49 protein-coding genes and 2 tRNA genes (2 of these 51 running past the window's edge) are annotated in these 57671 nt (G+C 72.8%); 34 read left to right on the forward strand and 17 right to left on the reverse strand.

Annotated features, from left to right (window positions below):
- The 4 genes from ACZ59A_RS11380 to moeZ form a co-directional block, all read left to right on the forward strand.
- Positions 1-801, forward strand: the 3' portion of a protein-coding gene (locus ACZ59A_RS11380; RefSeq protein ID WP_470956605.1) for a hypothetical protein. The gene continues 375 nt to the left of window position 1, outside the view; the window shows 801 of its 1176 coding nt (coding positions 376-1176); its start codon lies beyond the left edge, outside the window; the stop codon is at positions 799-801.
- Positions 798-1835 carry an NAD-dependent epimerase/dehydratase family protein gene (locus ACZ59A_RS11385; protein WP_470956607.1) on the forward strand — a complete coding sequence of 346 codons (1038 nt, stop codon included), beginning with the start codon at positions 798-800 and terminating at the stop codon, positions 1833-1835. Before ACZ59A_RS11380 ends, ACZ59A_RS11385 begins: the two co-directional genes overlap by 4 nt.
- Complete coding sequence (locus ACZ59A_RS11390; RefSeq protein WP_470957889.1) at positions 1832-2593, forward strand: spherulation-specific family 4 protein; 762 nt, start codon at positions 1832-1834, stop codon at positions 2591-2593. The genes ACZ59A_RS11385 and ACZ59A_RS11390 overlap by 4 nt, the downstream gene beginning before the upstream one ends.
- 85 nt (positions 2594-2678) lie before the next feature.
- A complete protein-coding gene (moeZ, locus tag ACZ59A_RS11395; protein ID WP_468051574.1) occupies positions 2679-3857 on the forward strand; it encodes an adenylyltransferase/sulfurtransferase MoeZ in 1179 nt (392 codons plus the stop codon).
- Positions 3858-3911: 54 nt separating this feature from the next.
- Here the strand turns inward: moeZ and ACZ59A_RS11400 are convergent, their stop codons facing one another.
- From ACZ59A_RS11400 to ACZ59A_RS11410, 3 genes are all read right to left on the reverse strand, one after another.
- Positions 3912-5528, reverse strand: a complete 1617-nt coding sequence (locus ACZ59A_RS11400; protein WP_470956610.1) for an alpha/beta hydrolase — start codon at positions 5526-5528, stop codon at positions 3912-3914.
- Between the two features lie 79 nt (positions 5529-5607).
- Entirely contained in the window at positions 5608-7149 is a 1542-nt protein-coding gene (locus ACZ59A_RS11405) for an alpha/beta hydrolase (RefSeq protein WP_470956613.1), read from the reverse strand.
- Positions 7150-7219: 70 nt separating this feature from the next.
- A complete protein-coding gene (locus ACZ59A_RS11410; RefSeq protein WP_470956616.1) occupies positions 7220-10024 on the reverse strand; it encodes a lysylphosphatidylglycerol synthase transmembrane domain-containing protein in 2805 nt (934 codons plus the stop codon).
- Between the two features lie 210 nt (positions 10025-10234).
- On the opposite strand from ACZ59A_RS11410, the gene ACZ59A_RS11415 reads away from it, so the two are divergent.
- The 5 genes from ACZ59A_RS11415 (at position 10235) to nudC (ending at position 20259) form a co-directional block, all read left to right on the forward strand.
- Entirely contained in the window at positions 10235-10597 is a 363-nt protein-coding gene (locus ACZ59A_RS11415; RefSeq protein WP_470956619.1) for an MGMT family protein, read from the forward strand.
- 144 nt (positions 10598-10741) lie between these two features.
- Positions 10742-14053, forward strand: coding sequence for an ATP-dependent helicase (locus ACZ59A_RS11420; RefSeq protein ID WP_470956622.1), 3312 nt, complete (start codon positions 10742-10744; stop codon positions 14051-14053).
- A gap of 120 nt (positions 14054-14173) precedes the next feature.
- Positions 14174-17794 (forward strand): ATP-dependent helicase, encoded by a 3621-nt coding sequence (locus tag ACZ59A_RS11425; RefSeq protein WP_470956625.1) that lies wholly within the window; start codon positions 14174-14176, stop codon positions 17792-17794.
- A gap of 74 nt (positions 17795-17868) precedes the next feature.
- Positions 17869-19272, forward strand: coding sequence for a dipeptidase (locus ACZ59A_RS11430; protein ID WP_470956628.1), 1404 nt, complete (start codon positions 17869-17871; stop codon positions 19270-19272).
- A 51-nt stretch (positions 19273-19323) separates the two neighbouring features.
- A complete protein-coding gene (nudC, locus tag ACZ59A_RS11435; RefSeq protein WP_470956631.1) occupies positions 19324-20259 on the forward strand; it encodes an NAD(+) diphosphatase in 936 nt (311 codons plus the stop codon).
- Positions 20260-20314: 55 nt separating this feature from the next.
- Here nudC and ACZ59A_RS11440 read toward each other — a convergent pair whose 3' ends face one another.
- Complete coding sequence (locus tag ACZ59A_RS11440; protein WP_470956634.1) at positions 20315-20557, reverse strand: mycoredoxin; 243 nt, start codon at positions 20555-20557, stop codon at positions 20315-20317.
- Positions 20558-20705: 148 nt separating this feature from the next.
- Here ACZ59A_RS11440 and ACZ59A_RS11445 point away from each other — a divergent pair, with 148 nt between their 5' ends.
- From ACZ59A_RS11445 to ACZ59A_RS11460, 4 genes are all read left to right on the forward strand, one after another.
- Positions 20706-22991 carry an ATP-dependent DNA helicase UvrD2 gene (locus ACZ59A_RS11445; protein ID WP_470956636.1) on the forward strand — a complete coding sequence of 762 codons (2286 nt, stop codon included), beginning with the start codon at positions 20706-20708 and terminating at the stop codon, positions 22989-22991.
- Positions 22992-23133: 142 nt separating this feature from the next.
- Positions 23134-23403: a hypothetical protein gene (locus ACZ59A_RS11450; protein WP_470956639.1), complete on the forward strand. Its 270-nt coding sequence runs from the start codon at positions 23134-23136 to the stop codon at positions 23401-23403.
- A gap of 116 nt (positions 23404-23519) precedes the next feature.
- On the forward strand, positions 23520-23882 hold the full coding sequence (locus ACZ59A_RS11455; RefSeq protein WP_179936648.1) for a WhiB family transcriptional regulator: 363 nt from the start codon (positions 23520-23522) through the stop codon (positions 23880-23882).
- A complete protein-coding gene (locus tag ACZ59A_RS11460; protein WP_470956642.1) occupies positions 23879-24130 on the forward strand; it encodes a hypothetical protein in 252 nt (83 codons plus the stop codon). The genes ACZ59A_RS11455 and ACZ59A_RS11460 overlap by 4 nt, the downstream gene beginning before the upstream one ends.
- 70 nt (positions 24131-24200) lie before the next feature.
- On the opposite strand, the gene ACZ59A_RS11465 is transcribed toward ACZ59A_RS11460, so the two are convergent.
- Both ACZ59A_RS11465 and ACZ59A_RS11470 read right to left on the reverse strand, forming a co-directional pair.
- Positions 24201-25646: an ABC1 kinase family protein gene (locus ACZ59A_RS11465; RefSeq protein WP_470956645.1), complete on the reverse strand. Its 1446-nt coding sequence runs from the start codon at positions 25644-25646 to the stop codon at positions 24201-24203.
- A 75-nt stretch (positions 25647-25721) separates the two neighbouring features.
- A complete protein-coding gene (locus tag ACZ59A_RS11470; protein ID WP_470956648.1) occupies positions 25722-26864 on the reverse strand; it encodes a ThiF family adenylyltransferase in 1143 nt (380 codons plus the stop codon).
- A gap of 261 nt (positions 26865-27125) precedes the next feature.
- Between ACZ59A_RS11470 and ACZ59A_RS11475 the strand changes: the two genes are divergently transcribed.
- The 4 genes from ACZ59A_RS11475 to ACZ59A_RS11490 all read left to right on the forward strand — a co-directional run bounded on the left by ACZ59A_RS11475 (position 27126) and on the right by ACZ59A_RS11490 (position 31060).
- Positions 27126-27737 (forward strand): M48 metallopeptidase family protein, encoded by a 612-nt coding sequence (locus tag ACZ59A_RS11475; RefSeq protein WP_470956651.1) that lies wholly within the window; start codon positions 27126-27128, stop codon positions 27735-27737.
- 102 nt (positions 27738-27839) lie between these two features.
- On the forward strand, positions 27840-29591 hold the full coding sequence (locus ACZ59A_RS11480; protein ID WP_470956654.1) for a TerD family protein: 1752 nt from the start codon (positions 27840-27842) through the stop codon (positions 29589-29591).
- An 11-nt stretch (positions 29592-29602) separates the two neighbouring features.
- The gene (locus ACZ59A_RS11485; protein ID WP_358626116.1) at positions 29603-30286 is read left to right on the forward strand and encodes an AIM24 family protein; all 684 of its coding nucleotides are present in this window, start codon (positions 29603-29605) and stop codon (positions 30284-30286) included.
- Positions 30287-30301: 15 nt separating this feature from the next.
- Positions 30302-31060 carry an AIM24 family protein gene (locus ACZ59A_RS11490; protein WP_468051611.1) on the forward strand — a complete coding sequence of 253 codons (759 nt, stop codon included), beginning with the start codon at positions 30302-30304 and terminating at the stop codon, positions 31058-31060.
- A gap of 52 nt (positions 31061-31112) precedes the next feature.
- On the opposite strand, the gene ACZ59A_RS11495 is transcribed toward ACZ59A_RS11490, so the two are convergent.
- Both ACZ59A_RS11495 and ACZ59A_RS11500 read right to left on the reverse strand, forming a co-directional pair.
- Positions 31113-31640 (reverse strand): NUDIX hydrolase, encoded by a 528-nt coding sequence (locus tag ACZ59A_RS11495; protein ID WP_468051613.1) that lies wholly within the window; start codon positions 31638-31640, stop codon positions 31113-31115.
- A gap of 5 nt (positions 31641-31645) precedes the next feature.
- Entirely contained in the window at positions 31646-33103 is a 1458-nt protein-coding gene (locus ACZ59A_RS11500; protein WP_468051615.1) for a zinc-dependent metalloprotease, read from the reverse strand.
- 191 nt (positions 33104-33294) lie between these two features.
- On the opposite strand from ACZ59A_RS11500, the gene ACZ59A_RS11505 reads away from it, so the two are divergent.
- The 4 genes from ACZ59A_RS11505 (at position 33295) to ACZ59A_RS11520 (ending at position 36434) form a co-directional block, all read left to right on the forward strand.
- Positions 33295-34404: an SDR family oxidoreductase gene (locus ACZ59A_RS11505; protein ID WP_470956660.1), complete on the forward strand. Its 1110-nt coding sequence runs from the start codon at positions 33295-33297 to the stop codon at positions 34402-34404.
- A gap of 50 nt (positions 34405-34454) precedes the next feature.
- Positions 34455-34922 carry a molybdenum cofactor biosynthesis protein MoaE gene (locus ACZ59A_RS11510; protein WP_470957891.1) on the forward strand — a complete coding sequence of 156 codons (468 nt, stop codon included), beginning with the start codon at positions 34455-34457 and terminating at the stop codon, positions 34920-34922.
- A gap of 196 nt (positions 34923-35118) precedes the next feature.
- Positions 35119-35280: a hypothetical protein gene (locus tag ACZ59A_RS11515; protein ID WP_470956663.1), complete on the forward strand. Its 162-nt coding sequence runs from the start codon at positions 35119-35121 to the stop codon at positions 35278-35280.
- 65 nt (positions 35281-35345) lie between these two features.
- Positions 35346-36434 carry a YlbL family protein gene (locus ACZ59A_RS11520; protein ID WP_470956665.1) on the forward strand — a complete coding sequence of 363 codons (1089 nt, stop codon included), beginning with the start codon at positions 35346-35348 and terminating at the stop codon, positions 36432-36434.
- 98 nt (positions 36435-36532) lie between these two features.
- Here the strand turns inward: ACZ59A_RS11520 and ACZ59A_RS11525 are convergent, their stop codons facing one another.
- Complete coding sequence (locus ACZ59A_RS11525; protein ID WP_470956668.1) at positions 36533-37099, reverse strand: PPA1309 family protein; 567 nt, start codon at positions 37097-37099, stop codon at positions 36533-36535.
- 134 nt (positions 37100-37233) lie between these two features.
- Here ACZ59A_RS11525 and ACZ59A_RS11530 point away from each other — a divergent pair, with 134 nt between their 5' ends.
- From ACZ59A_RS11530 to ACZ59A_RS11545, 4 genes are all read left to right on the forward strand, one after another.
- Entirely contained in the window at positions 37234-40173 is a 2940-nt protein-coding gene (locus ACZ59A_RS11530) for a UPF0182 family membrane protein (protein WP_470957895.1), read from the forward strand.
- Positions 40174-40241: 68 nt separating this feature from the next.
- A tRNA-Met gene (locus ACZ59A_RS11535) sits at positions 40242-40315 on the forward strand.
- Between the two features lie 170 nt (positions 40316-40485).
- Positions 40486-42312: a tetratricopeptide repeat protein gene (locus ACZ59A_RS11540; RefSeq protein WP_470956672.1), complete on the forward strand. Its 1827-nt coding sequence runs from the start codon at positions 40486-40488 to the stop codon at positions 42310-42312.
- Between the two features lie 86 nt (positions 42313-42398).
- A tRNA-Met gene (locus ACZ59A_RS11545) sits at positions 42399-42472 on the forward strand.
- A 100-nt stretch (positions 42473-42572) separates the two neighbouring features.
- Here the strand turns inward: ACZ59A_RS11545 and ACZ59A_RS11550 are convergent.
- The 3 genes from ACZ59A_RS11550 to hisN form a co-directional block, all read right to left on the reverse strand.
- Complete coding sequence (locus tag ACZ59A_RS11550) at positions 42573-42986, reverse strand: Fur family transcriptional regulator (protein WP_468054176.1); 414 nt, start codon at positions 42984-42986, stop codon at positions 42573-42575.
- Between the two features lie 174 nt (positions 42987-43160).
- Entirely contained in the window at positions 43161-43553 is a 393-nt protein-coding gene (locus ACZ59A_RS11555; RefSeq protein WP_470957897.1) for a CBS domain-containing protein, read from the reverse strand.
- A 182-nt stretch (positions 43554-43735) separates the two neighbouring features.
- Entirely contained in the window at positions 43736-44530 is a 795-nt protein-coding gene (gene hisN, locus ACZ59A_RS11560) for a histidinol-phosphatase (protein WP_470956675.1), read from the reverse strand.
- A gap of 102 nt (positions 44531-44632) precedes the next feature.
- Here hisN and ACZ59A_RS11565 point away from each other — a divergent pair, with 102 nt between their 5' ends.
- Positions 44633-45283: a TetR/AcrR family transcriptional regulator gene (locus tag ACZ59A_RS11565; RefSeq protein WP_470956678.1), complete on the forward strand. Its 651-nt coding sequence runs from the start codon at positions 44633-44635 to the stop codon at positions 45281-45283.
- Here ACZ59A_RS11565 and ACZ59A_RS11570 read toward each other — a convergent pair.
- The 4 genes from ACZ59A_RS11570 to ACZ59A_RS11585 all read right to left on the reverse strand — a co-directional run bounded on the left by ACZ59A_RS11570 (position 45240) and on the right by ACZ59A_RS11585 (position 48896).
- Positions 45240-45563: a DMT family transporter gene (locus ACZ59A_RS11570; RefSeq protein WP_470956681.1), complete on the reverse strand. Its 324-nt coding sequence runs from the start codon at positions 45561-45563 to the stop codon at positions 45240-45242. The genes ACZ59A_RS11565 and ACZ59A_RS11570 overlap by 44 nt on opposite strands.
- Before the next feature lie 143 nt (positions 45564-45706).
- The gene (gene rsgA, locus ACZ59A_RS11575; protein WP_470956684.1) at positions 45707-46714 is read right to left on the reverse strand and encodes a ribosome small subunit-dependent GTPase A; all 1008 of its coding nucleotides are present in this window, start codon (positions 46712-46714) and stop codon (positions 45707-45709) included.
- A 12-nt stretch (positions 46715-46726) separates the two neighbouring features.
- Positions 46727-48091: a 3-phosphoshikimate 1-carboxyvinyltransferase gene (aroA, locus tag ACZ59A_RS11580; protein WP_470956687.1), complete on the reverse strand. Its 1365-nt coding sequence runs from the start codon at positions 48089-48091 to the stop codon at positions 46727-46729.
- A 91-nt stretch (positions 48092-48182) separates the two neighbouring features.
- Positions 48183-48896: a M50 family metallopeptidase gene (locus ACZ59A_RS11585; protein ID WP_470956689.1), complete on the reverse strand. Its 714-nt coding sequence runs from the start codon at positions 48894-48896 to the stop codon at positions 48183-48185.
- Positions 48897-48944: 48 nt separating this feature from the next.
- Here ACZ59A_RS11585 and ACZ59A_RS11590 point away from each other — a divergent pair, with 48 nt between their 5' ends.
- From ACZ59A_RS11590 to def, 8 genes are all read left to right on the forward strand, one after another.
- Complete coding sequence (locus ACZ59A_RS11590; protein ID WP_470956692.1) at positions 48945-49775, forward strand: SOS response-associated peptidase; 831 nt, start codon at positions 48945-48947, stop codon at positions 49773-49775.
- Complete coding sequence (locus ACZ59A_RS11595) at positions 49775-50464, forward strand: alpha/beta hydrolase family protein (protein WP_470956695.1); 690 nt, start codon at positions 49775-49777, stop codon at positions 50462-50464. Before ACZ59A_RS11590 ends, ACZ59A_RS11595 begins: the two co-directional genes overlap by 1 nt.
- 285 nt (positions 50465-50749) lie before the next feature.
- Positions 50750-51442: a sigma-70 family RNA polymerase sigma factor gene (locus tag ACZ59A_RS11600; RefSeq protein ID WP_468054340.1), complete on the forward strand. Its 693-nt coding sequence runs from the start codon at positions 50750-50752 to the stop codon at positions 51440-51442.
- Complete coding sequence (rsrA, locus tag ACZ59A_RS11605; protein WP_470956697.1) at positions 51439-51774, forward strand: mycothiol system anti-sigma-R factor; 336 nt, start codon at positions 51439-51441, stop codon at positions 51772-51774. The genes ACZ59A_RS11600 and rsrA overlap by 4 nt, the downstream gene beginning before the upstream one ends.
- 238 nt (positions 51775-52012) lie before the next feature.
- The gene (locus tag ACZ59A_RS11610; RefSeq protein ID WP_470956699.1) at positions 52013-53446 is read left to right on the forward strand and encodes an HD-GYP domain-containing protein; all 1434 of its coding nucleotides are present in this window, start codon (positions 52013-52015) and stop codon (positions 53444-53446) included.
- A 521-nt stretch (positions 53447-53967) separates the two neighbouring features.
- A complete protein-coding gene (locus ACZ59A_RS11615; protein WP_470957901.1) occupies positions 53968-55278 on the forward strand; it encodes an HD-GYP domain-containing protein in 1311 nt (436 codons plus the stop codon).
- A gap of 287 nt (positions 55279-55565) precedes the next feature.
- Positions 55566-56552 carry a tetratricopeptide repeat protein gene (locus ACZ59A_RS11620; RefSeq protein ID WP_055547955.1) on the forward strand — a complete coding sequence of 329 codons (987 nt, stop codon included), beginning with the start codon at positions 55566-55568 and terminating at the stop codon, positions 56550-56552.
- Between the two features lie 95 nt (positions 56553-56647).
- A complete protein-coding gene (def, locus tag ACZ59A_RS11625; protein ID WP_470956702.1) occupies positions 56648-57280 on the forward strand; it encodes a peptide deformylase in 633 nt (210 codons plus the stop codon).
- A gap of 88 nt (positions 57281-57368) precedes the next feature.
- Here def and ACZ59A_RS11630 read toward each other — a convergent pair whose 3' ends face one another.
- Positions 57369-57671, reverse strand: partial view of a ribonucleotide-diphosphate reductase subunit beta gene (locus ACZ59A_RS11630; protein WP_470956704.1) — the final stretch only. 729 nt of this gene lie beyond the right edge of the window; only the last 303 of its 1032 coding nucleotides appear in the window; the start codon falls outside the window, past its right edge; it ends in the stop codon at positions 57369-57371.

Here is a 57671-nt window from a genome sequence, read left to right on the forward strand (position 1 = left end):
CTGCGCCGCGGCCCGCTCGCCACCTGCGGACGGCGCGGCCGGAAGGGCCGGTTCGCGGGCGTGCCGGGAGCGCTGCGCACCGGCTGGCTGCTCGCCTACGCCGCCTGCGGCGACTGGCTGCTGGCCGGGCTCACCGGCCGTACGCACCCGTACGACCCGGTGGCGGCGTGCGAGGCCGCCGTCGTCCTCTGCCTCGCCGTTGCCCCCGCCGCGTGGTGCGCCCGCTGGTTCGCCGTACGGGCGCGCCGCAGGCTGGCCGCCAGCAGCGGTCTTGACGAGTTCGCGGCGGGAGTCCGCCCGCTGTGCGCGGCCACCGCCCTGGCCTTCCTGCTGACCCTGCCGCCGCTGGTGCTCACGGCCCGGCTCACGGTGCCCGGCGCCGCCGCGGACCCCGCCGCCGAGGCGGGCGTCGCCGCGCTGGCCGGGCTGCTGTTCCTCGCCCGGCTGCTCACCGTCCACGGCCACCGCGCCGCCGCGGCGCTCGGCACCGCCGTGGCCTGCGCGGCCGAGGCGGCCGTGCCGGGCGCCGCCGGGGCCGCCCGGCTGCCGGGCAGCGCGGCGCTCGGCGAGCCGGTGCGGCGGCTGGCCGCCGCCCACGGCACGGCCGCAGTCCCCGCCGTGGCCTGCGGGGCCGCCGCGCTCGCGCTGCTGGTGTACGCGTGCGCCGCCCTGTCCCGCGCCTCGGCCCACACCGCCCCCACCACGCCCCCCACGTCACCCCCTCCCATCCCTACGAGGAGCACCTCCATGAGCGACGAGACGACCGCCCCACACGCCATCCCCGGGGAGGCGCGACGATGAGAGTCCTGCTGCTCGGCTCCGGCGGCTACCTGGGCCGCTACGTCGCCGAACATCTGCTGGCCGACCCCGCCGTCCAGCTCACCGCGCTGGGCCGCGGCGACGACGCCGACGTGCGGTTCGACCTGTCCAACGGCAGCCCCGGCGCGCTCACCCGCTTCCTGAACGCGGTCCACCCCGGCGTGGTCATCAACTGCGCGGGCGCGACCCGTGGCGGCGCCCGCGAGCTGACCCGGCACAACACCGTGGCCGTCGCGACCGTCTGCGAGTCGCTGCGCCGCAGCGGCTGCGGCGCCCGGCTGGTGCAGATCGGCTGCTCCTCCGAGTACGGGCCCTCGCAGCCCGGTTCGTCCACCGCCGAGGACGCCGTGCCGCGCCCGGGGGGGCCGTACGGCGTGAGCAAGCTGGCCGCGACCGAGCTGGTGCTCGGGTCCGGTCTGGACGCGGTGGTGCTGCGGGTCTTCTCGCCGGTCGGGCCCGGCACCCCGGCCGGTTCCCCGCTCGGCAGGCTGGCCGAGGCGATGCGGCGCGCGATGCAGTCCGGGGACAGCGAGCTGAAGCTGAGCGGGCTCGGGGTGCAGCGGGACTTCGTGGACGTACGGGACGTGGCGCGGGCGGTGCACGCGGCCTCGCTGTCGGCCGCGCAGGGCGTCGTCAACATCGGCACCGGGCGGGCCGTCCGGCTGCGCGAGGCGGCCTCCGTGCTGGCCCGGGTGGCGGGGTTCGGCGGCACGCTGCACGAGGTCGACGTCCCGCCCGGGCGCAATCCGCTGCACCCGGCCGTCCACATCCCGTCCCCGGCGCACGCCCCCGGTCACGCTCCGGCGCCCAGCCCGCACGCCCCCGGCCATGGCCCCGGCCACGCTCCCGGACCGGCGGAGCACGGCGGCGGCGCCGCGTACCCCTACCCGGACGGCTGCGGCAGCTGGCAGCAGGCCGATGTGCGCACCGCGCGCGACCGGCTCGGCTGGCGCTCCCGGATCCCGCTGGAGGAGTCGCTGGCCGACATCTGGATGGAGGCGGCGTGTCGCATCTGATCTCCCCGGGGCCGCGGTTCAGCCCCGCGCCGCCGCCCGCCGCGGGGCTGGGCCTGGGGGTGCCGGGCTGGGCGCACCCCCTGGTCGCACCGGCCGAATGGGGTGAGCTGACCCGCCGCGGCACCCCGGTGCACTGGGCGGTACTGGACGTCGCGCGCGGCCCCGGCTCCTGCCCGGACGCGTACTGCGCCGCCGCCGTGGCCCGGCTGCGGACCGCGGGCGTACGGGTGCTGGGGCGGCTGGACGTGAGGTTCGGCACCCGCCCCTTCGGCGAGCTGGTCTCGGACGCCACCCGCTACCTGGACTGGTACCGGCCCGACGGCTTCTATCTGGACCGCTGCCCGTCGGAGCGCGCGGGCCTGGCGGAGGTCCACAGGGTCGTCACCACGCTGCGCGCGCTGCGCGGCGGGGCGTACACGGTGCTGGGCCAGGACACCCACCCGTACCAGGAGTACGCGGAGATCGCCGACCAGCTGGTGACGTTCCGCGGCCGGTGGGCCGACTACCGCTGGTCCCAGGTCGCGGAGTGGACGGCGGGCTATCCGCCCGAACGGTTCTGCCATCTGGTGCACGGGGTGCCCCGGCCGCATCTGGACGAGGCGCTGCGGATCGCCCGCTGGCAGGGGGCGGGCACGGTCTTCTTCACGGACCGCACGACCCGCCCGGGCCAGCGCGCGGGCTCCTCCTCCCTGTGGGAGACGCTGCCCGGACACTGGGACGAAATCGTCTCGCGCATCGGACCGTGTGTCATGGAATGAGATGGGGCGTGGCAGTGTTACGAGAAGACAACCTCCCCGCTCACGCGGGGGTGATCCGCCCGCTCCTACTCACTACGGAGTCCTTGTGTCGCTGCCACCCCTGGTCGAGCCGGCTGCCGAGCTCACCGTCGACGAGGTCCGCAGGTACTCACGCCACCTGATCATCCCGGATGTCGGTATGGAGGGCCAGAAGCGGCTGAAGAACGCCAAGGTGCTCTGTGTGGGCGCGGGCGGTCTCGGCTCGCCCGCCCTGATGTACCTCGCCGCCGCCGGTGTGGGCACGCTCGGCATCGTCGAGTTCGACGAGGTCGACGAGTCCAACCTGCAGCGCCAGATCATCCACAGCCAGGCCGACATCGGCCGCTCCAAGGCGGAGTCCGCGCGCGACACCGTTCTCGGCATCAACCCCTACACGAACGTCGTGCTGCACGAGGGCCGCCTCGAGGCCGACAACGTGATGGAGATCTTCGCCGACTACGACCTGATCATCGACGGCACCGACAACTTCGCCACGCGTTACCTGGTCAACGACGCGTGCGTGCTGCTGAACAAGCCGTACGTCTGGGGCTCGATCTACCGGTTCGACGGCCAGGCGTCCGTGTTCTGGTCCGAGCACGGCCCGTGCTACCGCTGCCTGTACCCGGAGCCCCCGCCCCCCGGCATGGTCCCCTCCTGCGCCGAGGGCGGCGTCCTGGGCGTGCTGTGCGCGTCCATCGGCTCCATCCAGGTCACCGAGGCCATCAAGGTGCTCACCGGGGCCGGTGACCCGCTGGTCGGCCGCCTGATGATCTACGACGCCCTGGAGATGACCTACCGGCAGGTCAAGGTCCGCAAGGACCCGGACTGCGCGGTCTGCGGCCCGAACGCCACGGTCAAGGAACTGATCGACTACGAGGCATTCTGCGGTGTCGTCTCGGACGAGGCCCAGGAGGCGGCGGCCGGTTCGACGATCACTCCCAAGCAGCTCAAGGAGTGGATCGACGAGGGCGAGGCCATCGACATCATCGATGTCCGCGAGCAGAACGAGTACGAGATCGTCTCGATCCCGGGCGCGCGGCTGATCCCGAAGAACGAGTTCCTGATGGGCGGCGCCCTCCAGGACCTGCCGCAGGACAAGAAGATCGTCTTGCATTGCAAGACGGGTGTCCGCTCCGCGGAAGTCCTTGCCGTCCTGAAGTCCGCGGGCTTCTCGGACGCCGTCCACGTGGGCGGCGGCGTGATCGGCTGGGTCAACCAGATCGAGCCCGACAAGCCGATCTACTAAACGGATACGCGTGGGGCCCGGTCCGCCGTTCGAGCGGTCCGGGCCCCTCGTCGTTCATCCGCAGGTCTTGCCGCTCGCCGGTACCTCCCCGTCGAGCAGATAGCCGTTCACGGTCTTCGTCATGCAGGCGTTGCCGCTGTTGTACGCGCCATGGCCCTGCCCCCGGTACGTGACCTCGATGCCGACGCCCCGGCCCAGTTCGCGGGCCATCGTCCGGGCGCCCTCGTAGGGCGTGGCCGGATCGCCGGTGTTGCCGACGACGAGGATCGGTGCCGCGCCCTCGGCGCTCACCTCAGGGGTGTCCGTCTTACCGGCGACCGGCCAGCCGGTGCAGGCGAGCAGGGACCAGGCCAGGTAGTCGCCGAAGACCTTCGACGTCTTACGGAACCGCGGCAGCCGCTCCTTCACGTCGCTCACCGTGTAGCGCTTCTTCTCGTCGGCGCAATTGATCGCCGTATTGGCCGCGTTGATATTGCTGTAGCGGCCCTTGTCGTCGCGGCCGGACATCGAATCCGCCATCGCGAGCAGCAGATTTCCCTTGCCGAGCAGCTGCGCTTCCTGGAGGCCCAGCGTCAGGTATTTCCAGCTGTCCTTGGAGTAGAGCGCGGCGGCGATACCGCCGAGTGCCCCGCCTTCGGTGAGCTTGCGGCCGCTGTCGGTGTCGAGCGGCTTCTTGTCGAGTTTCCTCAGCAGCTTGACGATCTTCTCGTCGCCCGCCTTCGGGTCGTCGCCGACGGGGCAGGAGCTTCCCTTCTTCGCGCAGTCCCGGAGGTAGTTGTCCAATGCGAGCTGGAACCCCCTGGCCTGGGCGAGGGAGCCCCGTTCGGTGTCCGCGGACGGATCGACCACGGCGTCGAGGACCGCGCGCGCCACATGCTTCGGGTACAGGTGGGCGTAGACGCCGCCGAGTTCGGTGCCGTAGGAGATGCCGAAATACGAGAGCTTCCGGTCGCCCAGCACCTGCCGCATGAGGTCCATGTCGCGGGCGGCGCCGACGGTGTCCACATGGGGGAGGACCTTCCCGGAACGCTTCTCGCAACCGGCCATGTATTTCTTCGCGTCCGCGGTCGCCGCCTTGATTTCGGCGGCGTCGTCCGGGGTGCCGTCCACTGCCTCCGCGGCGTCGATCTCCTTGTCGCTCCGGCAGGTCACACCCTCGCTTTCGCCGACGCCGCGCGGATCGAAGCTCACCAGGTCATAGCGCGAGCGCAGTTTCTCGTAATCCCCGCTGAAACCGGGCAGGGAGGAAACGCCGGAGCCGCCGGGGCCGCCGAAGTTGAACACCAGGGAGCCGATCCGCCGGTCCCGGTCGGTGGCCTTGGCGCGGATCATGGCGAGGTCGATCGTCTCCCCGTCCGGCTTCGCCCAGTCCAGCGGCACCTTGAGGTCGGCACACTCCCAGTCGCCGCCCGGCGCCTTGCCGGTGCCCTGCCGCTGGGTCGGCGCCTCGCACCCCTTCCAGCGCGGCTTCTGGCCCGTGAGCGAGCGGGGCAGGCCGGAGGAGCCCGGGGGCGCGGCCGGGGCGGCGGACGAGCGGCCGGACGACGGGGTGGCCGACGCCTTTCCCTGGTCCTTTCCGCCGCTGGAGCAGCCCGCGACGGCGATGAGGGTGGCCACGGCGGTCGCGGAGACCAGCGCCCTGGTCCGTATGGTGCGGAGGGAACTCGACATGGTCGGTGATCCTATGAGGATGATATGAGCGGGAGGATGCGCGCTTGTTCTCCATACCGTCACAGCCGCGGCGGCCGGACTAGGTGCAGACCTTGCCGTTTTCCGGCACCCGGCCGTTCAGCAGATAGGCGTTCACGGTCTTGCGCACACAGCTGCTGCCGCTGTCGTACGCCCCGTGTCCCTCGCCCTTGTAGGTGAGTTGGACGCCGACCCCGGGCCCGAGTTCGTCGGCCATCTTCCGCGCCCCCGCGTACGGTGTGGCCGGGTCGCCGGTGTTGCCGACGATCAGGATGGGAGCGGCGCCGCGGGCGCTGACGTCGGGTGTCGTCCAGGCGCCGCGGACGGGCCAGTCGGTGCACTGGGTGAGGCTCCAGGCCATGAAGTCGCCGAACACCGGGGACGCCTTGCGGAAGGCGGGCAGCTTCTGCCGGATGTCGGCCAGTGTGTAGCGCTGCTTGAAGTCGGCGCAGGTGACGGCGTTGAGCGAGGCTTGCAGCGTGCTGTAGTCGCCGTTCTCGCCACGCCCGTTCATGGAGTCCCCGAGGGCCATCAGGAGCCTGCCGTCGCCCTGCCGGGCCCCGGCGATGCCCTGGGTGAGGTACGGCCAGAAGTCCCGTGAGTACAGGGACTGCGCGATGCCCCCGTCGGCGAGGGACTCGGTGAGCTTCCGGTTGCCGATGCCCGCCACCGGATGCTGGTCGAGACGGATCAGCAGGGTCTGGATCTGCGCCTGGGTCGGACAGCCGGCCGCGGCCGTGCGGCGGCAGTGCTTCAGGTAGTCGCCCAGCGCCAGCTGGAATCCCTTCGCCTGGCCGAGGGCGCCCTGTTCGGGGTTCTGGCTGGGGTCCACGACCCCGTCGAAGAGCGCCCGGCCCACCTTCTTCGGGTACAGATGGGCGTAGACGCCGCCCAGTTCGGTGCCGTAGGAGACGCCGAAGTAGTACAGCTTGCGGTCGCCGAGGACGCGGCGCATCAGCTCCATGTCGCGCGCGGCGTTGGTGGTGCCGACGTACGGGAGCACCGTGCCGGACCGCTTCTCGCACCCCGAGGCATAGCCCTTGACCCGGCGCAGCAGGGATTTCACCTCGGCGGAGTCGTCCGGGGAGGCGTCGGCCGCGTAGTAGGCGTCGAGCTGCCGGTTGCCGAGACAGTGCACCCCCTTGCTGCGGCCGACCCCGCGCGGATCGAAGCTGACCAGGTCGTAGCGGGTGCGCAGCTGCTTGTAGGTGCCCGCGAGAGCGGGGAGCGTGGCGACGCCGGAGCCGCCGGGGCCGCCGAAGTTGAAGACCAGGGAGCCGATCCGGTGGCGCCGGTCGGTGGCCTTGGCGCGGATCATCGCGATGCCGATCGTGTCGCCGTGCGGTTTCGCGTAGTCGAGCGGCACGTGCAGGGTCGCGCACTCCCACTCCCGGCCCGGGGCCTTGGTGGCCGCCCCGTCCTCGCTGTCGGAGGGGGTGGGACAGGCGGCCCAGTGGAGCTTCTGGCCCGCGGTGGTGTCCGGCCGGCCGGGGTCGCCGCCGCATCCGGCGGTGGCGGCGAGCAGCAGGGCGGCGGCGGACAGCGCACCGGTGCGCAGGGGTCGGGACACGGCGGCTCTCCCGGGGTGGCGGCGTACCGCCATCCTGCGGGCCTCGCCGGGGTCGCGCGCGCACAGCGCGGGCGTACGGGTGAGGGCCGTACGGCAGGGGGCGCTACAGCGACTCTCGGCGGGTGAGGTGGGTGAACGCCAGCCAGCCGGGCAGCACCGGCAGCCAGAAGACCATCAGCCGGAACAGCAGCACCGCGGGCGCGGCCATCTCGTACGGCAGCCCGGCGAAGGTGAGTCCGGCGATGAGGGCGGCCTCGACGGCGCCGACGCCGCCCGGGGTGGGCGCGGCCGATCCCAGGGCGTTGCCCGCGAGGAAGACGACCGCGATGCTCGCGTAGCTCAGGTCGCCGCCGAACGCGCGGATGGACGCGTCGAGGCACATCACGTTGGCCGCGGTCAGCAGCAGCATGCCGCCGATTCCGGCGAGCAGCTTCCGGGGCCGCTGGAGCACGTCCAGCATGCGCGGCACGACCCCCGCGAACAGCGACCGCACGCGGGTGGAGACGAACTTGCGCAGCGCGGGTACCGCGGTGACCACGAGGGTCAGCACGGCGCCCGTCAGCAGCCCGGCGATCACGGTCCGGGACGGCGAGAGGGTCGGGGTGCGCTCGGTGCCGGTGATGTAGCCGAAGACGGCCAGCAGCACGATGTGGCTGGCCAGGCCGAACAGCTGCGAGGCGCCGACGCTGGCCACCGCGAGCCCCGACCGCACCCCCGCGCGCTGCAGGAAGCGGGCGTTGAGGGCGACGCCGCCGACCGCCGCGGGGGCCACCAGCTTCACGAACGAGGCGGCGACCTGCGCCAGCACCGTACGCCCGAAGGGCACCTTCTCGGGGACGAAGCCGAGCAGGCTCAGGGCCGCGGCCACATAGGTGAGCGCGGAGAAGAGGAGCGCGAACACCACCCAGATCCAGTTGGCCTCGCCGACCAGGGCGCCCAGCTTGAGGTGGGTGAACTGGGACAGCAGGAAGTACGCGGCGAAGGCGCCCGCGCAGAAGCTGATCAGGGTGCGCGGCTTGATGCGCTCCAGCCGCACCGGCTCGATCGGCGCCTGCGGCCGCACCAGCAGCACCTGGCGGCGGATCTGGGCGAGCAGATCCTCCTCGCGGGCCTCCTCCAGTGCCTCGTCGAGCGCCTGCTTCTCGGCCTGCTTCTCGGCCTTGGCGGTCTTGCGGTCGCTGAGGGCCGGTTCGGCCTTGCGTGCGCCGTCGGCGTCCCCCGCGGCCCCCTCCTGGGCCTCCTCGGCCTCCCGCGCCTTGGCCTCCTTGGCGGCGCGGGACGCCTCCAGCACCGCTTCCCGCTGCCGCTGGGCGCGCTCCCGGGCGAGGTGGCGCAGCGTCGCCCGGGTGGCCCGGCCCAGGGCGAGGGGCTGCAGCAGGGGGAGGCTGTCGGCGACCGCGTCCGGGCCGATGACGTCGACCGCGGCGGCCACGGAGCGCTCGGCGCCCACCCGCAGCCCCAGGGTGGTCAGCAGCTGCGCGATGTCCATCCGCAGCACCACGTCGCCCGCCGCGATCTCGCCGCCGCGCAGATCCGTCAGGATGACCGCGCCGGAGCGGTCGACCAGCAGGGCGTCGCTGTCCAGCCGCCGGTGGGCGATGCGCCGCGACTGCAGCGCCTGCACCTGGTGCCAGGCCCCGGCCAGCAGCTCGTCGGTGACCGCCTCGTCCGGCAGGGCGTGCAGCGGTCGGCCGCCGATGTGCTCGTAGACCAGCATCACGGCGTCCGGGCCGAGCTCGGAGGTGGCGATCAGCTTGGGCGCGTTGGCGCCCGCCGCGATCGCCGCGTACGCGAGCAGCGCCTCCTGCTCCAGCGCCTGGCGCAGCGACTGGAGGCTGCGCGGCGGGGTGATCGTGCGCAGCGTCAGCCGCTGCCAGACGCTGTAGAAGAAGCCCTGGGCCTGCTGTTCCCGGTCGACCACGGTGACGTCCAGTGGTGGCCCGTCCTCCAGGGTGACCAGATAGCGGCGGCCCCGGTCGCTGTGGTTGCCGTGCTCGTCGACGGCCTCCTCGGCGCGCATCGCGCTGACCGGGTTGAAGCCGACCCGGCGGAGCCCGGCGAGCAGGTTCTGGCCGGTGGGCCGGACGTTGGGGGAGCCGACGGCGTAGAGCGTGCCGTAGGCGACGGTCCAGCCGATGAGCACCGTGATGATGATCGAGAACGGGGTGGTGTAGCCGCCCACGAGCACCGCGAAGGCGTCGAGCAGCAGTACGCCCCACATGGCCACCCGCCAGCGGGGGCGGCGCGCCATGCCGACGGCCGTCATATAGGCGATGACGGGGGCGAGATAGCCGTGCACGGGATCGCTCAGGGCGCCGCCGGGCGCGGGCTGGGTGAGGGCCTCGCGGATCGAGTCGGGCGCGGCCCTGGCGACCCACAGATCGGTGGCGAGGGAGATGCCATGGGCGAGGACGGCGGCCAGGACGCCGTCCGCGATCCGCAGCCCGTCCCGTTTGACCAGCCGCTCGATCGCGAACGCCACCGGCAGGACGAGCACGGCGATGCTGGCCGTCAGCCCCGCGAAGTCGATCATCAGCGGGGGCGCCTGGTTGGCGCCGTGGCCGATGTCCTTCTCCAGTCCCGCGGTGGTGCCGTGCGCGAAGGCCGCGACGGCCAGGACGATGCCGATGCCCAGTGCGCCGAGCAGCAGCCGCATCAGGTCGGAGGGGCGGTGGACCCGGGCGGGCAGCAGCGGTTCGTCGCCCGAGACCCGGTCGTTGTGGCCCTGCGGGCCGTCGGCGCCTTCGGGGTCCTCGGGCTCTTCGCAGCCCTCCGCGCCGCCGTGGTCGTGGGGGCCGTGCGGGCCGTCGGTGCCGTCGGAGCGCGGCAGCGCCTCAGGGGTGCGGGCCTCCTCTTCCGGAGGCTGCGCACCCTGCTGCTTCGCCGTCTCTTCTTGATCTCGTATCACCAGTCACCGCCCGGAAGATGGTGGCATGCCCGGGCTGCGGAGGAGGGCATCAGGGTGCATTTCGGGGATGTGAGCCTCGGATCGTACGCCCTGTAGTGAATTCCCGCACAATGTGTGATCGAATCCCCGCTGCCGTCCGCAGAGCCTTCGACGGTACCGCGCGAAGGTGTCGGCGGGGCGCTGTCGGCGGGGTGCGGCAGGATGGGCGGGATGAGCGGGGAGAGCGAGAAGCCGCGGGCCGACGACGAGCTGCCCGCGTACGCGGAGCGGGTGCTGGACGTAGCCGAGCTGATCCCGCCGGGCCGGGTGATGACCTACGGGGACGTCGCCGAGTGGCTGGAGGAGTCCGGCCCGCGCCAGGTGGGGCGGGTGATGGCGCTCTACGGGGGCGCCGTGCCGTGGTGGCGCGTGGTGCGCGCGGACGGCGCGCTGCTGCCCGGCCAGGAGCTGCGTGCGCTGGACCACTACCGCGAGGAGGGCACTCCGCTGCGCGAGGCGCCGCGCTCCGCGGAGGGGCATCTGCCGAAGATCGACATGCGCCGGGCCCGCTGGGACGGCACCGAGGGCACCTAGCAGTCGTCCCCGGGCGTCCAGGGGCGTCCCCGGGCGTCCAGCGGTTGTCCATTTTGCGGTTGTCCACAGCCATTCGGGTGACGCGCCGAGGCACATGAGAGGCTGTCCCGCACCCCAGCCCACCCACCAGGACCGGCGATCCATGTGAGTACCTCCTCCTCGTCCCTGCCGCGACAGCGGCGGGAACGGCAGCCGTACGTCCGGCTGCCGTCCGCGGGCACGTACCGCCTGGTCCGCAGTCGGCCGGAGCCGGTGGCCTTTCCCGGCCTGGACGCACGGCAGCGCTCCGTGGCCGAGCACGAGGGCGGTCCGCTGCTGGTGCTCGCCGGACCGGGCACGGGGAAGACCACGACGCTCGTGGATGCCGTCGCCCGGCGGGTGCGGGACGGCGCGGACCCGGAGCGGCTGCTGGTGCTCACCTTCAGCCGCAAGGCGGCCGTCGAGCTGCGCGACCGGATGACGGCGCGGCTGGGCGGCGCGACCGGGCCGCGCGCCACCACCTTCCACTCCTTCTGCTACGCGCTGGTCCGCGCCCATCAGGACGTCGACCTGTTCGCCGATCCGCTGCGGCTGCTGTCCGGCCCGGAACAGGACGTGGTCGTACGGGAACTGCTCGCCGGACAGGCCGAACTGGAGCGCGCGGGGCGCGCCTCGGCCCGCTGGCCCGACGATCTGCGCGCCTGCCTGACCACCCGCGGCTTCGCCGACGAGGTGCGCGCGGTGCTCGCGCGCAGCCGGGAGCTGGGGCTCGGCCCGCGGTCGCTGGGGGAGTTCGCGGCGCGCACCGGGCGCCCGGACTGGGGCGCGGCGGCGGCCTTCCTCGCCGAGTATCTGGACGTCCTGGACGCCCAGGGGGTGCTGGACTACGCGGAGCTGGTGCACCGCGCGGTGCTGCTCGCCGAGCGGCCGGATGCCGCGGCGGAGCTGGCCGCGCGCTACGACGCCGTCTTCGTGGACGAGTACCAGGACACGGATGTGGCCCAGACCCGGCTGCTGCGCGCGCTGGCGGGCGGCGGCAGAGCGCTGATGGCCTTCGGCGACCCCGACCAGTCCATCTATGCCTTCCGGGGCGCCGATGTGAACGGCATCCTCGGCTTCCGGGACGCCTTCCCGCGCGCGGACGGCACACCGGCGCCCGTGAAGGTCCTCACCACCTCGCGCCGTTCGGGAGCCCGGCTGCTCGCCGCGACCCGGCTCATCACCGGCCGGATGCCGCTCACCCGCCTCCCGGCGCACGCCGTGCGCGCCCACCGGGAGCTGACGGCGGCCCGCGACGGCGGCCGCGTCGAGGTGTTCACGTACCCCACCGCGGGCGCCGAGCTCGACAACGTCGCCGACATCCTGCGCCGCGCCCATCTGGAGGACGGGGTGCCCTGGAGCGAGATGGCCGTCCTGGTGCGCGCCGGGGGGCGCTCGCTCCCGGGCCTGCGCCGGGCGCTCACCTCCGCCGGGGTCCCCATAGAGGTGGACGGCGACGACATCCCGCTGCGCCACGAGCCCGCCGTGGCCCCCCTGCTGACGGCGCTGCGGGCCGCCGCCACGGCCGCGCTGCCCGACTCCGGCGGACTGTCCGCCGCCCTCGGCGTCGAGACGGCCCTCACCCTGCTCACCTCGCCGCTGGGCGGCATGGACGCCGCCGATCTGCGGCGGCTCGGCCGCGCCCTGCGCGAGGAGGAGCGGGCCGCGGGCCACGCCGTACCGCGCCCCTCCGACGTCCTGCTCGCCGAGGCGCTGGCCGCGCCCGAGCGGCTCGCTGTCCACGACCCGGCGTACGCGCGCGGCGCCCAGCGGCTCGGCCTGCTGCTGCGCAAGGCGCTGGAGGCGCTGGCCGGTGGCGGCACCGCCGAACAGGCGCTGTGGGAGCTGTGGGACGGCACTCCCTGGCCCGGGCGGCTGGAGGGCGCCGTCCAGCGCGGCGGGGCCGCCGGGCGCAACGCCGACCGCGACCTGGACGCGGTGTGCGCGCTGTTCGAGACCGCCGCGCGCGCGGAGGAGCGCACCGGCGGCCGCGGCGCGCTCAACTTCCTCGACCAGCTCGACGCCCAGGACATCGCCGCCGACACCCTCTCCCGGCGCATCGCCCGCCCCGAGGCCGTGCGGCTGATGACCGCGCACCGCTCCAAGGGGCTGGAATGGCGCCTGGTGGTGGTCGCGGGCGTGCAGGACGGGCTGTGGCCGGATCTGCGGCGCCGCGGCTCGCTGCTGGAGGCCGACCGGATCGGCCGGGACGGGCTCGCCGAGCCGCTGACGCCGGGCGCGCTGCTGGCCGAGGAGCGGCGGCTGTTCTACGTGGCGGCGACGCGCGCCAGGGACCGGCTGGTGGTCACCGCCGTCAAGGCCGCCGCCGACGACGGCGACCAGCCCTCGCGGTTCCTGACCGAACTGGGCGTCACCCCCACCGACGTCACCCAGCGGCCGCGCCGCCCCCTGTCGGTCGCGGCCCTCGTCGCCGAACTGCGCGCCACCACCGTCGACCCGGACGCCTCGGACGCCCTGCGGGAGGCCGCCGCGCAGCGGCTGGCGCGGCTCGCGGCGCTGCGCGACGAGGACGGCAGGGCGCTCGTCCCCGCCGCCCACCCCGCGGGCTGGTGGGGCCTGTACGAGCCCACCCACAGCGAGGTGCCGCTGCGCGACCGCGACCGGCCCGTGGCGCTGTCCGGCAGCGCGCTCGACCAGCTCGTCAACACCTGCTCGCTGCAGTGGTTCCTGGGGCGCGAGGTCAAGGCGGACGCCCCGTCGACCGCCGCCCAGGGCTTCGGCAACGTCGTCCACGTCCTGGCCGACGAGGTGGCCTCCGGCCGCACCCCGGCCGATCTCGCCGTCCTCATGGAGCGCCTGGACTCCGTATGGGACGCGCTCGCCTTCGACGCCCCGTGGAAGTCGCGGCAGGAGAAGGAGCACGCCCGGGCGGCGCTGGAGCGCTTCCTGCGCTGGCATGTGATGGAGCGCGGCGGCCGCACGGCGGTCGCCTCCGAGCACGGCTTCGACGTCACCCTCGAAGCCGACGCCTACCAGGTGCGCATCCGCGGCAGCATGGACCGCGTCGAGGCGGACGCCGAGGGGCGTGCGTACGTCGTGGACTTCAAGACCGGCAAGCAGTCCGTGACCCGCGGCGAGGTCGCGAACCACCCCCAGCTGGCGGTCTATCAGCTCGCGGTGCGCGAGGGCGCCGTCGACGGCCTCTTCGAGGACGGCCGCCCCGAACCCGGCGGAGCCGAACTCGTCCAGCTGCGGCAGGGCGCCCCCAAGAAGGACGGCGGCGAGACCGTCCCCAAGGTTCAGGCGCAGGACCCGCCCGTCGGCCCCGACGGGGAGTGGGTCGGCGAACTGCTCGCCACCGCGGCCGGGCGCGTCCTCGACGAGCGCTTCGCGCCGAGCACCGGGGCACACTGCGAGCGCTGCGCGTTCCGCGCCTCGTGCAGCGCCCGCGCGGAGGGCCGCCACGTGGTGGAGTGACGGGGATGAGGGTGCTTGTGGGGGCATGTCCCTTCTGTCGCCATATCTTGTCGGCTACGGAGAGGGGGAGTTGTCCCCCTTGTCCGTGGCGTGTCGGTGGCGACCGATAGCCTCACTGGAGTGTCAGCCCGCATCACCGATCCCGAACAGCTCAAGGAGCTGCTCGGGATTCCGTTCACCCCCGAGCAGACGGCGTGTATCACCGCGCCGCCCGCCCCGCAGGTGATCGTCGCCGGAGCGGGCTCCGGCAAGACCACGGTGATGGCCGCGCGCGTCGTCTGGCTGGTGGGTACCGGCCAGGTCGCACCCGACCAGGTGCTGGGCCTGACGTTCACCAACAAGGCGGCAGGCGAACTGGCCGAGCGGGTGCGGAAGGCGCTCGTCAAGGCGGGCGTCGTGGACCCCGATCCGGATCCGGGCGCCGCCGAGGAGGCCGCGGGCGAGCCCAGCATCTCCACGTACCACGCCTTCGCCGGACAGCTCCTCAAGGAGCACGGGCTGCGCATCGGTCTGGAGCCCAGCGCCCGGCTGCTCGCCGACGCCACCCGCTTCCAGCTCGCCGCGCGCGTGCTGCGCACCGCCCCTGGCCCGTACCCGGCGCTCACCCGCCCCTTCGCCGACCTGGTGACGGATCTCCTCGCGCTCGACGCCGAGCTCGCCGAGCACCTGGTCCCCGCCGAGGAGCTGCGCCGTCACGACACCGGGCTGCTGGACACCCTCGACGGGGTGAAGCTGACCAACGACGCGCTGCGCAAGGTGCCCGAGGCCGCCCGCGCACGCCGCGAACTCCTCGGGCTGGTCGAGGAGTACCGCGCCGAGAAGAGCCGCCGGGACCTGCTCGACTTCGGCGACCAGATCGCGCTCTCCGCCACCCTGGCCCGCACCGGCCCGGAGGTCGGCCGGATCCTGCGCGAGCAGTACGCGGTCGTCCTGCTGGACGAGTACCAGGACACCTCCGTCGCCCAGCGGCTGCTGCTGTCCGGGCTGTTCGGCGGCGGCACCGGACACCCCGTCACCGCCGTCGGCGACCCGTGCCAGGCCATCTACGGCTGGCGCGGCGCCTCGGTGGCCAACCTCGACGACTTCCCCGCGCACTTCCCGCACCGGGACGGCAGCCCGGCCCGCCGCCACGCGCTCAGCGAGAACCGGCGCAGCGGCGGCCGGCTGCTGGACCTCGCCAACGGGCTCGCCGCCCCGCTGCGCGCGATGCACCAGGGCGTGGAGGCGCTGCGCCCCGCGCCCGGCGCCGAGCGGGACGGCCTGGTGCGCTGCGCGCTGCTGCCCACCCACGCCGAGGAGCTGGCCTGGCTCGCCGACTCGATCGCCCATCTGGTGCGCACCGGCACCCCGCCCGGCGAGATCGCGGTCCTGTGCCGGACGGCCGGTGACTTCGCCGAGATCCAGGGCGCGCTGGTGGAGCGCGACGTCCCGGTGGAGGTCGTGGGCCTGTCGGGGCTGCTGCACCTGCCCGAGATCGCCGACCTGGTGGCGGTCTGCGAGGTGCTGCAGGACCCGGGGGCCAACGCCGCGCTGGTCCGGCTGCTCACCGGCCCGCGCTGGCGCATCGGCCCCCGCGACCTGGCGCTGCTCGGCCGCCGCGCCCGCGCGCTCGTCTCGTACGGCGGCCACGGCGACCCGGAGGACGACCCGGACCGGCGGCTCGCCGAGGCCGTCGAGGGCGTCGACCCGTCCGAGGTCATCTCGCTCGCCGACGCCCTCGACACCTTCCTCGACTCCGGCGGCGGCCGGGACGACGGACTGCCGTTCTCGGCCGAGGCCCGGGTGCGCTTCGCCCGTCTCGCCGCCGAACTGCGCGAGCTGCGGCGCTCGCTGGCCGACCCGCTCATGGACGTCCTGCACCGGGTGCTGGCCACCACCGGTCTGGAGGTCGAGCTGTCCGCCTCGCCGCACGCCCTGGCCGCCCGCCGTCGCGAGACGCTGGGTAACTTCCTCGACGTCGCCGCGTCCTTCGCCGCCCAGGCCGGGCCCGCGGTGGACGGCGAGGCCACCCTGCAGTCGTTCCTGGGCTTCCTGCGGACCGCCGCACAGTACGAGAAGGGGCTCGACAACGCCCTCCCCGGCGGGGAGAACACGGTCAAGGTGCTCACCGCGCACAAGTCCAAGGGGCTGGAGTGGGACGTGGTGGCGGTGCCCGGACTGGTCGCCAAGCAGTTCCCGAGCGAGCAGAGCCGCGAGGCGTGGACGGCGAACGCCAAGGTCCTGCCGCACGCCCTGCGCGGCGATGCCTCCACCCTCCCGGATGTCGCGGCCTGGGACGCCAAGGGGATCGCCGCCTTCAAGGACGCCATGAAGGAGCACCAGCGGACGGAGGAACTCCGCCTCGGCTACGTCACCTTCACCCGGCCCCGCTCGCGGCTGCTCGGCTCCGGGCACTGGTGGGGCCCGTCCCAGAAGCGCCACCGCGGCCCGTCCTCCTTCCTGGAGGCGCTGCGCGCGCACTGCGAGGCCGGTTACGGCGAGGTCGAGGCGTGGGCGGACGAGCCGGAGGAGGACGCCGAGAACCCGGCCCTGCGCGAGGCGGCCGCCGACCGCGCCTGGCCGCTCCCGCTCGACCCGGCCGCCCTGTCCCGCCGCCGCCGGGCCGCGGACGCGGTCCTGGCCCATCTGGCCCGCTTGGAGGCGGCGGCCGGGCAGCGGGGTGCGGCCCCGTCCGCTACGGACCCGCACGGGCCGGTCCCGGACGGCCCGTTTCCGTATGGCCCGGGCGCGCACGGGCCGTTTCCGGACGGTCCGGTCCCGGTCGACGACCCGGTGTGGCCGGAGCCCCCGGACGACCTGTACCCGTACGAGGACGAGGAGGCGTTCCCGTACGACGTACCGCCCGACGCTCCGGACCCGTACGACGAGGATCCGTACTCCGGCGACGCGGACCCGTACGACGCCTCGTACGGTGACGAGCAGGCGTACCCCCGTGACCCGTCTACCGCGCCGGATGGCGACCTTGCGCCCGAGGAGGTGCGGCTCGCCGACTCCTGGGACCGCGATCTCGACGCGCTCGCCGGGGAGCTGCGGCGCGCCCGCGCGACCGTGCACGAGGTTCCCGTACCGCGGACCCTGACCGCATCCCAGCTGATGCGGCTCGCCGCCGACCCGGACGGCTTCGCGCGGGAGCTGGCCCGTCCCATGCCGCGCCCGCCGCAGCCCGCCGCGCGCCGCGGCACCCGTTTCCACGCCTGGGTCGAGTCGCGCTTCGAGGCGCTGCCGCTGCCGTTCCTCGGCCCGGACGAGCTGCCGGGCGGCGAGGACGACGAGCCGGAGATCGCGGACGAGCGGGAGCTGACGGCGCTCAAGGAGGCGTTCGCGCGCACGCCGTACGCCCGGCGCACCCCGCACCGCGTCGAGGTGCCGTTCCAGCTGACCCTGGCGGGCCGTACCGTGCGCGGCCGGATCGACGCCGTATACCGGGAGCCCTCGGCCGGGGGCGGTGACGGCTTCGAGATCATCGACTGGAAGACCGGCCGGTCCCAGGACGCCGACCCGCTCCAGCTGGCCATCTACCGGCTGGCCTGGGCCGAACGGCACGATCTGCCGCTGTCGGCGGTCTCGGCGGCGTTCCTCTATGTACGGAGCGGGGAGATCGTGCGCCCCGCGGAGCTGCCCGGCCGGGCGGAGCTGGAGCGCATCCTGACCGGCGAGACGGAGCCGGACGAGAGGGATCCGGACGAGACGGACGGCACGGTCGACGATGACCGTAACGCGTTCACCGACGTCGAACCGTGACCGAGGGCGACCACGGATGAGCGGCCCGGAGACCCAGGGTCTCGTCCTCCCGCGCGCCGGATAGGCTCACATCCATGAGCACCACCCCGGACACGGACAACGCCGTCCGCGCCTTCGTCGACGACCACCGCGCCGCCTTCCTCGACGACCTGGGCGCGTGGCTGCGCATACCCTCCGTATCCGCCGACCCCGCGCGCGCCGGTGACGTCCGTCGCAGCGCCGGGTGGCTCGCGTCGCACCTCACCGCGACCGGCTTCCCGGAGGTCGAGATCTGGGAGACGCCCGGCGCCCCGGCGGTGTTCGCCGCCTGGCCATCCGGCGACCCGGACGCCCCCACCGTGCTCGTCTACGGGCATCACGACGTCCAGCCCGCCGCCCGCGAGGACGGCTGGCACACCGACCCGTTCGACCCGGTCGTGAAGGACGGCAGGCTGTACGCGCGCGGCGCCGCCGACGACAAGGGGCAGGTCCTCTTCCACACCCTGGGGGTGCGCGCCCATCTGGCCGCGACCGGCCGCACCGCGCCCGCCGTCAATCTCAAGCTGCTGATCGAGGGCGAGGAGGAGTCGGGCTCCCCGCACTTCCCCGAGCTGGTGCGGACGCACGCCGACCGGCTCGCCTGCGACACCGTGATCGTCTCCGACACCGGCATGTGGTCCGAGGACACCCCGACCGTGTGCACCGGCATGCGGGGTCTCGCCGAATGCCAGATCGACCTGTCCGGGCCGGACCAGGACATCCACTCCGGCTCCTTCGGCGGCGCGGTGCCCAACCCGGCCACCGAGGCCGCCCGGCTGGCCGCCGCACTGCACCACGACGACCGCACGGTGGCCGTCCCGGGCTTCTACGACGGCGTGCTGGAGGTGACCGACCGCGAGCGCGAGCTGTTCGCCGAGCTGCCCTTCGACGAGGCGGGCTGGCTGCGCACCGCGCATTCGCACGGTCTGCTCGGAGAGGCCGGGTACACCACCCTGGAGCGGATCTGGGCCCGCCCGACCGCGGAGGTCAACGGCATCGCCGGGGGCTACCAGGGGCCGGGCGGGAAGACGATCGTGCCGTCCGCCGCCCAGCTCAAGCTGTCCTTCCGGCTGGTGGCCGGTCAGGACCCGGAACGGGTCCAGCAGTCCGTGCGGGAGTGGGTCGCGGCGTCCCTCCCGGCCGGGATCCGGCACGAGATCACCTTCTGGGGCGCGACCCGCCCCTGTCTGACCCCCTTGGACCACCCCGCCCTCCAGTCCCTCGTACGGGCCATGGGGCGGGCGTTCGACCAGAAGATCCGCTTCACCCGCGAGGGCGGATCGGGGCCCGCGGCCGACCTGCGGGATGCCCTGGGCGCTCCGGTGCTCTTCCTGGGCATCTCGGTGCCGTCCGACGGATGGCACGCACCCAACGAGAAGGTCGAGCTGGACCTGCTCGTGAAGGGCGCCGAGACGGCCGCCCACCTCTGGGCCGATCTCGCGGAGAATGGACCCGTATAGCACGCATATGTACGTAAATCACCCGTTTCTCAGGGGGAGTTGGAAGCAGCCGTGACCACCTGGACCGAGCGCGCCGCCACCCGGCCGATCACGCTCAGCGCCCCGAGCGGCATCGACCGCGCGGCGCACCACCGACTGGACGAGGCGTGGCTGGCGGCGGCGTGGAGCCACCCGACGACGCGGGTCTTCGTGGTTTCCGGAGGCCAGGCCCTGGTCGACGACACCCCCGACGGCCGTACCGAGCTGGTCATGACCCCGGCCTTCGAGGCCCCGCCCACCGAGACGCACCGCTACTTCCTGGGCACGGACGAGGACGGGGTGCGCTACTTCGCGCTGCAGAAAGACACCCTGCCGGGCCGCATGGACCAGTCGGCGCGCCCCGCGGGGCTGCGCGAGGCTGGCTCCCTGCTGTCCGAGCGCGACGCGGGGCTGCTGGTGCACGCGGTCGCGCTGGAGAACTGGCAGCGGCTGCACCGCTTCTGCTCCCGGTGCGGCGAGCGCACGGTGATCGCGGCGGCGGGCCACATCCGCCGCTGCCCGGCCTGCGGCGCCGAGCACTACCCGCGCACCGACCCGGCCGTGATCATGCTGGTGACCGACGAGCTGGACCGGGCGCTGCTGGGCCGGCAGGTGCACTGGCCGGAGGGGCGCTTCTCGACGCTCGCGGGCTTCGTGGAGCCGGGGGAGTCGATCGAGCAGGCGGTGGTCCGCGAGGTCGCCGAGGAGGCGGGCGTCGCGGTCGGCGAGGTCGAGTACGTCGCCAGTCAGCCCTGGCCGTTCCCGTCCAGCCTGATGCTGGGCTTCATGGCCCGGGCCACGTCCTCCCGGATCCAGGTGGACGGTGAGGAGATCCACGAGGCGCGCTGGTTCTCCCGGGACGAACTGCGCATAGCGATCGAGTCCGGCGAGGTGCTGCCCCCGTCCGGGATCTCGATCGCGGCCCGGCTGATCGAGCTGTGGTACGGCGAGCCGCTTCCGCGCGGCTGACCGCCGTACCGGGCCCGGCGCCCAGGGCCACCGCCCCGGGCCCGGGCCCGCTGTCTCAGGCCCCGACCTTGGACTTCACCTGGGCCAGGGAGGGGTTCGTCAGCGTCGAACCGTCGGGGAAAAGAACCGTGGGCACCGTCTGATTGCCGCCGTTCGCCTTCTCGACGAAGGCCGCGGACTCCGGGTCGTGCTCGATGTTGATCTCGGTGTACGCGATCCCCTCGCGGTCCATCTGGCCCTTGAGCCGGCGGCAGTAGCCGCACCAGGTGGTGCTGTACATCGTCACAGTGCCGGACATCGGTCTTCGCGCTCCTCGAGGTCGTGGGGTGATCGGCAAAGGGTGAACGTTCATCTTCGGTCACTCATTCCCGGCATTCATATGACCGCATGGTCACGGCTGTGGACAACCGGCGCGGTGGTCGCGGGGGAACTGGCAGCATGGCGGGGTGACACCAGCAACGCACTCCACTCTCTTCCCGCAGGTCTCCACGCCGGGCGCCTACGCGGCCACGCCGCGTGACGCCGACGCGGTGCTGGAGGGGCTCGACCCCGAGCAGCGCGAGGTGGCGACGGCCCTGCACGGGGCGGTGTGTGTGCTGGCCGGGGCGGGCACCGGCAAGACCCGGGCGATCACCCACCGCATCGCCTACGGGGTGCGCGCGGGCATCCTCCAGCCCGCCAGTGTGCTGGCCGTCACCTTCACCAACCGCGCGGCGGGCGAGATGCGCGGGCGCCTGCGGCAGCTCGGCGCGGGCGGCGTGCAGGCGCGCACGTTCCACTCGGCCGCCCTGCGCCAGCTCCAGTACTTCTGGCCCAAGGCGGTCGGCGGGGAGGTGCCGCGGCTGGCCGAGCGCAAGGTGCAGCTGGTCGCCGAGGCGGCCGCGCGCTGCCGCGTCCGGCTGGACCGCAACGAGCTGCGGGATGTGACCGGCGAGATCGAATGGTCGAAGGTCACCCAGACCGTGCCCGAGGACTATCCGGCGGTGGCCGCCAAGTCTGGCCGGGAGGCCCCCCGCGACCCGGCCGAGATCGGCCGGATCTATGCCGGGTACGAGCAGCTGAAGCGCGACCGCGGCGTGATCGACTTCGAGGATGTGCTGCTGCTCACGGTCGGTGTGCTGGAGGAGCGGCCGGACATCGCGGATCAGGTGCGCCGCCAGTATCAGCACTTCGTGGTCGACGAGTACCAGGACGTCAGCCCGCTCCAGCAGCGGCTGCTGGAGCTGTGGCTCGGCGACCGGCAGAGCCTGTGCGTGGTCGGCGACGCCAGCCAGACCATCTACTCCTTCACCGGCGCCACCCCCGACCATCTGCTGGACTTCCGCACCCGGCACCCCGGCGCCACGGTGGTCAAGCTCATCCGCGACTACCGCTCCACCCCCCAGGTCGTGCACTTGGCCAACGGGCTGCTGTCCCAGGCCCGCGGGCGGGCCGCGGACCACCGGCTGGAGCTGGTCTCGCAGCGCGACCCGGGCCCCGAGCCGGTGTACACCGCGTACGCCGACGAGCCCGCCGAGGCCGAGGCCACCGCCCGCCGGATCCGCGACCTGATCACCCCGGTCGGGCAGGGCGGCGCCGGGGTCCCGCCCAGCCAGGTCGCGGTCCTCTACCGGGTCAACGCCCAGTCCGAGCTGTACGAGCAGGCGCTGGCCGACGCCCAGGTGCCCTATCAGCTGCGCGGCGCCGAGCGGTTCTTCGAGCGGCCCGAGGTGCGCGAGGCGGGGATGCTGCTGCGCGGCGCGGCCCGCGCCGGAAGCGCCGACCCGGTGCTGTCGGATGACGACGTGCCGTCCCAGGTGCGGGCCGTGCTCGGCACCCGCGGCTGGGCGCCCGAGCCCCCCGCGGGCTCCGGGGCGGTCCGCGACCGCTGGGAGTCGCTGGCCGCGCTGGTGCGGCTCGCCGAGGACTTCGCCCGGGGCAGGCCCGGGGCCACCCTCTCCGACCTGGTGGCGGAGCTGGACGAGCGGGCGGCGGCCCAGCACGCCCCGACCGTGGAGGGTGTGACGCTCGCCTCACTCCACGCGGCCAAGGGCCTGGAGTGGGACGCGGTCTTCCTGGTGGGGCTGACCGAGGGCATGATGCCGATCACCTACGCCAAGACCGATCAGCAGATCGAGGAGGAGCGTCGGCTGCTCTATGTGGGGGTCACCCGGGCCCGCCGCCATCTGAGCCTGTCGTGGGCGCTCTCGCGGGCGCCCGGCGGCCGCGCCTCCCGCAGGCCCACCCGCTTTCTGAACGGGCTGCGGCCCGGTTCCGCGGCGCCCGCCGCCCGGATGCCCGGCGGGGGCGGCGGGATCGAGCGCGGCACCGGCCCGGGCGCCCCGGTGCGCAAGCGGCGCTCCCCGGTGCACTGCCGGGTCTGCGGCAGGACCCTGACCGACGCGGGCGAGATGAAGCTGATGCGCTGCGAGGACTGCCCCTCCGAGCTGGACGAGGCGCTGTACGAGCGGTTGCACGACTGGCGGGCCGAGCAGGCCCGGCTGCTGGGCCAGCCCGCCTTTTGTGTCTTCACCGACAAGACGCTGCTCGCGATTGCCGAGGCCGTGCCGGGAACCGAATCGGAGCTGTCCGGCATCTCTGGTGTCGGAAGACGGAAACTCGGCAGGTTCGGCGCCGACGTTCTCGCGCTCTGCGCGGGCCGGGAACTGCCCTCGGCGCACGAGGGTGACGGGGGAGTCGAGGGTGAGGGAAGCCAACCGGGTGACCCCGCGGAAAACTCGACGGAAAAATAGTTTGCGCGCGCGGACGGCATACCCATAGCCTTCCGAGCACGGAGACAACGGCCCTTCCGGGAACCGAGGAATCCGTGTTGTACTACGTAAGTCCGGACCGGTTCCCGCTGGTCCCTGAGACGCCGAGAGGAGGCGGAGACCAATGATCAGCTTCATCGAGACCATCAAAATGACCGATCGATCGGTCATCGCCACCTGCCCGCTCGGCTCCCCGCTTCCCGGCACCGGTATGCCCGGCGCCAATGAAGCGCGTCTCAGCGAGCGCAGCGAGCGACCGACCGAGGCACCTGCGGTAGCGGCAGCGGCACAGGCATTCGCCTATGCCCTGACGACCAATGGTGCCGGATCCCTCACGAAGCAGCATGACAAGTGGGCCTTCCGCAGGCTCGAACCCTGGAGTTATCCAGCCTGATTCAGGATCAGGTCGGCACCTTCCAGGGCCGCGGAACCCACACCGGGATCCGCGGTCCTTTTGATTTGCCAGAGCCCGGCCACGAGCCGGACCGAACAGACGAGGAACACGCCACCGTGCAACTCAACGCACACGCCCCGTCAGCAGAGACCGACCTGAACCGACCGCCTGACTCCTCGGAGGACCCCTTGACCCCGCTCACCGCCCTCACCGAGCTCGATGACGCCATCGAGAACCTGGGCGTAGCCGTACCGTGCCGCTCCTACGACCCGGAGGTCTTCTTCGCGGAGTCCCCGGCCGACGTGGAGTACGCCAAGTCGCTGTGCCAGACCTGTCCGCTGCGCGAAGCCTGTCTCGCCGGGGCCAAAGACCGCCGCGAGCCCTGGGGCGTCTGGGGCGGCGAGCTCTTCGTCCAGGGCGTCGTCGTAGCCCGCAAGCGGCCGCGTGGCCGCCCGCGCAAGAACCCGGTCGCCGCATGAGCACCCCCGGCACCATCGATCGCCCAGCGACGCACGAGCCCATGAAGCAGGTCCCGACGATGACCCCACCGGTCTACGACACTCCTACCCGCCATCACTCCCGCGCGCCCGAGTCGCGCCAGAACAGGACCCGAGAAATGCAACTCATCCCAGAAGCCCTGGCGCGTGCGCATATGCGCCTGCAGCGCAGCGCGGGGCGGGCATCGCTGCGCGCCCGCCGGGCGCTGGCCACGGCGGTCATGTCCTGACGCGACCACGCGTACGCGTCGACACGGAGGGCCGGTCCGATACGGACCGGCCCTCCGGCCGTTTCCGAAGTCAGGCCGAGGTCTCCGCGTCCTCGGCGGCCCGCTCCGCCGGGACCTCGTCGTCCCCGTCGGGCTCGGCTGCTTCCTCGGGCTCGTCCGCCTCGTCGGCTTCGTCCGCCTCGGCGGCGAAGCCCGCTACCCAGGACTCCAGTTCATCCCGCAGCCGCACGGTGGCGCCCAGCTGGCACAGCACCCCGATGGTGCTCAGGGTCACCCGGTGGATCAGCAGATAGGCGGGCGGCAGATTGAGCTGATTGCCCAGCTCGTGGACGGGCGAACCACGGTCGGCCATCCGCGCCGCCTGGCGGCGTATCCACTGCCGCTCGAAGTGGAACGCGTCGACCTGGGCCGGTTCGAGCATCGGCAGCAGGAACTCCAGCAGTGCCTCGGGATCCAGCTCGATCGTCGGCTTGACGAACCCCTCACCCCGCATCAGGTCGTAGACCCCCGCGGCGTCGCCCTCCAGCGCCATCCGCAGCGCGATGCCGATGGGTTCGGGAAGCCCTCCGGGGAGCCGGTCCACCGAACCGAAGTCCAGGACGCCCAGCTTCCACTGCTCCGGCGGCCCGTCCGGGGCGTCCCCGGTGAGCAGCCGGAAGTTGCCGGGGTGCGGATCGGCGTGCAGCAGGCCGGTGCGGGACGCCCCCGAGAACAGAAAGCGGGCCAGCAGCTGACCGGCCCGGTCACGCTCCTCGGGCCCGCCCTCGGCGATCACCTCGGAGAGCGGAATGCCCTCCAGCCATTCGGTGATCAGCACCTGATCGCCCTGGTGCACCACCTCGGGCACCACGATCTCGGTGTCCTCGGCGTACTCCTCCGCATGGGCGCGCTGGGACTCGGCCTCCAGCTCGTAGTCCAGCTCCTCGGCCACCCGGTTGCGCAACTCCGCGATCAGCGGCTTGATGTCCATGCCGGGCACCAGCGGCCCCAGCACCCGGGCGAACCGGCTCAGTTGGCCGAGGTCGGACAGCAGCGCCTCACCCGCTCCCGGGTACTGCACCTTGACCGCGACCTGGCGCCCGTCGTGCCAGACCGCCCGGTGCACCTGCCCGATCGAGGCGGCCGCCGCGGGCTTGTCCTCGAACTCCAGGAACAGCTCCTGCCACTCCGGGCCGAGCCGCTCCGCCAGCGCCGCGTGGACCGTGCCGGTGGGCATGGGCGGGGCGGCCTCCTGGAGCTTGGTGAGGGCCGCCCGGTAGGGCTTCGCGATCTCCTCGGGCAGCGCCGATTCGAAGACCGACATCGCCTGCCCGAGCTTCATCGCACCGCCCTTGAGCTCACCGAGGACCTTGAACATCTGCTCGGCGGTGCGCTGCTGCATCTCGCGGGCGACGATCTCCGCCGGTCGCCCTCCTATCCGCTTCCCCAGCCCCCACGTGGCGCGCCCCGCGAATCCCAAGGGCAGCGCCGCCAGCTTGGCGGTGCGGGTGATCGCCTTGCGCGGCAGATCGGACATGCGCCCTCCAACTACAGCTGTGCCATCCCGGGAGGCGGCCTCCCGGACCCCCGTCGCCCACTCCGCGGACGTCGGTCACCCGCACATTGTGGCGTGCGGTCTCTCCGCGGCCGAGGCGTACACCGCATCATCCCGCCCGGCCGCTCCGCACTCGCATCCGGGATGCGCCTCGGCGCGCTCGGCCTGCCAGGAGAGGGTGGGCAGCGCCAGCTCCCAGCGCGCCGCCGCGCCCCCGGACAGTCCTCCGTCGAGGAAGGCCAGCGCCCGGGAGGCGGCGAGCCCGGCCACCACCATGGCCAGCGCCGTGTCACAGGCGGCGGCCGCGCCGCGGCGGCCGGACCGCCATTGGGCCAGCATCCGCGGCCACACCGGCTCCCGCTCGGCCCGGGCTGCGGCGGCGCAGCCCGCGCAGGGGGTGACGCCCGGCAGGACCAGCGGCCCCACCACCCCGGTGCTCTCGATCACCCCCGCGTACAGATGGGGTGTGCCGGAAGCGAGCAGCGGCTCGGCCGCCAGCGGATCCGGTGCGTACGCCGCGAGGCCGTCGCGCGGGGCGATCACCACCAGGGCCAGCCCGGGCTCACCGCCGGGCGGGGGCTCCCCGGCCCGCGGGCGGGGCCGCGGGCCCGGCGCGGTCCGGCGCACCAGCCGACGCGCGGCCACCTCCCGCCGCTCTCCGATCTGCTCGGCCGACAGCCCGCCGGGCACCACGTCCCACGGCTCGACACACCCCCCGTCCACCACATCGACCTGCCCGACCCCCGAGGAGGACAGCACCGCGGCGACCGCCGCGCCGACCCGCCCCGCCCCGCGCACCTGCACCCGCGTCGCCCGCCGCGCGGCGAGCAGCCGCGCCGCCGCTCCCGGCTCCGGATGCAGCACCGACAGCGCCGCCGCGTCCGGCCGCAGCCGGTCGAGGGCCGCGGCGGGGCCGCTCGCCACGGTCGCGGGCGGGCCGCCGGGTCTCGTATCGTCCAGCAGCCCGGCCGCCGTCAGCCGGTCCAGCAGCTCATCGGCCCGGCCCTCCGGCAGCCCGAGGGCCTGGGCCTCCTGCCGCAGCAGCGGCAGCCCGCGGGTGCCGTCGAGCAGCTCCAGAAAGCTGCCCGTCGCCGTATCCAGCGGGCCCACCACCACCGCATGCGCCCGGGCCACCCCGAACTGCACCGTGTCCCGGCTCCGCCAGCCGCGCCGCAGCGCGGGCTTGAGCATGGGATGCATCGCCGTCCCCCTTCGTCGATGTGCCGCGTCGCCGAGATACCGCGTCGCTGGCGTGCCGCTTCGCCGAGATCCCGCATCGCCGATATGCCGCATCGCCTCGTCGAACGGTTCTCAGCATGCGCCCCGCCGCCCACCCGCCGCCGAAAGTTATCCACAGGCTGTGTTGATAGTCGTACAAGCTGTGCATGCCGAGGGGTGGTTCGCTCCGCAACCGCGTGCGAGGGCAGGACTTCCCCGGCTGCCAGCGGGTAACGTCGGGGCGTGCCCGCCGATCCTTCCCCGCGCACCGCCCCGAGTCCGTCCAGCCCGTCGAGCCCGCCAAGCCCGCAGAACCGTGGCTCGGGCACGAGCGCGGTCGAGGTCCGCCGGAGCTCGCGTCGGCGCAGGACCGTCTCCGCGTACCGCGAGGGCGACCGCACCATCGTCCTCATCCCCGCCCGGATGTCCGAGGCGGAGGAGCAGCGCTGGGTCGGGGTGATGCTGGACAAGCTCGCGGCGCAGGAGAGCAAGCGCATGCTGGGCGATACGGAGCTGGCGGCGCGCGCGGAGTGGCTGTCCGAGCAGTATCTCGGCGGCCGGGCCCAGCCGGCCTCGGTCCGCTGGGTCACCAACCAGAACACCCGCTGGGGGTCGTGCACCCCGGCCGAGGGCAGCATCCGGCTCTCGCACCGGCTCAAGGGCATGCCGGAGTATGTGGTGGACTACGTCCTCGTCCATGAGCTGGCCCACCTGCTGGTGCCCGGTCACGGCCGCCGCTTCTGGGAGCTCTTGGAGGCGTATCCGCGCACCGAGCGCGCCCGGGGCTATCTGGAGGGCGTGGTGGCCGCCGGGCGGCTGCCGCATCTGCCGGGCGCCGACCCGGAACCGGGCTGAGGAACCGCACCACCTTCCCCAGCGTCGTTCATAGTCGGCGGCAGCGGCTAGCCTGGCGCGCAATGCACTCACCGGTTTCGGGATGGGGGACGGTCGTTACGTATGGCCAGGGAATTCCAGCGCGGCCACAAGGCCAAGATCAGCGATCTGACCGCCGGGAGGGATCTGTACATCGGTGTGCAGATCGCCGGGCCGGGGCTCACCTTCGACATCAGCTGCTTCGGCCTCGACGCGGACGAACGGCTCTCGGACGACCGCTACTTCATCTTCTTCAATCAGCCCAAATCGCCTGAAGAAGCGATTCAGCAGCTCGGCGCGCAGGCCGGTGACACCGAGTCCTTCCGGGTCACCCTCGACAGCATTCCGCCGACCATCCAGAAGCTCTCCTTCACCGCGACCCTCGACGGCACCGGCCAGATGTCCCAGGTCGGCCCCGGCTACATCCGGATCGTCGCGGGTGGCGAGGAGGTGGCCCGGTACGCCTTCAACGGTTCGGAGTTCAGCACCGAGCGCGCGGTGATGCTGGGCGACTTCTACCTCAAGGACGTCTGGCGCTTCGCCGCCGTCGGCCAGGGCTTCGACGGCGGACTGGATGCGCTGCTCAGGAACTTCGGCGGCGAGGTCGCCGAGGAGGAGCCCGCGCCCGCACCGGCGCCCGCGCAGGGCGGTGCGCCCGGTTTCGCGCCGCCCGCCCAGGCGGCCCCCGCCCCCGGCTTCGGCGCCCCGGCGGCCCCCGCCCCCGGCTTCGGCGCCCCGGCGGCCCCCGCGCCGCAGCCGCAGCAGCCCGCCCCCGCCCCCAGCTTCGGCGCACCCCAAGGCACCCCGCCCCAAGGCACGCCGCCCCAGGGCACGCCGCCCCAGGGCACGCCGCCCCAGGGCACGCCGCCCCAGGGCACGCCGCCCCAGGGCACGCCGCACGGCACGCCTCAGCAGCCCCCGTCGGCACCGCAGGTACACGCCGCGCCCACGCTCGCCGCGCCGATCGTGCAGCCGGGGCAGGCGCCCCCCGGCCAGATGCCGCCGCCTCCCGGCCCGCCCGGCCAGCCGTACCCCGGCCAGCAGCCGCAGTTCGGCCAGACGCCGGGGCAGGCGCCGCCCGCGCCGTACGGCCAGCAGCCTCCCGGCCAGCCGTACCCCGGCCAGCCCGCCCCGCACGGCCAGCCCCAGGGCACGGCCGCGCCCCAGGGCGGAGCACCCGGCGTACAGGCCGCGCTCGCCCAGTACCGCGAGGCGGCCACCGGCCAGCGCTGGACGCCGCAGAACCCGCGGATGATGCGGGTCGACCTCGGCGTCGACGGTCAGCCGGTGCTCGCCCGTCAGGGCAGCATGGTGCTCTACCAGGGCAAGGTCGACTTCAGCTACAAGGGCGCGGGCGTCCGCGGCCGGATCGTCGGCAACGCGACCGGCCAGGAGATGCAGCTGATGCGCTGCAGTGGCCAGGGTCAGGTCTTCCTCGCGGAGAACGCCGCCGAGCTGCACCCGATCGAGCTGCAGGGCGACGCGATCTGCGTCTCCGCCGAGAACGTGCTCGCCTTCGACGAGTCGCTGCAGCACGAGGTGCGCCGGATCGAGGGTCACGGCATTCCCGGCGGCGCGCTGTTCACCATGCAGTTCCAGGGCAACGGCACCGTCATCGTGAAGACCCAGGGCACCCCGGTGGTGCTCCCCGTCACGCCGACGACCTTCGCCGACAGCAACGCCATCGTGGCCTGGTCCGCCGGTGCGCAGGTGATCATCTCCAGCCAGGTGCGGCTGCGCCGCAGCGCCTACCCCGGCCACAGCGGTGAGACCGTGAACCTCCAGTTCCGCGGCGCGCCCGGCAACTTCATCGTCGTCCAGCCCTACGAGGTCTGAAGGAGCCCGTCATGGACCAGCAAATGATCTCGGGCTTCGCAGCCACCCCGGTCGCGGCCCGCATGGAGAACCACGGCAGCAGCATGCTCAAGGTCGCCATGCAGAGCGGCCAGGACCTGTTCGCCCGCACCGGTTCGATGGTGGCGTACGAGGGCTTCGTGCAGTACGAGCCGAACCCGCCCGCGGTGCGCCAGATGGCCTCCCAGTGGCTGACGGGCGAGGGCGCGCCGCTCATGCGCTGCAGCGGCGACGGGCTGCTCTATCTCGCCGACTACGGGGCGAACGTCGTCTGCATCAATCTCAACGGCGACGCGCTCTCCGTCAACGGCACCAATCTGCTCGCCTTCGACGCCCACCTCCAGTGGGGCGTCGAACGGGTCAAGGGCATCGCCAAGTTCGCCGGGCAGGGTCTGTTCAACGTGGGCGTCTCCGGCACCGGATGGGTCGCGCTGACCTCCCGTGGCACCCCGATCGTCGTCGACTGCGGCCGCGGCGAGGACGAGACCTATGTGGACCCGGACGCGCTCGTCGCCTGGTCCAGCGGTCTCAAGGTGAAGGGCAAGCGCAGCTTCAAGGCGTCGTCCCTGATCGGCCGGGGCAGCGGCGAGGCGTACCAGCTCGGCTTCTCCGGGCAGGGCTTCGTCGTCGTACAGCCCAGCGAGGACAGCACCGACCGGCTCCGGGCCCGGGGCTGAGGGGGAGAAGGACACATGCAGAGCCCGCTTTTCGGCTACACCGAGGCCCAGACCGAGGAACGTTACGCGCTCCAGAACCGCAAGATGCTGCGGGTCGCGCTCACCGGTCATGAGGACGTGCTCGCCCGGAAGGGCAGCATGGTCGCCTATCAGGGGCTGATCGAGTTCGACGGCGAGTACCAGACCCCCGGTCAGCAGCGGGCCCGCGCCCGCACCGGCGAGGCCCTGGATCTGATGCGCTGCTCGGGGCAGGGCACGGTCTACCTCGCCAACCTCGCCCAGCACGTCCACGTGGTGGACGTGGACCACGACGGCCTCACGGTCGACAGCTCGTACGTGCTGGCGCTCGACTCCACGCTGCACTGGGAGTCGATCGCGGTGGACAGCCAGTTCGGCATCACCGGCTCCGGCAAGTACAACCTCAACATCTCCGGCCGGGGCAAGGTCGCGCTGATGACGTCGGGCAAGCCGCTGATGCTCCAGGTGACCCCGGACAAGTACGTCAACGCCGACGCGGACGCGATCGTCGCGTGGTCCAGCTCGCTGCGCGTCCAGATGCAGGCGCAGACGCACTCCTCGGGAGTGTGGCGGCGGCGCGGCAGCACCGGTGAGGGCTGGGAGCTGAGCTTCCTCGGCCAGGGTTACGCACTCGTCCAGCCCAGCGAGCTGCTGCCGCCGCAGAACGCGGTGATCGGCGGCGGCGCGGCCGCCCAGTTCGGCATGGGCGGGCAGGGCGCCCGCGGGCAGAACCAGGGCAACATCTTCAGCAACTGACACCCACCGGGCGGCTGTCGGCCACAGCCCCCGGTCCGTGCCCGCGCGCTCCTCAGACCAGCGCGCGGGTACGGGCCACCAGGTGGCGCACCGACGCGTCGGCCACGTCCGCCACCTCGTCGTAGCCGAACCAGCGAAGGTCCAGCGACTCGTCGCTGATCGCCGCCACCGCGTCCGGCGGGGCTACCGCCGCGTACTGCACGTCCAGATGCCAGGCGCACGGCGTGTGATGCCGGTCGAGCCGCACCGGCCCGCCCGGCAGCAGGGTCAGCCCCGCGATGCCCGACTCCTCGGTGGCCTCCCGCAGCGCCGCGTCCGCCAGCGTGGCGTCCCCGGGTTCGCAGTGGCCGCCCATCTGGAGCCACATCCGCAGCTTGCGGTGGAGCGTGAGCAGGACGCGCTCCCGCGGCGGGTCGACCACGAGCGCGCTCGCCGTGAGGTGCCCGTCGCCGCACGCCTTCCACATGCCGTCGGGATACGCGGCCAGATGGCCGCCGTACTCCTGCCGCAGCCGCTCCTGGTCGGCGTCGGGCGCGGGCCACTGGTCGAGGACCCGCGCCGCGTCCTTGTGAAGGCTCACCAGGCTCACTTCTCGCCGTCGCCCCGCTCGTCCTTGCCGTCGTCGGGGCCCTTCTTGCCGTCCTCGGAGCCCTTCGTACGGTCCTCGGCCGCGCCGTCCGCCGCCTCGCCGAGCATCTTGTCCAGCTCGGAGAAGTCCAGCTGCTCGCGGTGGACGAAGCCGTCCGGGTCGTCGAGGTCCTCGGCCGTCGGCAGCATGTCCGGGTGCTCCCACAGACCGTCGCGGCCGTCGACGCCGCGCGCGTCGGTGAGCGACGCCCACAGCCGTGAGGCGTCCCGCAGCCGACGCGGCCGCAGCTCCAGGCCGATCAGCGTGGCGAAGGTCTGCTCGGCGGGCCCGCCGCTCGCCCGGCGGCGCCGCAGCGTCTCGCGCAGGGCGTCCGCGGACGGCAGATGGGGCTTGGCCGCGGCGTGCACCACCGCGTCCACCCAGCCCTCGACCAGCGCGAGGGCCGTCTCCAGCCGGGCCAGCGCGGCCTTCTGCTCCGGGGTGTCCTCCGGCTGGAACATGCCCTGCTGGAGCGCTTCCTGCAGCTGCTCGGGGTGGGTCGGGTCGAGCTGGCCGACCGCGTCCTCCAGCTTCGCCGTGTCCACCTTGATGCCCCGGGCGTATCCCTCGACGGCACCGAACAGATGCGAGCGCAGCCACGGCACATGCGAGAACAGCCGCTGGTGGGCCGCCTCGCGCAGCGCCAGATACAGCCGCACCTCGTCTTTGGGGACGCCGAGGCCGGAGCCGAGCGCCGCGATGTTGACCGGAAGCAGCGCCGCCTTGCCCGCCGGGCCCAGCGGAAGCCCGATGTCGGTCGAACCGACGACCTCACCGGCCAGCACGCCCAGCGCCTGCCCGATCTGGGTGCCGAACATCGCGCCACCCATCGAACGCATCATCCCGAGCAGCGGGCCCGCCATGGCCTGCATCTCCTCGGGAAGCACGTCGCCCATGGCGGAGCCGACGCGCTCGGCGACCGGGTCGACCAGGTCCTTCCACACCGGCAGCGTCGCCTCGACCCACTCGGCGCGGCTCCACGCGACGGCGGTCCCGGAGCCCGAGGGCAGGGACGTGACCCCGTCCAGCCACAGGTCCGCCAGCCGCACGGCCTCCTGGACCGCGGCGCGGTCGGCGGGGCCGACGCTCTCGTCCTTGGTGCCGTCGGCGGTGCCCCGCGCGACGGTCTGCCGCGCGATGTCCTTGGCCATCTCCCAGTTCACCGGGCCGCCCTCGTACGAGAGCATCTGCCCGAGCTGCTGGAAGGCGGCGCCCAGGTCGTTCGGGTTGAGCGAGCCGAACATCGCGGCGAACGGATTCTCCGCGCCGCCTGCTCCGGCCGGGCCGCCCGCCCCGCCGAACCCGAAGGGATTCGCGGGGCCCTGCTCGCCGCCCTGGCCGCCCTTCTTCTTGCCGTCGTCGCCGTCCTCCGGCTCCTCCGGCGGAAGGCCGAATCCGAATGGGGTGTCACTCACGGGGTTCCTCGGCTCGTTGGGCCACCGGCCACTAACCGGCGGCGGATGCCCGACATCACCACCCAGCCTAGACACCTCGCCGGTTTACGGGCTCAGTGCTTCGCTGATCGCCGCGCTGCGGCAGGATGGGCGTTACCTGGTACGTACGTGTGCACGCGCTGCGTACTGAAGACAACCGCTGGAGACGCCCGGTGAGTTCCCCAGACCGAGAAGTTCGCGCTGCGCGAAACGATACGGCCCGTACCGCACGACGACCCGTCGTGGCGGTCACCGGTGCCGCCTCGGGCCCCGGCGCCCTGCTCACGCAGCGGCTCGCGGAGTCCGAAGAGATCAAACAGGTGCTGGCCCTCGACGAGCGGCGCGGCGAGGTGACCGAGGCGCAGTGGCATGTGCTGGACGTGCGCGATCCGGCCATCGCCGAGAAGCTGCGCGGCGCCGACGTCGTCGTCCATCTCGCCGTCGACCTGGACTTGGGTACCGACCCCGCCGCCCGCACCGCCTACAACGTGCGCGGCACCCAGACCGTGCTGACCGCGGCCGCGGCCGCCGGAGTGCACCGGGTGGTGCTGTGCACCTCCGCGATGGTCTACGGCGCGCTCCCCGAGAACGACGTGCCGCTCGCCGAGGACGCGGAGCTGCGGGCCACCGCCGAGGCCACCGGCGTCGGCGACCTGCTGGAGATCGAGCGGCTGGGGGAGCGCGCGCCCCGGGCGCACCCGGGGCTGAACGTGACCGTCGTACGCCCCGCCATCCTGGTCGGCGGCACGGACACCGCGCTCACCCGATACTTCGAGTCGCCCCGGCTGCTGGTGGTCGCCGGATCCCGTCCCACCTGGCAGTTCTGCCATATGGACGACCTGGTCAGCGCGCTGGAGTACGCCGCGCTGGAGAAGGTCGAGGGGGAGCTGGCGGTCGGCTGCGACGGCTGGCTGGAGCAGGAGGAGGTCGAGGAGCTGACCGGAATCCGGCGCATGGAGCTGCCGTCGGCGGTCGCCCTCGGCGCCGCCTCCCGGCTGCACCGGCTCGGCCTGACCCCCTCCCCGGCCGGGGACCTCGCGTACACGATGCACCCCTGGGCGGTCAGCGGCAGCCGGCTGCACGCGGCGGGCTGGCGGCCCCGGTGGACCAACGAAGAGGTGCTGGCCGAGCTGCTGGACGAGGTCTCCGGGCGGCATACGGTCGCCGGGCGGCGGCTGGGCCGCAAGGACGCCACCACGCTGGGCGCCGCCGGTGCGACCGTCGCCCTGGTGGGCACCGCCGCGATCGTGCGCCGTGCCCGCAAGGCGCGCCGCCGGGCGTGAGGCCGCCTCGCGATCCGGCGGTGCGCCACGACGGGACGGCATACGGCACGATGGACGACATGGCACACGCGTACGAGCATCCCGGCGAGGGCCCGGCAGTCGACCCCATCCGCCTGCTGGCGGTCCGCGAGACCCCGCTGTCGGTGGACGAGGTGTTCGGGGCGGTCGGGGACGCCGCGGCGGGCGGTACGGCGCTCTTCGTGGGCACCGTGCGCAACCATGACGGGGGCGCGGACGTGGGCGCCCTCGGCTACTCCGCGCACCCGAGCGCCGAGGCCGAGCTGCGGCGGGTGGCCGAGAAGGTCGCGGCCGACTTCCCGGTGCGGGCGCTGGCCGCCGTCCACCGGGTCGGCGATCTGGCGGTAGGCGATCTGGCCGTTGTCGTGGCGGTTTCGTGCCCGCACCGCGCGGAGGCGTTCGCCGCCTGCCGTCGGCTGATCGACGACCTCAAGAGCGAGGTCCCGATCTGGAAGCACCAGACGTTCGCCGACGGCACCGAGGAATGGGTGGGGATCTGACGGGCACGCGAAACAGTCAGCGCTCGGTGGGGCGGGATAACAGTTACGTTGTGGAGTCCACTCGGAATGGTGTACTCCACTTGCGTAACCGGCACCCTGCCGTGAGCGTTGACCTCGCAGAGGATTAATCTGCTCATCTGTCAGTCGCGGTGCTAAAAAAAGGGGTCGGGAGGCCGCTATGGGAGCGCTTCTCTGGTTGCTCATTCCCGTTCTCGCGGCGATAGCCGCCACGCTCTATGCCGGTTGGACCGCGCGCAACAACCGCAAGAGCGTGGGGGACGTCGAGGAACTGGCCGGATATACGCGGTTCCGAGAGGCAATGGAACGCGCGCGCACGGACACGGACGCGGCCGCCTGAACCCCGGCCCCTCGTACGGACGGCCCCGGGAGTGGACTGACGGACGCGTCCCGTACTGTCGTTCCATGCCACGCCGCACCGCGACGATGCTCGCCTCCCTGCTGATGCTGATCGCGCTGTTGTGCGCCGGTGTGCTGATCCCGGTGCCGTACGCGGAGATGTCACCGGGGCCGACCTACAACACGCTGGGCGAACACAACGGCGAGTGCGTGCTGCAGATCTCCGGCCACAAGGGCTGTGAGACCAGCGGTGGCCATCTCAACATGACGACGGTCCGGGTCACCGGCTCCGAGTACCGGATGAATCTCGTGGAGGCCGTTTACGGCTGGATGTCCCACGACAATGTGGTGGTGCCGCACGACACCCTCTATCCGGACGACAAAACCCCGGACGAGGTGAACCAGCAGAACGCGGAGGAATTCAGCCAGTCCCAGGAGAGCGCGAAGGTAGCGGCGCTCAGGGCGCTGCACCGGAAGGTCACCTCCCAGGTGATCGTGGGCGCCGTCGTCAAGGGCAGCCCGTCCGAGGGCAAGCTGCACGCGGGCGACGTGATCAAGTCGGTGGACGGCACCGCGGTGCGCGAGCCCGACGACGTCGCCAAGCTGGTCACCAAGCACAAGCCCGGCGAGAAGGTGACGTTCCGAATCGTCCCGGCCAAGGTGGCCGCGGCGGCCGAGAAGAGCGGCAAGCGGCCGACCGGCCAGAAGCAGATCGCGATCACCACCAAGAAGGCCGGTGACCGGGCCATCGTCGGCATCCAGGCCGGGATCGACTACGCCTTCCCGTTCAAGATCGACATCAAGCTGGCCGACGTGGGCGGGCCGAGCGCGGGGCTGATGTTCGCCCTCGGCATCGTGGACCGGGTGTCGAAGCAGGGCGACCTGACCGGCGGGAAGTTCATCGCGGGCACCGGCACCATCGACGACAAGGGCGTCGTGGGCCCGATCGGCGGGATCGAGATGAAGACGATCGGCGCCCGCGAGGCCGGGGCCCGCTTCTTCCTCACCCCCAAGGAGAACTGCGCGGCGGCCGCCAAGGACGTGCCGGACGGCCTGCGGCTGGTGAAGGTGCACACCATCGACGACGCGCTGAAGGCCCTCAAGGAGATCCGCTCGGGGGACACCGCCGGTCTGCCCCGGTGCGCCGCGGGCTGAGCCACCGGCAACACGTACATATCGCGAGGCGGCCGCCGGATCAGAGGATCCGGCGGCCGCCTCGTGTCGTACTGCCTCGCGTCCTGGGCGCCCCGGCGTCAGTCGGTGGCGAAGGTGGCGGCCAGCGCCTCGGCGAGCCCCGGCACCAGGCCGGAGCCGGTCAGCACCTCGGTCGCGGCGTCCTTCTCGCGCAGCCGCAGCGCCGACTCGCGCTCCCCGTCCCGCAGCACGGCGACCGTCATCCGGACCTCCTGGCGCTCGGGGTGCTCCGCGACCCAGGACGCCAGCTGGGCCTGGTCCAGGTCCTTCGGGACGGAGGACTCGGCGGACGGCGGCAGCATCAGCCGCTCCACGGTCATGGCGCAGCCGATCACGGCGTCGGGCCAGGCGATGGTGGCGAGGAATTCGTCAAGCGGGGCCTGCGCGGGCAGCTCGTCCTGTTCGATGGGGGTGAGGGACGCCGCGGGCTCGTCACCGTCCTCGTCGAGCCCGAGCTGACCGGCCAGCTCGGGCTCCTGGGTGCGCAGCTGGGCGGTGTCGACGAGGGCGAAGAGCCGGGCGGGCTGATCCCAGCCGAGCCCGGAGGCATACTCGTCGATTTCGAGGACGGCGCGGGTGAGCGGATTCGCGGCAAGAGGGCCGGTACCGGGGGTTGCGTTGGACATGGTTCATATCGTGCCCTGATCGGACCCGGAATCGGGAACTGAGTAAAGCCTGAGTAAGTTGCATCAGGTGGGCCCATCTGTCCGGGCCCGTATCGACAACAGCGAACTTCGAGGTGCGCACCTTGGCTTTCCAGATGCCGGACCGCGGCGGAGGCCCGACGGGACCGCGGATCAGAGTGGGCCGACCGTCCCGGCGAGTCCGGACCCTGTTCATGACCCTGGGTGTGCTGGCCGTGCTGGCCATGCTCTTCGTCATGTTTGCGGGGTTTTGGACGGATTGGCTCTGGTATCGCTCGCTTCATTACTCGTCGGTCTTCAGCACCACCCTGCGGACGAAGATCGGCCTGTTCTTCGTCTTCGGCCTGCTGATGTCCACGGCCGTCGGGGTCAACATCTGGCTGGCGCACCGGCTGCGGCCGCCGCTGAGCGCGATGTCGATGGAGCAGCAGAGCCTCGACCGGTACCGGATGGGCATCGCCCCGTTCAAGAAGTGGGTGCTGCTCGCGGTCACCGCCCTGGTCGGGCTGATCGCCGGGGCCTCCGCGGCCGGCCAGTGGCGGCTGTGGCTGCTGTGGGTCAACAGCGTGCCCTTCGGCCAGAAGGACGCCGAGTTCCACAAGGACGTGGCCTTCTTCGCCTTCGACCTGCCCTGGTACCGCTTCCTGCTGAGCTTCGGCTTCGCGGCCACGGTGCTCTCCCTGATCGCCGCGGCCCTGGTGCACTACCTCTACGGGGGCCTGCGCGTCACCAGCCCGGGCGCCCGGGCGACCGGCGCGGCTACCGGCCATCTGTCGGTGCTGGTGGGCGTCTTCGTGGCCCTCAAGGCGGTGGCGTACTGGCTCGACCGGTACGGCCTGGCGGTGAAGTCCAGCGACTTCAAGGCCACGGACAACTGGACCGGTCTGCGCTATGTGGACGCCAACGCCTATCTGCCCGCGAAGACGATCCTCTTCTGCATCGCGGTCATCTGCGCGCTGCTGTTCTTCGCGACGCTGTGGCGGCGCACCTGGCAGCTTCCGGTGATCGGCTTCGGGCTGATGGTGCTGTCGGCGATCCTGATCGGCGGGCTCTACCCGGCGATCGTGCAGAAGTTCCAGGTCCAGCCGAACGAGCAGGCCAAGGAGTCGCCGTACATCAAGAAGAACATCGAGGCCACGCGCAACGCGTACGGCATCGATGACTCCAAGGTGGCGGACTACAGCGGCAAGACCGATGACAAGGGCAGCAGCGCCCAGCTGCGCCAGACCGCCGACTCGACGGCCAGCTACCGGCTGATCGACCCGAGCGTCGTCTCGCCGACCTTCCAGCAGCTCCAGCAGAAGCGGAAGTACTACCAGTTCCCATCCACCCTGGACGTCGACCGCTACAAGGACGCCAGCGGCAAGGATCAGGACACCGTCGTCGGTGTCCGTGAGCTGAACCTCGCCGGTGTGCCCAAGCGGAACTGGATCAACGACCACTTCACCTACACCCATGGCTACGGCATGATCGCGGCCAAGGGCACCAGCCCGGACCCCGAGGCGGATCAGCAGGGGGCCCCGGACTTCACCGAGGCCGGGCTGCCGACCACCGGGAATCCGTCCGGCGGCGGGCTGCGCACCTATCGCCAGCAGGTCTACTACGGCGAGAAGACCCAGCAGTACTCGATAGTGGGCGGCCCGCAGAAGGAGCTGGACTACGAGGACAACGGGGAGAAGACCACCAGCTACAAGGGCAACAGCGGGGTCAGCCTCTCCAACCCGGTCAACCGCGCCGCCTACGCGGTGGCGTTCGGCGAGCCGCAGATGCTCTACTCCGGCGCCATCGGCGAGGGTTCGCGGATCCTGTACAACCGCACGCCCAAGGAGCGCGTCGAGAAGGTCGCCCCATGGCTGACCATCGACGGGGACGCCTACCCGGCGGTGGTCGACGGCCGCATCAAGTGGGTCGTGGACGCGTACACCACCACCAACGGCTATCCGTACGCCTCGCGGACCACCCTGGGCGACAGCACGGCCGACTCGCTGAGCGGCCAGGACCGCTCGGTGGTCGCCCAGCAGAACAAGGTCAACTACATCCGGAACTCGGTGAAGGCGACCGTCGACGCGTACGACGGCTCCGTCAACCTCTACGAGTGGGACACCAAGGACCCGGTGCTCAAGACCTGGAAGAAGGCGTTCCCGGGCACGGTCAAGCCGAAGAGCGCGATCAGCGACCAGCTGAAGGAGCATCTGCGGTATCCGCAGGACCTGTTCAAGGTCCAGCGCGAGCTGCTGACCCGCTACCACGTGACCGACCCGCAGCAGTTCTACAGCGGCAGTGACGCCTGGCAGGTGCCGGACGACCCGACCCGCAAGGACGGCAGCGCGGTTCCGCCGTACTACCTGAGTATGAAGATGCCCGACCAGCAGAACCGGGCCTTCTCGCTCACGACGACCTTCACCCCCAACGGGCGGCCCACGCTCGGGGCGTTCATGTCCGTCGATGCCGATGCCAACAGCAAGGACTACGGCACGATAAGAATGCTGAAGGTCACCAATGACGTGCCCGGTCCACAGCAGGTGCAGAGCAAGCTGAACGGCACCCCCGAAGTGGCCGAGTTCGTGCGGAACCTCCGGGGCACCGACTCGGACATCGAGTACGGCAACCTGCTGACGGTGCCGTTCAACGGAGGCTTCCTCTATATCGAGCCGGTGTACGCCCGGGGTGGCAACTCCAACTACCCGCTGCTGAAGAAGGTGGGCGTCTCCTACAACGGCAACGAACCCGCCTTCAAGAACAGCCTGCCCGAGGCGCTGGACGCGGTCTTCGGCGAGGAGCCGTCCGACGGGCAGCAGCCGCCGGACGACAGCACCGGGAAGCCGAGCGCCGACCCGACGGTGCAGGAGGCGCTGAAGGACGCCCAGACGGCCTGGGAGGACAGCCAGAAGGCGCTCCAGGAGAAGCCGCAGGACTGGGACGCGTACGGCAGGGCCCAGGAGGACCTGAAGGACGCGTTGGACAAGGCGGCCAAGGCGGAGCAGAAGGCCGCCGACAAGCAGGGGAAGCAGCAGAACCAGCCGCAGAGCCAGAGCGGCGGCAACAAGGGCGGTTGACGCCCCCGACCAGGGGAAACGACCGTGAAAGAGGTGCCCCGCGCCGTGGTACGGTAGTAACACGACGGCGCGGGGTGGAGCAGCTCGGTAGCTCGCTGGGCTCATAACCCAGAGGTCGCAGGTTCAAATCCTGTCCCCGCTACTGACACACGAGGCCCGGATCCGCAAGGATCCGGGCCTCGTTGTGTGTCTACTCAACGATTCGAGATACAAGCGTTTGGGTTGTCTCTCTGTGGGCAAGTCGACAAAACGCTGAAGTGACCTCGCTGGCTGCGGTATACCAGGTGTACGCCGGATGCGGGTGATGTCACGATGGAATTTATGGGGGACAGGGTCAGTCTGTTGGAGACAGGGCGTTTTGCGCACACGCATGACGATGCCGAGGAAGAGACACGGCATCGCCGTGCGGCCGAGTCCGGCGATACGGCGTCCATGAGCGCGCTCGGCGCGCTGCTGCTGCGCCGCGGCGACCTCGATGGCGCCGAGCCGTATCTGCGTGGCGCCACGGCCGCGGGTGACCGCGCCGCCGCCAACAACCTGGGCGTCCTTCTCCATCAGCGCGGGTACGCCGACGAGGCGGCCGGGTGGTGGCGCATCGCCGCCGTCGCCGGATCCGCCGCGGCCGCGCACGCCCTCGGCCGCCATCACCGTGAGCGCGGCGATGAACCCGCCGCCGAGTACTGGCTGCGCCAGTCCGCCGAGTCCGGCCACACCCTGGGCGCGTACGCCCTCGCCGATCTGCTCGAACACCGCAGCGACATCGGCGCCGAGCGGTGGTTCCGCACGGCCGCCGAGCGCGGCCACCGCGAGGCCGCGTACCGCCTCGCCCGGCTCCTGGACCACACCGACGACAACGAGACCGGCGAGGAGCGCGGCCGGGCGGCCGTCGACGCGGAGCCCGAGGAGGCCGAGCAGTGGTACCGGCAGGCCGCCGCGCGCGGCCACCGGCGCGCCGCGCTCTGCCTCGGCACGCTGCTGGAGAAGCGCGGCGAGACCCAGGAGGCGGGCCGCTGGTACCTGACGTCCGCCAAGGACGGCGAGGCGCGCGCCGCCTGCGCGCTCGGCTTCCTGCTGCGCGACGCGGGCGACACCGACAGCGCCGCCGTCTGGTGGCACCGCGCCGCCCAGGACGGCGACGGCAACGCGGCCAACGCCCTGGGTGCGCTGCACGCCGACCGCGGCGAGACCCAGACCGCCGAGCGCTGGTACCGGGCCGCGCTGGACGCCGGGGACATCAACGGCGCGTACAACCTCGGTCTGCTCTGCGCCGAGCAGGGCCGTACCGCCCAGGCCGAGCAGTGGTACCGCCGCGCCGCCTACGCCGGGCACCGCGAGGCCGCCAACGCGGTCGCCGTCCTGCTGCTCCAGCGCGGCGACGCGGCGGGCGCCGAGCCGTGGTTCTCCAAGGCCGCCGAGGCGGGCAGCGTGGACGCGGCGTTCAACCTCGGCATCCTGTACGCGGGCCGGGACGAGGAGCGGGCCGCCCGGCAGTGGTACGAGCGGGCCGCCGCCGCCGGGCACACCGAGGCCGCCCTCCAGGTCGGCATCGCCCTGCTGCGGGAGGGCGACCACCAGGCGGCCGAGCGCCATCTGCGCTGCGCCGCGGGCGGCGGCAGCGCCGAGGCCGCCTTCCGGCTGGCGGCGCTGCTGGACCGCTCGGCGGTCGGCGGCGACCCCGCGGCGACCGGCACCGGCTTCAGCTCGGGGACGCGGTTCCCGGTCGCGCCGGACGACGGCTCCGTGCCCGAGTACGAGGAGTGGTACGAGCGGGCCGCCCGCCAGGGCCACCGGCGCGCCCAGGTGCGCGTCGGCATGCTCGCGGCGTCCCGGGGCGAGGTGGTCGAGGCCGCCCGCTGGTACCGGATGGCCGCCGAGGCGGGCAGCAGCAACGGCGCGTTCAACCTGGGGCTGCTGCTGGCCCGCGAGGGCAGCGAGCCGGAGGCCGCCCTGTGGTGGACGCGCGCAGCCGGGGCCGGGCACGGCCGCGCCGCGCTGCGCCTGGCGCTGCTGGCGGCCCGCCGCGGCGCGCTGACCGAGGGGCAGCGGTGGTGCGCCCGGGCGGTCGAGCTGGGCCCGGCGGAGGTCACCGAGCGGGCGGCCCGGCTGCGGGACGCGCTGCAGCAGGAGCTGACCGCGTAGAGCCCCCGGCGGAGCCCTCGCGGGTGACGTCCGGGTAACCGGTTTGCTCCTGGCGTTGGCCTCGGGTTAAAGTTGCTACACACCGACGCGGGGTGGAGCAGCTCGGTAGCTCGCTGGGCTCATAACCCAGAGGTCGCAGGTTCAAATCCTGTCCCCGCTACGAGAGCGAAGGGCCCGGATCCTCAAGGATCCGGGCCCTTCGCCATGTGTGGTGCCCCTTTGGCGGTCCGGCCGGTGGGCGGCCGGACCGCGGGGTGCGGTCAGGCCGCGCAGTCGGGGCAGATTCCGCGGTAGGTCACCTCGGCCGCGGAGACCGCGAAGCCGAAGCGTTCCTGCGCAGGCAGGTCGGACAGCGGGTCGCCGACGGGGTGGACGTCGCGGATCGTGCCGCAGCGGGCGCACACCAGGTGCTGGTGCGCGTGGTGCGCGTTCGGGTCGTAGCGCTTCGCCCGCCCGTCCGTGCTGACCTCGATCACCTCGCCGAGCGAGACCAGCTCGCCCAGGGTGTTGTACACCGTCGCCCGGGAGATCTCGGGCAGACGGCCGGCCGCCAGCGCGTGTACCTCGTCGGCGGTGTAGTGCACGTGGTCCCCGTCGAGGACCTCGGCGACGACACGCCGCTGCGCGGTCAGCCGCCAGCCACGTCCCCGGAGTCGTTTCAGCAGGTCACTCATGCCATTCACCTATCAGTCAGATAGGACAAGCGTAGCAGTGGCCGCATCCATGACCGGATCGGGTATCAGTCTCCAGCCCCTCTTGAATTGGATTAAATCCAATGTGGGATCTAATCGAGGGATGGCTTGATCGAGAACTTCCGCGAGGCGGACGCGCCCCGGAGGGCGGGCCGGTCAGGCCAGCGCGGGCTGCTCGGCCGGGGCCCAGCAGCGGATGATGTCGCGCACCGACACCACTCCGACCGGGTCGCCCGCCTCCAGCACGATGAGGTGGCGGAAGCCACCCTGGCTCATCGTGCGGGCCGCCTCCTCCAGGGTCCACCCGGGGGTGGCGAAGACGGCGTCGGCGGTGGTGTGGGCGTGTGCGGTCTCGTGGTCCGGGTCCTGGTCCGCGCCCAGGGAGTTGAGGATGTCCCGCTCGGTGAGGATGCCGAGGCCGCTGGTGTCGGGGTCGAGCACGATGGCCGACCCGACCCGGCGGGCGGACATCAGCCGGGCGGCCTGGCGGAGCGTATGGGCGGGGCCGATGGTGAGGACCACCGAGCTCATGGCGTCACGGACGTACACGGGCATGGATGGAGCCACCTCCTTGAGTGAATCCGTCATGCGCGGTCGATCGCATTCGAGAACGGATTCACAAGTTCACAAGGCTCTGAATTCTCATGTTCACATGCTCCGGCGGACACAACAAGGGCGCGCGGAAGCCGATCTACCGCTCAGCGCGCCCCATACGCTCCCGTTGACAGCCTCTACGGCCGCAGGTAATCCAGCATCGCGTCGTGCAGCAGCCCATTGGACGCCGCCGCGTCGCCGCTGTTGGGGCCCGGTACGCCGTCGAGCCCGGTGAAGCGGCCGCCCGCCTCCTGGACGATCACCGCGTTCGCGGCCATGTCCCACAGCGACAGTTCCGGCTCGGCGCACAGGTCCACCGACCCCTCAGCGACCATCATGTACGGCCAGAAGTCGCCGTAGCCGCGGGTGCGCCAGCAGGCGCGGGTCAGATCGAGGAAGCCGTTCAGCCTGCCGCGCTCCTCCCAGCCGTCGATCGAGGAGTACGCGAACGACGCGTCCCGCAGCTCGGTCACCTTCGATACGTGCAGCCGGGTCGCCGACGACAGGCTCCGGCCGCTGTACGCCCCGAGCCCCTCGGCGGCCCACCAGCGGCGGTGCAGTGCCGGGGCGGAGACCACGCCGACCACCGGCCGGTCGCCGCCCGCGCCGCGCTCCATGAGCGCGATCAGGGTGGCCCAGACCGGAACCCCGCGCACATAGTTCTTGGTGCCGTCGATCGGATCGATCACCCAGCGGCGCGGGCCGGTGCCCTCGCTGCCGAATTCCTCGCCGAGCACCGCGTCCCGCGGGCGGGCGCGCTGGAGCTGGGAGCGGATCAGCTCCTCGGCCGCCTTGTCGGCTTCGCTCACCGGCGTCATGTCGGGTTTCGTCTCGACCTTGAGGTCGAGCGCCTTGAAGCGCTCCATGGTCGCGGCATCGGCGGCGTCGGCCAGAACGTGGGCGAAACGCAGGTCATCGTGGTAGTCGGCCATGGCCGAACAGTATCGATCCGCACCGGGGCGATCCACAGGAGGCTCTTGACACCATCTGGCGGGCCGTCAATTCTGTGCACGCCGAAAGCCTGGGAGGCGACGATGCCCGCAGCGCGTGAATCCTTGCTCGACGCGGCCTTCGCCGCCCTCGCGCGCCGCCCGTGGGCCAGGATCCGGATGACCGACGTCGCCGCGTCGGCCGGGGTGTCGCGGCAGACCCTCTACAACGAGTTCGGCGGCAAGGACGGCCTCGCGCTGGCCCTGGTGCGGCGCGAGGCCGAGGCGTATCTCAGCGGCGTCGAGCGGGCCCTGACCGGGGTGCCGGGCGCCGCCGGGCCCGGTGAGCGGCTGGCGGCGGCGGCCGTGTGGACGGTCCGGGCCGGGAACGAGAACCCCCTCGTCCGGGCGGTGCTCACCGGATGCTGGAACGAACGGCTGCCCACGCCCGCGCGCCCGGCCCCGCTCGGCGGCCCGCTGAGCCCGCCGCGCTCGCGCCGGTCCGCCGCCGTGGAGCCGCTGCCCTCGCCCGTCGATCTGCTGGGGGAGGCGCGGGACCGGGCGGTGCGGCTGCTGGCGGCGGAGTGGCCGTCGGGCGGGCCGGTGGAGCTGGCCCGGGCCTGCGAGACGGCCGCGCGGCTGGCGCTGTCGTACGTGCTGGTGCCCGCGCCCGCCGTGGAGGTGGCGAGCGCGGTGCGCGGCGCGCTCGCCCCTAGTGCCCCGAGCCGGAGAGCTGGAGGCCCACCACGCCGATGATCACCAGCGTGATGGAGATGACCTTCAGCACGGAGACCAGGTCGTTGAGGAAGATCATGCCGTAGATCGCCGTCCCGGCCGCGCCGATGCCCGTCCACACTGCGTACGCGGGCCCCACGTCGAGCTTCTTCAGGGACAGCGTCAGCAGTCCGAAGCTGCCGAGCGCGAACGCGCAGAACGCGATCGTCGGCCAGAGCCTGGTGAACCCGTGCGAGAGCTTGAGGCAGACGGCGAAGCCCGTTTCCAGAAGCCCGGCGACGACGACCAGCAGCCACGCCATACAGATGTCCTCCCGTACCGCTGACGGCTGCCTTCGCCTGGGTTGCCCTGAAGCCGAGTCGCCCTGAACCCGAGCTGCCCTGAAGCCCGGGTTGTCTTGGTGCGATTATCCCTTTACCTCACCGAGTGGGCGGCAAACCCGGATCAGTCGCCCTCCCGCCGCTCGCGGGTGGCGAGCAGCCTCCGCAGGGAGTACAGCCGGGCCGGGTCGGCGTGGCCGTCGGTCACCCACTGGTCCAGGGCGCAGTCCGGCTCGTCGTGGCTGCAGGCGCGCGGGCACTCCTCGGTGCCCGGCTCCAGATCCGGGAAGGCGTGGATGACCCGGGTGGGGTCCACATGGTGCAGTCCGAAGGACCGTACGCCCGGCGTGTCGATCACCCATCCCTTGTCGTCCGGGAGGGGCAGCGCGAGGGCCGAGGTGGTGGTGTGGCGGCCGCGGCCGGTGACCGCGTTCACCCGGCCGGTGGCCCGCTTGCGCTCCGGCACCAGGGCGTTGACCAAGGTGGTCTTGCCGACGCCTGAGTGGCCGACGAAGACCGTGATCCGGTCCGCCAGCCGCTCCCGCACCCGGTCCGCGACCTGGCCGTCGGCCAGTTCGTCGCGGTTGGTGACGACGAACGGCACGCCGAGCGTCCGGTAGGTCTCCAGCAGGCCCTCGGCGGGCGCCAGATCGGACTTGGTGAGGACGAGCAGCGGGTCGAGCCCCGCGTCGAAGGCGGCCACCAGACAGCGGTCGATCAGCCGCGGCCGCGGCTCGGGATCGGCGAGGGCGGTGACGATGGCCAGCTGCTCGGCGTTGGCGACGACCACCCGCTCGAACGGGTCGTCGTCATCGGCGGTCCGGCGCAGCACGGAGGACCGCGCCTCGACGCGCACCACGCGGGCGAGGGTGTCCTTGGCGCCGGACAGGTCGCCGACGACCGCGACCTGGTCGCCGACCACGACGCCCTTGCGGCCGAGTTCACGGGCCTTCATGGCGATGATGGTGCGGCCCTCGATGAGGACATGGAGCCGGCCGCGGTCGACGGTCAGGACCATGCCCTCGGAGGCGTCTTCGTGTTTGGGGCGGATATGGGTGCGCGGACGGTTGCCCCTGCGGTTCGGGCGGACCCGTACGTCGTCCTCGTCGGTGTGCTTGCCGTAGCGGCGCATGGCGGAACGCCCTCAGGCTCCCCGCGCCGGGGATGGTGTCGCGTCGAGCATCCCGGTCCACAGGCCGGGGAAGTCCGGCAGAGTCTTGGCCGTGGTCGCCACGTTCTCGACCTGGACGCCCTCGACGGTCAGGCCCAGGACGGCGGCGGCGGTGGCCAGCCGGTGGTCCTCGTAGGTGTGGAAGATCCCGCCGCGCAGCGTGCGCGGACGGATCCGCAGCCCGTCCTCGGTCTCGGCGACATCGCCGCCGAGTTCGTTGATCTCCTTGGCGAGGGCCGCCAGCCGGTCGGTCTCGTGGAGCCGCAGATGGGCGATGCCGCGCAGGACGGACTCGGAGTCGGCCAGCGCCGCGACCGCCGCGATCACCGGGGTCAGCTCGCCGACCTCGTGCAGATCGGCGTCGATGCCGGTGATCCGGCCGGTGCCGGTGAAGGTCAGCCCGGCGTCGGTCAGCTCGCAGGAACCGCCCATGTCGGTGAAGATCCGGCGCAGCGCGTCACCGGGCTGGGTGGTGTGCTCCGGCCAGTCGGGGATGGTCACCCGGCCGCCGGTGACCAGGGCGGCGGCCAGGAACGGCGCCGCGTTGGACAGATCGGGCTCGACGACCAGGTCCCGGCCCAGCAGCGCGCTCGGCGCGACCCGCCACACGCCCTGCTCGCCGCCCGCCTCGGGGGTGTCGACCCGCGCGCCCGCCGCGCGCAGCATGTCGACCGTCATCCGGATGTGCGGCAGGGAGGGCAGCGCGGCGCCGATGTGGCGCACCTCGACCCCCTGGTTGAAGCGCGGCGCGGAGAGCAGCAGCGCGCTGACGAACTGGGAGGACGCCGAGGCGTCGATCCGGACCGGGCCGCCGTCCAGCGCCCCGCCGCCGTGCACGGTCAGCGGCAGCGCGCCGCGGCCGTCGTCGTCGATGCGGGCGCCCAGCGCGCGCAGCGCGTCGATCACGCCGTGCAGCGGGCGCTCGTGCGAGCGCGGGTCGCCGTCGAAGCGGACCGGGCCGTCGGCGAGGGAGGCGACCGGCGGCAGGAAGCGCATCACGGTGCCCGCGTTGCCGACGTCGATGGTGGCCGGGCCGTGCAGCCCGGCGGGGATGACCCGCCATGCCTCGCCGCTGCCCGCGCCGAAGGCGCTGTCGGAGACGGTCTCCTCGATGCCGACGCCCATCGTGCGCAGCGCGTCGGCCATCAGCAGGGTGTCGCGGGAGCGCAGCGGCCGGCGCAGCCAGCCGGGCTCGGCGGCGAGCGCGGCCAGGATCAGACCACGGTTGGTGACGGACTTCGATCCGGGCACCGTGACGGTCGCGTCGACCGCCCCGTCAGCGGTCGGGGCGGGCCAGAGGGCGGTGTGATCGCCCGGGGAAGTCTCAATGCCGGTCATGGGTCTCACTTTAGTGGCTCACCGAGAGTGCGAATCTCGATCAAAAGTGGCGAAACCCAGTCGAAACACAGCGCTGGTACAGGGGTACGGGTCACAGCCGCAGCAGCCAGCGGCCGCCGCCGATCAGCGAGCACAGCGAGACGACGTGGAAGAGCAGCAGCCACACCACGGCCGGGACATTGGTGAGCCGGGCCAGCTGATCGGGGTCGGAGTCGTACGCCCCGCCGGACCGCCGCTTGCCCTGGAGCTCGAAGGGCGGACGGACGCCGCCGATGAGCAGGAACCACACCACGCCGTACGCGAACGCGGCCTGTACGTCCGGCTCGGTCAGCCAGGAGACGAGGAAGAAGGCGGCCCCGGCGGTGACGACCGTGAGCACGCCGTACGCGTTACGGATCATCACCAGCATCACGGCGAGCAGCCCCGTCGTCCCCCACAGCAGCGCGGTGATGTGGTTCGCGGCCAGCAGCCAGGCGCCGAGCAGCCCGATCAGGGAGGGCGCGGTGTATCCGGCGGCGGCCGTGAGGACCATGCCGATGCCGGTGGGCTTGCCGCGCGAGACGGTCAGGCCCGAGGTGTCCGAGTGCAGCCGTATGCCGTCCAGACGCCGCCCGCTCAGCAGCGCGACCAGTCCGTGGCCGCCCTCGTGGGCGATCGTGATCGCGTTGCGGGATATGCGCCAGGAGGTACGGAAGACGACGACGGCGAGGGCTATCACTCCGGTGGAGGCGACCAGCCACAGCGTGGGGTCGGGCTGGGCGCCCACGACCCGGTCCCACAGATCGGCGGCGTTCGTTGCGTCCATGTGCGGGCGGCTCCTCGGCTCGGGTTGCGTCGTGGCAGTGTGGCACCTATGTGCGGTCGATACGCAGCGAGCCGGAGACCCGAGGATCTCGCCGGAGTCTTCGGGGTGGAGAAGTGGGAGCCGGAGGAGACCTTGGCGCCCGACTGGAACGTCGCGCCCACCAAGGACGTGTACGCGGTGCTGGAACGGCCGCTCAAGGGACCCGAGGCCCAAGCCGCCGGACCGCGGCCGGTCCGTCAGCTGCGGACGCTGAAGTGGGGCCTGATCCCGTCCTGGTCGAAGTCCCCCGAGGGCGGCGCGAAGATGATCAATGCCCGGGCCGAGACCGTGCACGAGAAGCCCTCGTACCGGCGCCCCTTCGCCTCGCGCCGCTGCATCCTGCCCGCCGACGGCTACTACGAGTGGGTCACCGGGTCGGGGGAGCGGCAGCTGGAGGAGAAGGGGAAGCGCAAACGGCCGCGCAAGCAGCCGTACTTCGTGACCCCGGTGGACGGTTCGGTCATGGCGATGGCCGGGCTGTACGAGTTCTGGCGGGACCGCACGCTGCCGGACGAGCATCCGCGTGCCTGGTGGGTGACCTGCACCGTGATCACCACCGAGGCGGAGCAGGAGCCGTTCGCGGACGGTGCCGCGGGCGAGGGGCCGCACTCGCTGGCCGACATCCATCCGCGGATGCCGCTCGTCCTCACCGAGGACCGCTGGGACTCCTGGCTGGATCCGGCCCGTACCGACCCCGACGACCTGCGCCCGCTGCTGGCGCCGCCGCCCGCGGGGCTGCTGCGCGCGTACCCCGTCGGGACCGGGGTCAGTGACGTCCGCAACAACGGCCCGGAGCTGCTGACCGAGCTGGAGGGCCCGGAAGAGGGCACTCTGTTCTGATGACGCGCACTACTGGGACAACTGGGAAAACTGGGGCGACTGGGGCGACGCCCACCGCCGAGACCGTGCCGACCCCGGTCGGCGACGCCCGTATCACCTGGCACCACGCCCCCGGCGCGCACGCCGTGCTGGCCGTCTCCCATGGCGCGGGCGGCGGCATCGAGGCGCGCGACCTGCGGGCGCTGGCCGCCGCGCTGCCGCCGCGGGGGGTGAGCGTCGCGCTGGTCGAGCAGCCGTGGCGGGTGGCGGGCAAGAAGGTCGCGCCCGCCCCCAAGACCCTCGACACCGGCTGGCGCGCGCTGTGGCCCGCGCTGGAGCGGCCCGGCCTGCCGGTCGTCGCGGGCGGCCGCAGCGCGGGGGCGCGGGTGGCCTGCCGTACGGGGGCCGAGCTGGGCGCCCGCGCCGTGCTGGCGCTGTCCTTCCCGCTGCACCCGCCGGGCAAGCCGGAGAAGTCCCGCGCCGAGGAGCTGCTGTCCACGGGCCTCCCGACGCTGGTTGTGCAGGGCGGCCGGGACGCCTTCGGCCGCCCCGGGGAGTTCCCGGCACTGCCGGAGGCCACGGAACTGGTCGAGGTGGAGCACGGTGACCACGGCTTCGCCGTGCCGAAGTCGGCGGACATCACCGAACCGGAGGCCCTCGCCGTGATCACCGGGGCCGTCGCCGAGTGGCTGCCGCGCGCCGTGGCTTGAGCGTGCGGGAGCCGGGGTGTGGGAGAGATCACGGGAATGCGACCCCGGGGGTCGGTGTTATACGCGTCGTAGGTACCGACCGCGTAAGAGGCACCAGCACGAGGAGAGGGAGTTCCCCGCATGGGTTCGCTTGCTTGCCCGGCCCGCCCGCACAGCGCTGACCTGGACTGGCGTCAGCTGGAGGCGGAGCAGACCGCGAAGATCGAGGCGGCGGGCGGACCGGATCGTCGTCTATTCTCCGATTCGAGCGGGTCCGCATCCGGCCCCGCCGCAGAAACGGAGGAGGTGGGTCAGGTCACTGGGACCGACGCAGAGACCGACGGCGTCATCGAGGGAGAGCCGGCCGAGCAGCGGAAGGAGACGTCCGCGGAGCGCAACGCGCGCTTCGAGCGGGACGCCCTGACGTTCCTCGACCAGATGTACTCTGCCGCGCTGCGCATGACCCGTAATCCGGCCGACGCAGAGGACCTCGTGCAGGAGACGTACGCGAAGGCGTACGGGTCCTTCCACCAATTCCGCGAGGGCACCAACCTCAAGGCGTGGCTGTACCGCATCCTGACCAATACGTTCATCAACTCGTACCGCAAGAAGCAGCGCGAACCCCAGCGCAGTGCGGCCGAGGAGATCGAGGACTGGCAGCTCGCGCGCGCCGAGTCGCATATGTCGACCGGTCTGCGGTCCGCCGAGTCCCAGGCCCTTGACCACCTGCCGGATTCGGATGTCAAGGAAGCCCTTCAGGCCATTCCCGAGGAATTCCGGATCGCGGTCTACCTCGCGGATGTCGAGGGGTTTGCGTACAAGGAGATCGCCGACATCATGGGGACACCCATCGGTACGGTGATGTCCCGCCTGCACCGTGGGCGCCGTCAGCTGCGCGACATGCTGGAGGACTACGCCCGTGGGCGCGGGCTCGTCCCGGCGGGCGCGTCCGGTGCGGCGGCGGACGAGTCGCACGATCGGAAAGGCGCGGACTCATGAGCTGCGGAGACCCGCACGAGACGGATTGCTCCGAGGTCCTCGACCATCTCTACGAGTTCCTCGACCGCGAGATGCCCGACGGGGACTGCGCCAAGTTCGAGGTCCACTTCGACGAGTGCTCCCCCTGCCTGGAGAAGTACGGTCTGGAGCAGGCCGTGAAGAAGCTCGTCAAGCGGTGCTGCGGGCATGACGACGTGCCCACCGACCTCCGTTCGAAGGTCATGGGCCGCATCGAGCTGATCCGTTCCGGGCAGGCGGTGCCCGAGCGCGACCTCACCGCGGAGACGACGGACACCACCGAGGCGCATACGCCCACCACCGCCCAGGAATGACCCTCGCCCGCGGGCCGCGGGCGGTGTGAACCGAAGATCCGGTCAGGCGTGAATCGAAGATCCGGTCAGGTATGACCGAAGATCTGATCAGGCGGGACCGAAGGTCCGATCATCACCCGAAGGGGTGCAATCGGACGGTCCAGCCGGTCCCGCCCGCCGCATGCGGCCCTATTCTCCCCAGTCTGACCCGCCCCCGACGGGGGCGACGACCGGACGCGGATGGGGAGGAGGGCGGCCGATGCGGGCACTTCCTCTCGGGGCGCGCGCCTATGTGGTGAGCGCCGTGCTCACCGCGGTGCTGTGCGCCGCCCCGGTGCTGCGGCCCCAGGCGGCCGTCCCGTGGGCCACGGTGATCCTGCTCGCCGCGGTGTACGCGGTGGGGTCCCGCACGGTGCGGGCCCCGTCCCCCGAATGGTGCAGCCCCGTCCTTCTGGCCGGGGCCTTTCTGCTGCCGCCCGCCGCCGCGGCGCTCGTCGCGGTGCCGGGGGCGCTGCTGGGCCGGGTCGAGCGGCAGCCCGCGCCGGTACGGCGCGCCTGGCGTGCCGCGCAGCTCTCACTGGCCGTCTGGGCCGCCGCGTACGCCTTCCGGGCCCTCGGTGGCCCGTACGCGCTGCGCGCCGCCGAGAACCCCGGTGTGCCCGGTTTTCCGCGGGCCCTGGCCGCCGCGCCGACCGCCGCGCTCGTGCTGGGGCTGGTCACCGCCGCGCTGGAAGGCGGGGTGCTGGTCCTCGCCGAGCGCCGTTCGGCGCGTGCCGCCTGGCGCGGACGGCACCTGAGCGCGCTGGCGCCCCAGCTGCTCCACGGGCCCGCCGGGCTCGCCATGGCGGTGCTGTGGCGCAGCCCGTACGGACCGGCGGCGGCCCTGCTGGTGCTGCTGCCGATGTACGTCTGCGCCTGCGTCTTCGCGCTCTGCCACCGCGAGCGCGCCGCCCACCAGGCCACCATCCGCGCCCTCGTCCAGGCGGTCGACATCAAGGACCGCTACACCCGGGGCCACAGCGAGCGGGTCGGCCGCGCCTCCGTGCTGATCGCCCGCGAGCTGGGCATGAGCGGCGACCGGCTGGAGGCCCTGCGCATCGCGGGCATCCTGCACGACGTGGGCAAGCTCGGCGTCCCCACCCGGCTGCTGCGCAAGAACGGCCCGCTGACCCCCGAGGAGCGCCGCGTCATCGAGCTGCACCCCGAATACGGCCACGAGATGGTGCGCGGCATCCGCTTCCTGGGCGAGGCGAGGACGGCCATCCTGCACCACCACGAGCGGCTGGACGGCAGCGGCTATCCGTACGGGCTGACCGGGGCGCAGATCCCGGAGTTCGCGCGGGTGGTCGCGGTCGCGGACGCCTTCGACGCGATGACCTCGACGCGTACGTACAGCAGGGCCCGCCCGGTGGAGACGGCGGTCGCAGAGCTGAAGCGGTGCGCGGGCACGCAGTTCGACCCGCGCATGGTGCGGGCCCTGGCCCGCGCGCTGGACCGGCACGGCTGGCACGCCGCGGTCACCGCGGACGCCCGTACCGAGGCCCGCGCGGACGCGGCGGCGGGCGCCGCGGGCGCCGCCGACGAGCGCGGAAACGTCCCGGCGCCCCCGCTCGTACGCGCCGCGGCGACGGGCCCCGCCGACCGCGCTCCCGCCCCGCCGCCGGTCCCGGATGACCCCGGCGGTGGCTCATGACCCCCGCCCGCGGTCCCGGCCCGGGCGGCCGGGACCGGGACGTCCGGCCTCCCGCCCGTCCGCGCCCCGCCTCCCCGCCCGGAACCGCCCGGGCGGGGGAACCCGGGCCCGAGGGGCCGGACCCCTGCCCGCCCGGCGCCCCCGACCCCGCAGCGGGGCGGGAGCCCGGCGGGCCGTTCCCGCGGTCGGGCGCGGTCCCGCGCAGGGGCCGAGGCCGGAGCGGGGCGTGGCGCGGGCCGGGCGCCTCCACGCCTCCGCCCGGCGCGCCCGGCAGCGAGGGTCCGGAGGGCGGCACCGGCGCCGCCGCGGAGCGGGCGACCGGAGACCCGGTCGAGGACCACGGCGCGGCGCAGGACCTGGACCGGGACCTGGACCGGGACCGGAGCGCGGCGGCGTGGGCCGCGCGGCGGGCGGGCGGGCGGGTGGCCGGGCCCCGTCGCCCCGAGGGCATGTCCGGCGGCCTCGGGCGGCTGGCGGATAACCATGCGCGCGCGGTCCGGCGGGCCCGTGCGGCGCGGGAAATGGGCACGGCGGCACCACGGCGCGGGAGCCGGGGCACCCTCGGCGCGGTGTACGGCGCCGCCGGGGTGCTCGCCCTGGTGGCGCTCGTCTGGACGGAGTGGCACGGGATACGCGAGCCGGGGGCGGCGCTCGCCTTCGGGCTGCTCATCGCCCTCGGGGAAGCCATCCGGTGCGGCGACGCCCCGGCCGCGCTCCCGCGCGCGAGCGGGGCGCACGAGCAGCGCGGCGAGCCCACGCCCCTCGCCGCCGCGGGCGCCCTCGGATACGCCCTGCTGGGGAAGCTGGGCGGGGAGCCCACCAGCCATGGGGTGCTCCAGGTCGTCACCGTCGTCGTGGCGGCCTCCCTGACCGGCCTGGTGCCGCGCATGGCGCTCGGGCGCCCGGCCGACCCGGGCCACACCGCCCGCCGGGTGCTGACCGTGGGGTTCGCGGCCACCTGCTTCCAACCGTTGCACCACACCGGCCGGTTGGCCTCCTGGCTGGGGCACGGCCCCGCCCTCGTCGGCTACTTGCTGGCCGTGCTGGCCCTGACCGCGCTGTGCGACGTGGTGCTCGCGGCCGCCCTGTCCCGCGCCCGCACCGGCTGGCCGTACGGGCCGCTGCTCCGCGACGAGCTGCGGGCGCTGAGCGGAATAGGGTCGGCGATCTGCGCGACCGGGGTGGTGATGGCGCTCACGGTGGCCGTCGCCGGGCTGTGGGCGCTGCCGGTGCTGGCGCTGCCGCCGCTGCTGATCCAGTACTCGTTCCGCCGCTACGCCGCGATCCGGGCCACCTACCGGCAGACCATCGCCTCCCTGGCCCGCTCGACCGAGATCGCCGGGTACACCCCCGTCGGCCATGCCCGCAAGGTCGCCGGGCTCAGCCGGGCGGTCGGCCGTGAGCTGGGGCTTTCCGAGCCTGCCCTGACTGTGCTGGAATACGCGGCGCTGATGCACGACATCGGGCAGCTGTCCCTGGTGGACCCGGTACCCGCCGGGGCGACCGAGCCGCTGGCCCGTGCCGAGCAACGACGGATCGCGCTGCTGGGCGGTGCCGTGGTACGGCAGACGGGGGTGCCCTCGGAGGTGGCGGTGATCGTCGAACGGCAGGCGGATCCGTACCGCGAACAGCCCCTGTCCGCGCGTATCGTGCGCGCGGTGAACGCGTACACCGAGGCGGCGGGCGGCCCGGCCGCCGCGGAAAAGGGGGGAGCGGCGCCGCTGTGCGCCCTGGAGCGGCTGCGGCTGGGCACCGCGCGGGATTTCGACCCGGCGGTGGTCGAGGCGCTGGCGACGGTGCTGTCCCGCCCGGCGTACGACCGCTCCCGGTGAGGAATCCGATAAGGAAACCGGTGGGGAAACCGGGGAAGAATCCGGTGATGAATGCGGAACTCGCGGGTAATGAGCGGGTCTCCCAAGAGGCATGGTTGGATGCGAGAGAGGGGTGTCGGGCCGATGGCCGGTGGCAAGGAGGTGTGGTGGGCATCGTCTCCCGGCCGAAGCGTGAGGGGCTGGGCTGAGATGTCCGCGGATGTGTGGCAGGTTGTCTTCCAGGGAGGGCAACGCCGTCCGCGTAAGGCTCTGGTACGGGACTACTTCGATACCGGCAGGCGGGAATCGTGAAGATCTTCGGCAAGGTACGGCACCGGCCGTCCGCCTCATGGCGGCAGGCCACGGACCGTGCGTTCACGCTCATCGGCGACGGCCGGTACGAGGACGCGGGCGCGCTGCTGACCCGCGCCGCCGACCTGGAGCCGTGGCTGTCGGAGTCCTGGTTCAACCTCGCGCTGCTGCACAAGTTCCGGCACGACTGGGAGCAGGCCCGGGCCGCCGGGCTGCGCGCCGTCGCCCTGCTGGACCGCGAGGCGGGCGCTCCCGACTGGTGGAACGTGGGCATCGCCGCGACCGCCCTCCAGGACTGGCCGCTGGCCCGCCGCGCCTGGCAGGCGTACGGGCTGAAGGTGCCCGGGGAGGCGTCCGCGTCCGGTGAGCCGCTCGGCATGGAGCTGGGCAGCGCCGCGGTGCGGCTGTCGCCCGAGGGCGAGGCCGAGGTGGTCTGGGGCCGCCGTCTGGACCCGGCCCGGATCGAGGTGCTGTCCATCCCGCTGCCGTCCTCCGGGCGGCGCTGGGGCGAGGTGGTGCTGCACGACGGCGTACCGCACGGTGAGCGCGTGACCGCCGCGGGCCCGGCCTACCCCGTCTTCGACGAGATCGAGCTGTGGGCGCCGTCCCCGGTGCCGACCTGGGTGGTGCTGCTGGAGGCGGCCACCGAGGCCGACCGGGACGCCCTGGAGCGGCTGGCGGCGGACGCGGGCTTCGCCGCCGAGGACTGGTCGTCGTCGGTGCGGCTGCTGTGCCGCTCCTGTTCGGAGAGCCGGATGCCCAGCGACGAGGGCGAGGGCGAGCACCTGGACCCGCACGACCACAGTGAGCCGGGTCACCCCGGTCCGCTGGGGCACCGTACGGCGGGCTCGGGCTCGCTGTGGGTCGCCGAGCGCGAATGCGGGATCGCCGCCCCCAGCGGGCTGGTGCGGGGGCTGCTGGACGGCTGGGTCGCCGACAGCCCGGACACCCGGGAGTGGCGGGACCTGGAAGAGGTCTGCTGAATGCCCGGAAAGGGCCACTGATCCCGCTGCCGTCCGGGCGGGCCGTACCCTGTAGGGCGACGCATCAGGGTTTGAAGGAAGGCGTACGGCGGACGATGTCGCAGCAAGGGACCACGAAGCAGCAGGTGGACGACGAGTTCGTCGTGGACACGGAGGACTGCGAGGAGCGCGAGCGGGCGTACCGCGAGCGCGGCACCGCCCGCCCGATCACCGTCGTCGGCAACCCGGTGCTCCACAAGGAGTGCCAGGACGTCACCGAGTTCGACGAGAAGCTCGCGGCGCTGATCGACGACATGTTCGCCAGCCAGCGGGCGGCGGAGGGCGTGGGCCTGGCCGCCAACCAGATCGGCGTCGGCCTGAAGGTCTTCGTCTACGACTGCATGGACGACGAGGGCGTACGCCACGTCGGCGTGGTCTGCAACCCGGTGCTGGAGGAACTGCCCGCCGACCGGCGCGTGCTGGACGACTCCAACGAGGGCTGCCTGTCGGTCCCCACCGCCTACTGCGAGCTGGCCCGCCCGGACTACGCGGTGGTGCGCGGCCGGGACGCCGAGGGCAAGCCGATCACGGTGCGCGGCACCGGCTACTTCGCGCGCTGCCTCCAGCACGAGACCGACCACCTGTACGGCTACCTCTACATCGACCGCCTCTCCAAGCGCGACCGCAAGGATGTGCTCCGGCAGATGGCGGAGGGCACCGCGCGCTACGAGACGGTGCCGAACGACTGAGCACCCCGTGCACGGCAAAGGGCCGGACCCCTGGCGGGGTCCGGCCCTTTCGCGCTTCTACGGCACCGAGGCACCGAGGCTCAGCGGCTCAGAAGTCGTCGTCGAAGGAGACCGAGCCCTCGACCGCCACCTGGTAGGCCGAGGCGCGGCGCTCGAAGAAGTTGGTCAGCTCCTGGACGTCCTGCAGCTCCATGAAGGAGAACGGGTTCTCCGAGCCGAAGACCGCGGGGAAGCCCAGCCGCTTCAGGCGCTGGTCGGCCACGCACTCCAGGTACGAGCGCATCGACTCGGTGTTCATGCCCGGCAGCCCGTCGCCGCACAGGTCGTGGGCGAACTGCAGCTCCGCCTCGACGGCCTCCTTCAGCATGTCGGTGACCTGCTGCTCCAGCTC

The sequence above is a fragment of the Streptomyces sp. NPDC040405 genome (genome assembly GCF_055595765.1).

Coding starts and splice junctions, on each gene's coding strand:
- ACZ59A_RS11430 (WP_470956628.1), top strand. CDS start 17,869: ATGAGCACCACCCCGGACACGGACAACGCCGTCCGCGCCTTCGTCGAC.
- ACZ59A_RS11565 (WP_470956678.1), top strand. CDS start 44,633: ATGCCCGCAGCGCGTGAATCCTTGCTCGACGCGGCCTTCGCCGCCCTC.
- ACZ59A_RS11440 (WP_470956634.1), bottom strand. CDS start 20,557: ATGTCCGGCACTGTGACGATGTACAGCACCACCTGGTGCGGCTACTGC.
- ACZ59A_RS11490 (WP_468051611.1), top strand. CDS start 30,302: ATGCAGAGCCCGCTTTTCGGCTACACCGAGGCCCAGACCGAGGAACGT.
- rsrA (WP_470956697.1), top strand. CDS start 51,439: ATGAGCTGCGGAGACCCGCACGAGACGGATTGCTCCGAGGTCCTCGAC.
- ACZ59A_RS11485 (WP_358626116.1), top strand. CDS start 29,603: ATGGACCAGCAAATGATCTCGGGCTTCGCAGCCACCCCGGTCGCGGCC.
- def (WP_470956702.1), top strand. CDS start 56,648: ATGTCGCAGCAAGGGACCACGAAGCAGCAGGTGGACGACGAGTTCGTC.
- ACZ59A_RS11610 (WP_470956699.1), top strand. CDS start 52,013: ATGCGGGCACTTCCTCTCGGGGCGCGCGCCTATGTGGTGAGCGCCGTG.
- ACZ59A_RS11450 (WP_470956639.1), top strand. CDS start 23,134: ATGATCAGCTTCATCGAGACCATCAAAATGACCGATCGATCGGTCATC.
- ACZ59A_RS11400 (WP_470956610.1), bottom strand. CDS start 5,528: ATGTCGAGTTCCCTCCGCACCATACGGACCAGGGCGCTGGTCTCCGCG.
- ACZ59A_RS11540 (WP_470956672.1), top strand. CDS start 40,486: ATGGAATTTATGGGGGACAGGGTCAGTCTGTTGGAGACAGGGCGTTTT.
- ACZ59A_RS11460 (WP_470956642.1), top strand. CDS start 23,879: ATGAGCACCCCCGGCACCATCGATCGCCCAGCGACGCACGAGCCCATG.
- ACZ59A_RS11470 (WP_470956648.1), bottom strand. CDS start 26,864: ATGCATCCCATGCTCAAGCCCGCGCTGCGGCGCGGCTGGCGGAGCCGG.
- ACZ59A_RS11595 (WP_470956695.1), top strand. CDS start 49,775: ATGACGCGCACTACTGGGACAACTGGGAAAACTGGGGCGACTGGGGCG.
- ACZ59A_RS11510 (WP_470957891.1), top strand. CDS start 34,455: ATGGACGACATGGCACACGCGTACGAGCATCCCGGCGAGGGCCCGGCA.
- ACZ59A_RS11465 (WP_470956645.1), bottom strand. CDS start 25,646: ATGTCCGATCTGCCGCGCAAGGCGATCACCCGCACCGCCAAGCTGGCG.
- ACZ59A_RS11525 (WP_470956668.1), bottom strand. CDS start 37,099: ATGTCCAACGCAACCCCCGGTACCGGCCCTCTTGCCGCGAATCCGCTC.
- ACZ59A_RS11385 (WP_470956607.1), top strand. CDS start 798: ATGAGAGTCCTGCTGCTCGGCTCCGGCGGCTACCTGGGCCGCTACGTC.
- ACZ59A_RS11590 (WP_470956692.1), top strand. CDS start 48,945: ATGTGCGGTCGATACGCAGCGAGCCGGAGACCCGAGGATCTCGCCGGA.
- ACZ59A_RS11615 (WP_470957901.1), top strand. CDS start 53,968: ATGGGCACGGCGGCACCACGGCGCGGGAGCCGGGGCACCCTCGGCGCG.
- aroA (WP_470956687.1), bottom strand. CDS start 48,091: ATGACCGGCATTGAGACTTCCCCGGGCGATCACACCGCCCTCTGGCCC.
- ACZ59A_RS11570 (WP_470956681.1), bottom strand. CDS start 45,563: ATGGCGTGGCTGCTGGTCGTCGTCGCCGGGCTTCTGGAAACGGGCTTC.
- ACZ59A_RS11480 (WP_470956654.1), top strand. CDS start 27,840: ATGGCCAGGGAATTCCAGCGCGGCCACAAGGCCAAGATCAGCGATCTG.
- ACZ59A_RS11405 (WP_470956613.1), bottom strand. CDS start 7,149: ATGGCGGTACGCCGCCACCCCGGGAGAGCCGCCGTGTCCCGACCCCTG.
- rsgA (WP_470956684.1), bottom strand. CDS start 46,714: ATGCGCCGCTACGGCAAGCACACCGACGAGGACGACGTACGGGTCCGC.
- ACZ59A_RS11415 (WP_470956619.1), top strand. CDS start 10,235: ATGAGCGGGGAGAGCGAGAAGCCGCGGGCCGACGACGAGCTGCCCGCG.
- ACZ59A_RS11520 (WP_470956665.1), top strand. CDS start 35,346: ATGCCACGCCGCACCGCGACGATGCTCGCCTCCCTGCTGATGCTGATC.
- hisN (WP_470956675.1), bottom strand. CDS start 44,530: ATGGCCGACTACCACGATGACCTGCGTTTCGCCCACGTTCTGGCCGAC.
- ACZ59A_RS11550 (WP_468054176.1), bottom strand. CDS start 42,986: ATGAGTGACCTGCTGAAACGACTCCGGGGACGTGGCTGGCGGCTGACC.
- ACZ59A_RS11585 (WP_470956689.1), bottom strand. CDS start 48,896: ATGGACGCAACGAACGCCGCCGATCTGTGGGACCGGGTCGTGGGCGCC.
- ACZ59A_RS11530 (WP_470957895.1), top strand. CDS start 37,234: ATGCCGGACCGCGGCGGAGGCCCGACGGGACCGCGGATCAGAGTGGGC.